Here is a 55,637-nt window from a genome sequence, read left to right on the forward strand (position 1 = left end):
AAAGCGTTACGGCGAGTGCTGATAGTTTCTCGGATAACACCGGTGATACCTATCAGGGGCGGTTAGAGATGCCTGATGGAGTGATCTTTTTCAATTCAGACCCAAGCGACGCCGGGTTTACGGGTGATTTCGGTGGCACGCTGACAAGTAATTCAACCGACGAGCAGATCGTTGTCGACACACTCTTGATCGGTGACTTCTACGGTTCGGACTATGAATATGTGTATGGCGTATTGCGGGGCGAAATCACAACCTCGGAAGGCACCTTGCAGATAAACGATGGTATCGACCGTAACAACGTAGAAGTTACCAATGCCGATGGTTTTGTTGAGTTTATCGCCGAACGGTAGCGCGCAGTTGATGCTGGCAACTGCGACGCGGTTGCATCCCTGCACAGAGCACTGAATACTGCGCCCCATCAGTAATGAAGGGGCGTTTTTCTTTGCACCAATCCAACGAAACATTCCCCGGCGGGATCGGTGGCCTGATCCCGCAATACCAAAAACGCCGCGCACGACTGACGGGTGCGGACCTTCCGCCTTTGGACGTTGATTTTGACGCGCTCAAGCCCATGCCGTTGCCGCCCCAAACCATGCCCCGTCCCGAGGGGCTGACGCGTGTTGAAAAAAAGCGCCACATGCTGCTGGGCGAACTGCAAGGGCACTGCGAACTGGCGCTGCTGCACGGGCTTTTGATTTCGCATTTGCGCAAACACACCTATCCTGAATCTGCACCCGCATTGTTCCGCAGGCTTTGGGCCGAGCAAGAGGCGTGGTTGCTGGACACCCTGCCCACCCGTTGGCTGATTTCTGCGATCATCACCTTTGCAGAACACGGCGCAAGCGAGGCAGACCGCAATCTGGCCGCACGGATGAATATCCTGTTCTCACTGATGAAAATCTATGAGGCCGAGCGCGCCTTTTCCGGCCATCCCCCGCAAACGCCGTTCCGGACGCAAAACCGCAACAAATCGCCCCTCCCGGTGGGGATGAAGGATTTCTCGGTCCTGCAAGGTGATCTGGAGGCCAACCTTCTTGCCCCGCTCTGGCGCGACGCCGAACAGGCACCAGCCGTCGGGAGACTGACGCGGCACCTGCTTGCGGTGCTGAACAGCGATGATGGCACTGTCTTTCGCCGCTTTGCCCTGATGCGCGAAAAAGCCACGAAAGCCCGTTGAACGCAGGCGGTTTGTGCCCTCAGCTTGACGGTAACAGGCATTTCCGCTATCGCATCTCCATGGCTCGCAAGGGCCTACGACGCGGGACGCTCGGAGAAATGCGTCCTTTCACAACATGCGGACCGAAACCGCATCTAAAGGACGTATATGACCAAGTTTTCTGATTTGAACCTTGCCCCCAAGGTTCTCAAAGCGATTGCCGAAACCGGCTATGACACCCCTACCCCTATTCAGGCCGGTGCGATTGCCCCAGCCCTTGAAGGCCGCGATGTTCTGGGGATTGCCCAGACCGGCACCGGCAAAACCGCCGCCTTCACCCTGCCGATGATCACGCTTCTGGGCCGTGGCCGCGCCCGTGCACGGATGCCGCGCAGCCTTGTTCTGGCGCCAACACGCGAACTGGCCGCACAAGTGGCCGAGAATTTCGACGCCTACGCCAAATATACAAAACTGACGCGTGCCCTGCTGATTGGCGGGACAAGCTTTAAGGATCAGGACAAGATCATCGACAAAGGCGTCGATGTGCTGATCGCCACCCCTGGCCGCCTGCTGGACCACCTTGAGCGCGGCAAACTGATCCTGACCGACGTCAAGATCATGGTTGTGGATGAGGCTGACCGGATGCTCGACATGGGGTTTATCCCCGATATCGAGGAAATCTTCAAACGCACGCCCTTCACGCGCCAGACCCTGTTCTTCAGCGCCACGATGGCCCCTGAAATCGAGCGGATCACCAATACCTTCCTGTCGAACCCTGCCAAGATCGAAGTCGCCCGTGCCGCGACCACGAACGTCAATATCAAGCAGGGTGTTGTCATGTTCAAAGGGTCATCCAAGCCCAAGGAACCTGCGGAAAAGCGTGATCTGCTGCGCAAGCTGATTGATGCCGAAGGTGAGGCCTGCACCAACGCGATCATCTTCTGCAACCGCAAGTCTGACGTGGATATCGTGGCGAAGTCGCTAAACAAACATGGCTATCAGGCCGCCCCGATCCACGGCGATCTGGATCAAAGCCACCGCACGAAGACGCTTGATAAATTCCGCGACAATGATTTGCGCATCCTTGTGGCCTCTGATGTGGCCGCGCGTGGTCTGGATATTCCCGCAGTGACACACGTGTTCAACTTCGATGTGCCCAGCCACGCCGAGGATTACGTGCACCGCATCGGGCGCACCGGTCGTGCGGGCCGGACGGGCACGGCGATCATGATCTGTTCGCCACGCGACGAAAAGAACCTCGAAGATGTGGAGCGTCTGGTGAACCAGCCAATCCCGCGCCTTGACGTGCCCGGTGGCAAAGCAGCACCGACATCCGCACCAGCCGAGGCTGCGGGCGAAACGACTGAAGAAAAGCCCAAGCGGACGCGGAGCCGCCGCAAGCCGGAACCGAAGGCAGAGACACCAAAAGCGCAAGAGCCAGCGGTCGTTGAAGCAAAGGAAGAGGCCCCGGCACGTGAGCAAAAGCCACGCGAAGACCGTTCACGCGGCGGGCGTGGCCGCGGCAATGACCGCCGCGACACTGGTCCAAAAATCGTTGGCATGGGTGAGGATACGCCAGCGTTTATCGCGCTGAGCTTTGCCGAGAGGGCCAAGAACTAGCGCCACTTTGCAAGCCGTCTTGCAGCGGATGTTCCCTAAGCGGGAGCATCCGTTTTTGTTTGGGCGACCTTACGCAGGACAGGCGATCTGGATACGGTTTTCAGACAATAGCCTGTCACCGGCAGGTCTGATCGTCACCCCTTCTCGCTCATTTATGATCCGGTAGCCCTGCGGACAAAGCCGGGCGGCATAGTTGTTGCGTTGTTGGTAATAGGCCTCTGCACCAAGCGCATCAGCATAGCGTGTCACACTGAATTCGTAGACATCGTTCGCACCTTGGCGGCCAATCGGCTGGCTGGCCGGATCGGTCATTATGCAGCCGGACAGTGTTACCGCCGCAACAAGCAGAGGAAGGGATTCAAGTTTCATTGTCAGTCACCTCACATGGTTTTTGCCCACGAGGTGATGATGATCAAAGCAAGTCGTCAAAACTATGACGACAGGGAGATGGATTTGGTTACGCAGGGCTTCCGCAGCACCTTCGCCTGTCTTTCAAGCACCGCCGCAAGTCAGCGTATCCCGCTCCAAGACGGCTCGGCGATAAAGATCTGAGAGGCGTCTTGTACCAATTATTAACATTTCAGCCTTACGTCAGGACGATGCGCGCTGGTTCAAACCTCATGAGCTATCTTGTTGAAGTGACGACCATACGGTCGCGCCTCCAAATAGTCTACAAGCCATTGATTTTTCTTATTTTTTTGATGGCCCTCGTTTTCTGCATCGAAAATACACTTATCCCGCAGCCAGACCGCAAGACACTCTTGGAACTGTTTCCAATCATTCTGCCCGGCTGGTTCTTGTTGTCATTGCTCTTTTTCCCGACGATCGCATATTTGCACAACCTAAAAGAAGAAATGTCAAAGCTTGCTTTGACGGATGATTTGACGCAACTGCCAAGCCGTCGTGCCTTCTTCAACAGAGCAATGGAAGCCACGCTTTCTGGCAAAGGCGGCTATCTGTTGATTATTGATGTCGACTTCTTCAAGCGGGTCAATGACACCTACGGACATGCTGTTGGTGATATATGTCTGAAAGCGGTCGCAGACAGGCTGAGAACGTGCACGACCGACACAGACTTCTGTGGGCGTCTTGGGGGCGAAGAGTTTGGCTTTTTTCTTGGGCAGAACAGTCGGGACTGCCTTCATATGGTTGCTGATCAGCTCCTTGAACCCATCGCAGTCGATCTGCACGCGTTCGGCCATGATAAACGCCTCGCACTCACATTATCGATAGGATCAGTCGACGTCGCACAGTCACAGCCGTTGGAAAGGCTGTTTCACCGCGCTGATCTCGCACTCTACAAGGCAAAGGAGAGCGGGCGGAACCAGATGGTCGCATGGGCCCATGATCTTGAACTCACAACGACGAAAGGGCTTTGCGCCGGATAGTATCAGGGCCCGCTCCCACGCGGTGTCGTCACGTTTTAACCCAAACGTGACACAATGACCGTTACCTCTGGTTTCTTCCCAATCTCGCCTTGTGCAGACCTCCGCGCGATTGTCTTGAGCTCTTTTTCCAGCTTCACTTCGTCGCGCAATGTCTTGGCATTAGCGCGGTTCACGAACTGGCTCAGGTCTTCTTCGACCACCTCGACCAACGCCGCGTTGTTGCGCCCGGTTTCGGCCAGCCCCATGATTTCCACCCAAGGGTCGCCCAATGGCTCGTCATTCTCATCTATGATCAGCGTCACGACCATATGCCCGTTCATCGCCATGCGGATACGGTCGCGCACGATGCCATCCATCGCGCCCACTTGCACTGATCCGTCCAGATAGGTCCGGCCTGTGTCGATATACTCAGCCACAGTCGGTTGGTTGCCAGAGAGATCAATCATCATCCCGTTGACCGCTACGATCCCTGACAGCCCACTTTCGGCACCAAGTTTGACATGCTCACGAAGGTGACGGTGTTCGCCGTGCATCGGGATCAGGGTTTGCGGTTTGGTAATCTGGTGCAAACGTAGCAGATCGGGGCGGTTGGCGTGCCCTGACACGTGGTATTTGCCGCCCGCGTCGTCGATCACATCCACGCCCAGCTCGGACAGCTGGTTCATGATCCGGATCACACCGCGTTCATTGCCGGGGATGGTTTTAGAGGAAAACAGGAAGGTATCCCCGTCCTGCAGCTTGATCCCCATATAATTGCCCTGCGCAAGCTGTGCACTGGCCGCGCGGCGTTCGCCTTGGCTGCCAGTCACCAACAACATGACGTTGTTACGCGGCATCTGCTGCGCGTCCTCGGGTGACACCACAGGCGGGAAACCCTTCAGAATGCCCACTTCGGTAGCGGCTTCGACCATACGCCGCATGGCACGGCCCAGCAGAACGACCGATCGGTCCGCCTTTTGCGCGGCAATCGCCAGCGTCTTCAATCGCGCGATGTTGGATGCAAAGGTGGTCGCCACAACCATGCCCTGCGCCTCTTTCATCATCTCGGAAATCGCGTCCCCGATCGAGGCCTCGGACCGGCCCGGATCACGCGAGAACACGTTGGTACTGTCACAGATCAGCGCCTTGACGCCATCTTTCGACACTTCTTCCCAAAGCGCTTCATTCCACGGATCACCGACCACAGGGGTTTCGTCAATCTTGAAATCGCCCGAATGCAGCACGCGCCCCTCAGGCGTATCAATCAGCAGGCCCGCACTTTCAGGGATCGAGTGGCTGATCGGCAGATATGATACCGTCAGTGGGCCGCATTTGATCATCTCGGGGTAAACCCCCACGACTTTGACCACGTTTTCGGGATGCCCGTGTTCTTCCAGCTTGCGCCGCGCGATATTGGCGGTGAAAGGGCGCGCATAGACCGGTGCGCCCAATTGTTCCCAATAGTGGCCAATCGCACCGACGTGGTCTTCATGGGCGTGGGTGATAAAGATGCCTTCGATCTGCGCCTTGCGTTCTTTCAGCCAGGAAATATCCGGCAGGATCAGGTCCACCCCCGGTGTGCCGTCCATATCAGGAAAGGTCACGCCCAGGTCGACAACGATCAGCCGCTCTTTGCCCGCAGGCCCATAGCCATAGACATAGGCGTTCATGCCGATTTCACCGGCACCTCCGAGGGGTAGATAGATCAGGCGGTCGCTCATGCGTTGTCCTTGTTATATTTGTGGATGACGGTCAGGCCGTGCATCGTCAGATCGTCTTCGAACGCGTCAAATAGGGCTTCTGCCTGTTGGAACAATGGGGCAAGCCCCCCCGTGGCAATAACTTGCATCGGCACGTCACGTTCTGCTTTGATCCGCGCGCATATCTCACGCACAAGCCCGATGTAACCCCAAAAGACACCTGATTGCATACAGGCCACAGTATTGGTCCCGATGACGCGTTGCGGCTGGGTAATATCAACATGCGGCAAGGCTGCGGCGGCATTGTGCAGCGCCTCTAGCGACAGATTAACCCCCGGTGCAATCACGCCGCCCACATAGGCGCCGTCCTCGGCCACAACATCAAAGGTGGTCGCCGTGCCGAAATCCACCACGATCAGGTTGCCACCATGCCGGTCAAAGGCACCGGCGGCATTGACCAACCGGTCCGGTCCCACCTGCGTGCCTGCATCAACGCGTGGAGCCGTGGGCAAAAGGCAATCGGGCTTACCCACCACAAGCGGGCGGCAATTATAATAGCGGTCCGCAAAGACCCGCAGATTGAACACCACGCGTGGCACGGTCGAGCTAACGATCACTTCATCAATCATCACGTCGACATTCTGGAACCGCATCAAAGTGGACAGCCAGACATAGTATTGATCCGCCGTGCGCTGCCATTCGGTGCTGGTGCGCCATGTCGCGATAAAGCGCTCACCGTCCCAGATGGAAAACACGGTATTGGTATTGCCGCAGTCGATGGCCAAAAGCATGGGGCCGCCTCCCTTATGAAAAGAATATATCGGCCGCCGGGATCGCACGCGGCCCGGTACCTGTAATCAGCACAAGATTGCCGTCACGGTCGATACTGTCAAAAATCCCTGTCACATCCTCGCGGCCTGTGCGCGCGGTAATCACCTCGCCCAGACGCGCGGCTTTGGACAGCCACTCATCACGGATCCGGTCAAATCCTAGGCGCATCAGCTTGGCTTCCTGCGTGGCATAAGCATCGGCAAGGGTCGCAAGGAAATCCTTTGGGGAAACCACATCTCCGCCTGCCGCAGCAAGGCTGGTAGGGGCAAACGCAGCCCCCTCGACCCCTTCGGGCGTGTGTTTGAGGTTCACCCCGATCCCGATCGAAAGCCAGTTTACGAAAGGCCCGCTTCCGGAACTTTCAAGCAGGATCCCCGCGACCTTGCCCCCTGACAACAGCACATCGTTGGGCCATTTCAGCGCGAGCTTGTCCGCAGATACGTAAATCGAAAGCGCTTGGTAGAGCGCGTTTGCCGCCAGAAAAGACCGTTTTGCGGCCTCTGCCGGTGTCGCCTCGGGCCGGAAAATCAGTGTCGCGTTCAGGTTGCCTTCCGGCACAATCCACGCACGGCCCCGCCGCCCCCGCGCTGCGGTTTGATGCTTGGCCATGATCCATGTCGGGCGGGTGATATCGGGGGCCCGTCGCGCTGCCTCGGTCATCGTGCTGTCCACAGTGTCCAGCACGACGCAGGCGTAACCCTCGGGCCACGGCCCGTGTCCGGTGCCTTTAGTTAACAAGCGTCGCCGCGGCAGCCGCCGCGATCGGCTCAATGCCGAAGAGGTTCACGACACCGATCAACATGACCGCAGCAGATCCCATCAGGAAGCCCCAGAGCACAGGGTTGATCTTGCCGTCCAGCGCCTCGCCCTCTTCACCGAAGTACATGAAGTAGACGATGCGCAGATAATAAAATGCACCGATCACTGACGCGATCACACCGGCCACAGCCAGCCAAGCCAACCCGCCATCATAGGCGGCACGCAGCACATAGAATTTGCCAAAGAAACCCACCATTGGCGGCACACCTGCGAGGCTGAAGAGCAGGACAAGCATGGCCAGCGCGCGCAACGGCTGGCGCTTGGAATACATCTTGAGGCTTTCGATATTCGTCACAGGGCGCCCGTCACGTTCCATCGACAGGATAAAGGCAAAGGTCCCGATATTCATCGTCACATAGATCGCCATGTAGATCAGCATCGCCTGCACGCCAAAGGCGGTGCCAGCGGCGAGACCCATCAGGGCGAACCCCATATGCGCAATCGAGGAATAGGCCATCAGACGTTTGATGTCTTTCTGCCCGATCGCGGCAATCGCACCAAGGAACATCGACACAACAGCCAGGAACGCGACGATCTGCTGCCAGTCGCCGACGATTCCGCCGAATGCGTCATGCACAACGCGGGCGAACAGCGCCATCGCCGCCACTTTGGGCGCGGTTGCGAAGAATGCCGTGACCGGTGTGGGCGAGCCCTCATACACATCCGGCGTCCACATGTGGAAGGGTGCCGCAGAGACTTTGAACGCAAAGCCCGCGATCAGGAACACCAGACCAAAGAGCAGACCCAAGGATGGCTCATCCGCCGTTGCCTCGATGATCCCCGCAAAGAGCGTGGTGCCTGCGAAACCGTATGTCAGCGATGCGCCGTAAAGCAGCAAGCCGGAGGACAGCGCGCCAAGCACAAAGTACTTGAGGCCCGCCTCGGTTGATTTCACGCTATCGCGGCGCAGCGATGCGACCACGTAAAGTGCCAGTGACTGCAATTCGAGGCCCATATAAAGCGCCATCAGGTCACCTGCGCTGACCATCACCATCATACCCACGACCGCCAAGGCGACGAGCACCGGATACTCAAACCGCAACAGGCCGCGACGCTGCATGTAGTTTTCCGACATCAACAGCACAGCGGCCGCTGACAGCAGGATCACCACCTTGGAGAACCGCGCAAAGCCGTCGTCGACGAACATACCGCCAAAGGCAATGTTCGTGCCCTGCCCGTTGATCCCGATCCAGACCGCCAGCAGGACGAACAGACCCGAGGTGGCCCATGTCAGAAGCGGCGCCATGCCGTCTTTGGTGGTATAAACCGCCGCCAGCAATGCGCCCATGGCGTAAACCGCCAGCACAAGTTCGGGCATCAGGATTTGGATATCAGCACCAATCATAACGGGCTTTCCTTAATTCGAAGCAAACTGCGTTGCGGCCTCAAAGGTCGCAAGCGCGGTGTCATAGTTATCAACCAGCGCCGCAACGCTCGGGCCGATCATGTCAAGAACGAGTGCGGGATAAACACCCAAAAGCAGGGTCATCACCACCAGCGGTGCAAAGATCGCGCGTTCGCGTGTGGTCATGTCAGAGATGGTTTTCAGGCTCTCTTTGATCAGGTCCCCCATCACGACGCGGCGGTACAGCCACAGCGCATAAGCGGCAGAGAGGATCACACCCGAGGTCGCAAAGACCGCGATCCATGTGTTGACCTGGAAAATACCCATCAACGTCAGGAATTCACCAACAAAGCCCGATGTCCCAGGCAGACCCACGTTCGCCATGGTGAAGAACATGAAGATCAATGCATAGGCCGGCATCCGGTTCACCAGACCGCCATAGGCGTCAATCTCGCGGGTGTGCATCCGATCGTAGATTACGCCGACGCAAAGGAACAACGCACCCGAGATAAAGCCGTGGCTGATCATCTGGAAGATCGCGCCGTCAATCCCCTGCTGGTTCACCGCAAAGATACCCATGGTCACGTAACCCATGTGGGCGACTGATGAATAGGCAATCAGCTTTTTCATGTCTTCCTGCACCAGTGCGACCAGCGAGGTATAGACAATCGCAATCGCCGACAGCCAAAGCACAAGCGGCCCCATCACCTCGGATCCCACAGGGAACATCGGCAGGCTGAAACGCAGGAACCCGTAGCCACCCATCTTCAACAGGATCGCGGCAAGTACGACAGAACCCGCCGTAGGGGCCTGCACGTGTGCATCAGGCAACCATGTATGCACGGGCCACATCGGCATCTTGACGGCGAAGCTGGCAAAGAAGGCCAACCACAGCAGCGTCTGCATCCCGCCCACGATCTGGACACCAAGAACGCTGAAATTCTCGGTCCCGAAGGTGTGGGTCATCAATGTCGGAATATCGGTGGTGCCTGCGTCGGCAAACATTGCCACCATCGCGACCAGCATCAGCACAGAGCCAAGGAAGGTATAAAGGAAGAACTTGAACGACGCATAAATCCGGTTCTTGCCGCCCCAGATGCCAATGATCAGGAACATCGGGATCAGGCCTGCCTCGAAGAACAGGTAGAACAGCACCAAATCAAGCGCGAGGAACACACCCAGCATCAGTGTTTCCAGCACCAAGAACGCAATCATATATTCCTTGACGCGGGTTTCCACGTTCCAGCAGGCCGCAATCACCAGCGGCATCAGGAATGTGGTCAGCATGACAAAGAGGATCGAAATCCCGTCGACACCCATTTTGTACTGCAGCCCCAAGAGCCAATCACGTGTTTCCACCATCTGGAAGCCGGTATTGTTGGGGTCAAAGTTCGTCAGAATGAACAGCGAGCAAATGAACGTCACCACGGTCGTGACCAGCGCCACCCATTTGGCATTGCGCTGCGCGTCCGCATCATCACCGCGCAGGAAGAGCGCCAGAATGACAGCCCCCAGAAGCGGCAGGAACGTTGTGAGAGAAAGAATATTGCCCATTAGTTCGCTCCCCCGAAGAGCGTCATCCAAGTGAGGAGCACTGCAATGCCAAGCACCATCGCAAATACGTAGCTAAAGATATAACCGGACTGTGCGCGGCCAGCGAGACGGGTGAAGAAAGGGATAATCCCCATCGCAATCCCGTTGATCCCGCCATCAATCGTGTCGGTGTCTCCGCGCTTCCAGAACAAGCGTCCCAAGGCCAGCGCGGGCTTGATAAAGATGAAATTGTAGATCTCGTCAAAGTACCATTTGTTCAGCAAGAACTGATACAAGGGCGCCTGCTGTGCGGCCAGTTTGGCCGGCCAATCCGGACGGCGGATATACATCTGATAAGCGAGACCAAGACCTGCCAACATGGCCACAAATGGTGCCAGCTTGACCCAGACAGGCACCTCATGTGCGTCGTTCAGCACATGGTTATCGGGGCTGTTGTGAATGGCCCCCTCACCCGGTGCGCCAACAAGATTGTAATGGGCCTTGGCGTAGTCGCCCTCTTCTGCCGCGTGATCATCGGCAGCACCGTGATCGCCCTCATCGCTATGCTCTGAGGCTTCGGCATATGGCACGCCAAAGAATTTGCCGACCTTGTCGTTAGAACTGAAGAATGATCCGTACCAGACCATACCAGAGAAGATCGCCCCCAATGCCAGCACATAAAGTGGCACCAGCATGATGGTCGGGCTTTCATGGGCATGGTCATGGGTATGCGCATCGCCGCGTGGCGTGCCGTAGAATGTCATGAACATCAGGCGCCAGCTATAGAAACTTGTCATCAGCGCGGCCACAACCAGCATCCAGAAGGCATAGCCGCCATTGGTGCCTGCATAGGCGCTCTCAATAATGGCGTCCTTGGACACGAAGCCCGCGAAACCAACAGGGAAGCCCACGTAGAGCAACGGAATACCGACGCCCGTGATCGCCAGTGTGCCGATCATCATCATCCAGAAGGTCTTGGGGATCTTGTGACGCAAACCGCCATAGTTCCGCATGTCCTGCTCGTGATGCATTGCGTGAATGACGGACCCTGCTCCGAGGAACAACATCGCCTTAAAGAACGCATGTGTCAGCAGGTGGAACATGGCGACCGAATAGACGCCAAGGCCAGCGGCCACGAACATATAGCCCAACTGGGAACAGGTCGAATAAGCAATGACCCGTTTGATATCGTTCTGCACCAGACCCACGGTCGCCGCGAAAAACGCGGTCGTTGCGCCAAGGAAAACGATAAAGCTGGTGGCTGTGGGTGCATATTCCATCAGCGGTGACATGCGGCAGACAAGGAACACACCTGCGGTCACCATGGTCGCCGCGTGGATCAGGGCGGACACCGGTGTCGGGCCTTCCATCGCGTCGGGCAGCCATGTGTGCAGGAACAGCTGCGCCGATTTCCCCATCGCGCCGATAAACAGCAGGAAGGCGATCAGGTTCAGCGTGTTCCAGTCACGCCACATGAAGGTGATCGTGTGGTCCTGCAAATCCGGGATCGCGGCAAAGATGTCATCAAACTTGATGCTGTCAGTCACCAGGTAAAGCGCAAAGATACCCAGCGCGAAACCGAAGTCACCCACACGGTTGACGACGAACGCCTTGATCGCAGCGGCATTGGCGGTGGGCTTTTTGTAGTAGAAACCGATCAGAAGGTAGGACGCGACACCCACGCCTTCCCAGCCAAAGAACATCTGCACAAGGTTATCCGCTGTGACCAGCATCAACATCGCAAACGTAAAGAACGACAGATAGGCAAAGAAACGCGGGCGATAGCTCTCGCTTTCTTTGAAATTCTCGTCATGGGCCATGTAGCCAAAGGAATAAAGGTGCACGAGCGCGGACACCGTGGTGATCACAATCAGCATGATCGCGGTCAGGCGGTCCATCTTGATCGCCCAATCGGTCGACAGCGTACCACTTTCAATCCAGCGCAACAGGTTGACGGTGTAGCTGCCATTGGCATGTGCCGAGGCATCAAACGTCAGGAAAACAACCCAAGACAGGAAGGCCGACAGGAACAACATGCTGGTCGCTGTCCACTGTGCGGCCTTTTCACCGATGAATTTCCAGCCAAAGCCGCAAAGCAGCGCGCCGACCAGAGGCGCAAAGAGAATGATGGTTTCCATTGGTCTTAACCCTTCATCACGTTGACGTCTTCAACGTCGATGGTCCCGCGGTTGCGGAAGAAACAAACAAGGATCGCAAGGCCGATCGCGGCCTCGGCGGCGGCGACGGTCAGCACGAACAGGGTAAAGACCTGACCGACCAGATCGCCCAGATAGCTGGAGAAGGCGACAAGGTTGATGTTCACCGCCAGCAGCATCAATTCGATACTCATCAACAGGATGATCACGTTCTTGCGGTTCAAAAACAGCCCGAAGATGCCAATGACAAACAGGGCGGCCGCCACCGTGAGATAATGTTCAAGTCCGATCATACGCATCTTCCTTCATAGGGCATGGGCCCCGGTCTTTATTCGCAGTCCCGGACCTGATCCGGGACCTCATGTTGTCGTCCGGCCGCGGGCTTATCCCGCCAGCACAAATTCTGTCTTATCGCCACGCAGCTCCGGATAGGCCGCTGCACAGGCGCATGTTTCTGTTGTCTCGGTCGTGATCGCCAGATCACGGGTCATAAAAGCAAGATCCGCCGCGATCCGTTCAAAGGTCGCAAAGACCCGTGATCCGGATTGATGGCGCTCAAGCACCTCGCGGACATCATCGGTGCGATCAAACGCGCTCTCGGGTCCCATATTTTCCTCGGCGGCGCGAAACGACAGCATTTCACCCGTCGCACATTCCACCAAAGCATACCCTTTATAAGATCCCTCTTGCGTCCACCAATGTGTCCACATCACACGGCCCTCGCCCAGATCACGGTGGCCATATTCGCCGCCGTGGCTGATATGCGTGATCCGCCGACACTCTGCCAGCGTCAGCGCGCTGGCAGTCGTCGCGAAAAGCAACATGGCCGTGGTTATGATGGCGAGCTTGCGCATGCTGCTTTACAGACCCTGCCCCGGCTTGACGTCTTTCAGTTCCATCGCCTTGGCCGGATCACGGTACATCTGCGCAAGGATGTTCTGGCGCTTGATGTCCACGCGGTGGCGCAGCGTCAGCACAATCGCCCCGATCATCGCGACAAGCAGGATCAGGCCCGATAGCTGGAACAGCAGAATATATTTGTCATAGATCAGCAGACCCAGCGCACGGGTGTTGTCCAGATCACCCGCAGGTGCCGCAATGCGGCCTTCGACACCATCGGCAAAGCCCCAAACACCCAGCGCCAGCGCCAGTTGCATCAGGATCACGACACCGATCAGCAGCGCCAAAGGCAGGTATTTCGTCATTTCCGCCTTCAGTTCGGCGAAATCAATGTCGAGCATCATGACCACAAAAAGGAAAAGCACCGCGACTGCGCCCACGTAGACGATGATCAGCAACATCGCCACGAATTCCGCGCCCAAGGTCACGAACAGCCCCGCAGAGGACAGGAACGCGAGGATCAGCCACAGGACCGAGTGGACCGGATTGCGGCTCACCACGGTCATCAGACCACCGGCGACGGTCGTCACGGCAAAGAGATAAAATATGAACGCGAAGACGGTCATGCGCTTTCGTCCTTTTCTAAGACTTCGGTTGCCAGTTCCATTGCTTTGGTCATGGCCGGCACGCCTGCGAACATGCCCATCTGGGCGATCACTTCGGCGATTTCCTGTTTCGTGGCCCCCGCTTCGACCAGATGGCGGACGGTCAGCCGGATCTGTGCCTCGGCTTGCGCGCCCAGCACGGTCAGACCCGCAAGTGTCAGCATCAGCCGTGTTTTCGCGTCCAGCCCATCAGGGTTGATACCCTTGCCAAAGAACATCTCCATGGTTTCCTTGGGCATGGTGGGCCAAAGGTTTTCAAACCCTTTAGGCGTGAAGGATTCCAGCGCCGGATTCATGGCTTTCGCCCAGTCCTGGCCCATCTTCATCATGGCTTCAAAGGGGTTCTGGTCGGTCATCTGTACGGCGCGTCCAGTTCGAGGTTGCGGGCAATCTCGGATTCCCAACGGTCGCCGTTCTCAAGCAGTTTGGCTTTGTCGTAATACAACTCTTCCCGCGTCTCGGTGCTGAATTCGAAATTCGGACCTTCCACGATGGCATCCACAGGACAGGCTTCCTGACAGAAACCGCAGTAGATGCATTTGGTCATGTCGATGTCATAGCGGGTGGTGCGGCGGGAACCATCATCGCGCGGTTCGGCGTCAATCGTGATCGCCTGCGCAGGACAAACGGCCTCACACAGCTTACAGGCAATGCAGCGCTCTTCGCCATTGGGATAGCGGCGCAAGGCATGTTCGCCACGGAAGCGGGGCGACAACGGCCCCTTTTCGTGCGGGTAGTTCAGCGTCGCCTTGGGCGAGAAGAAGTACTTCATCCCCAGTTTGAAGCCGACCCAGAAATCCTGAAGCAGGAAGTATTTCGCGGCGCGGGTATAATCCATTTGCGTCATTTTATGCTCCCATCGCCCAGCGTGCCCAAAAGCCGCCGAGTACTTCGAATTTTGCGAGGAACGACACCAGCACGACCCAACCCAGCGACAGCGGCAGGAAGACCTTCCAGCCAATACGCATCAATTGGTCGTAGCGGTAGCGCGGGGTGATGGCCTTGACCATCGCGAACATGAAGAAACACATCGCCATCTTGATCACCATCCAGAAGATACCATCCGGCAGGAACGGCACAGGCGACAGCCAGCCACCGAAGAACAAGAGCGAGATCAGCGCACACATCAGCACGACCGCCATCAATTCACCGATCATGAACAGCAGGAACGGGGTGGAGGAGTATTCCACCTGATAGCCCGCCACGAGTTCCGATTCCGCCTCGGGCAGGTCGAACGGTGGGCGGTTTGTTTCGGCCAAGGCGCTGATAAAGAACAAAAACAGCATCGGGAAATGCGCAACCCAGAACCAGTTAAACAGGCCCGCATTGCCGTCTTGCGCGGCAACGATATCGCCAAAATTCATGGAACCCGCCGAGATGATCACGCCCACGATGATCAGACCGATAGACACCTCATAAGAAATCATCTGCGCCGCAGACCGCAGCGAGCCAAGGAACGGATATTTCGAGTTCGAGGCCCAGCCACCCATGATGACGCCGTAGACCTCCAACGAGCCGATGGCGAAGATATAGAGGATCGCCACGTTGATATCCGCCAGCACCCAACCGTCATTGAACGGGATCACAGACCACGCAATCACCGACAAAACGAAAGCGATCAGCGGGGCGAGGAAGAAAACAAACTTATCCGCGCCCGCAGGGACCACGATTTCCTTGACGATGTATTTCAGAAAGTCGGCAAAGGACTGCAACAGGCCGAACGGGCCTACAATGTTCGGCCCCTTGCGCATCTGGACGGCAGCCCAGACCTTGCGGTCGGCATACATCAGAAACGCAAGTGCGACCAGAAGCGGCACAAGCACCAGTAGGCATTGCCCCAAGATCACAAGGACGATGCCAAGGTTGGTGTTGGTAAAGAATTCAACCATTGTCGTCGTCCTTATTCTGCGGCCAGTGGCGCAGATTTCCGTGCCTTCGCGTTCGCGCTCAGCTCTGCCATCAGTGTTGATGCGCGGGCAATCGGGTTTGTCAGATAGAAATCGGTCACCGCATTGCGGAAGTCAGCCGATCCGGGTTTCTTGACGGGCAGAGCCGACCATTCATTCTCGGCCACTTCGTCAATGTCACCCAAGTGCGGGTGCGCCGCCACAATCACCTGACGCAGTTGCGCCATGCTGTCGAATGGCAAGGTGGCTTCCAATTCTGCGGACAACGCCCGCAGGATCGCCCAGTTTTCCTTGGCCTGCCCCGGTGGGAAGCTGGCACGCAGTGCCAGTTGCGGGCGGCCTTCTGTGTTGACGAACAGCCCGTTTTCCTCGGTGTAGGCCGCCGCAGGCAGAATGATATCGGCGCGATGTGCGCCACGATCACCATGGCTGCCTTGGTAGATCACGAATGCGCCGGGTTTTACCTCGACCTCGTCCGCGCCCAGATTGTAGATGACTTCGGCACCTTCAAGTGCAGCATCCAGTCCACCCTCTGTCGCAGCCCCAACGTCCATGGCACCAACGCGGCCAGCGGCGGTATGAAGCACCATCAGTTTGCCGTTGGTCTTTGCGGCGACATCCATTGCGGCGGCCAAGACAGCCGCGCCATCGGCCTCTTGCAGGGCGCCCTGCCCGACAATGACCAAAGATGGGACATCTTTGACCTCACCGAATTTATGGTTGGTCAATGCGACAAGCGCCTCACGATCCGTCCCCATATGCACGTAGTCATAGGTCAGATCCACATTCTCACCGATCAGCGCGACATTGGCCCCGCGTGACCATGCCCGGCGGATACGCGCGTTAAGAACCGGCGCTTCGTCACGCGGATTGGTACCAATCAGCATGATGTATTGCGCGTCATCAATATCTTCGATCTTGGCTGTGCCGACGTAGGCAGAGCGATTGCCAATCGGCAGTTTTGCCCCATCGGTGCGGCATTCGACGCGGCCGCCCTGCCCTTCGATCAACTGCTTGAGCGCGAATGCAGCCTCAACCGGGGCCAGATCACCGACAAGGCCCGCAACCTTCTTGCCCTTTATGGCCGCCGCAGCGGCAGAGAGCGCTTCGGGCCAGCTGGCTTTGCGCAATTTGCCGTTTTCACGGATGTAAGGTGTATCCAGACGCTGGCGACGCAGGCCGTCCCAAACGAAACGGGTTTTATCGGAAATCCACTCTTCGTTCACGCCGTCATGGTTGCGCGGCAGGAAACGCATCACTTCGCGGCCTTTGGTATCCACACGGATGTTGGACCCCAGTGCATCCATCACGTCGATTGATTCTGTCTTGGTCAATTCCCAAGGGCGGGCGGTAAAGGCGTAAGGTTTTGAGACAAGCGCACCCACGGGGCACAGATCAATAATGTTGCCCTGCATGTTCGAATCGAGCGTTTCGCCCAGATAAGAGGTAATTTCCGCATCTTCGCCACGGCCCGTTTGGCCCATCTGGTGAATGCCCGCGACCTCGGTCGTGAAACGCACACAGCGGGTGCAGGAAATGCAGCGGGTCATATGGGTTTCGACCAATGGACCAAGGTCCAGGTCTTCGGTTGCGCGCTTGGGTTCACGGAAGCGGCTAAAGTCCACGCCATAGGCCATAGCCTGATCCTGAAGATCACATTCCCCACCCTGATCGCAGATCGGGCAATCAAGCGGGTGGTTGATCAGCAAAAACTCCATCACGCCTTCACGGGCCTTTTTGACCATGGGCGAATTGGTTTTCACAACTGGCGGCTGGCCTTCCGGTCCGGGGCGCAGATCCTTGACCTGCATCGCGCAAGAGGCGGCAGGTTTGGGCGGGCCGCCCACAACCTCGACCAGACACATGCGGCAGTTGCCCGCGATGGAAAGCCGCTCATGATAGCAGAAACGCGGGATTTCAATCCCCGCCTCTTCACAGGCCTGTATCAGGGTCATAGCCCCGTCAACTTCGACCTCATTTCCATCAATGATGACTTTGCGCAGATCAGACATGGCGTGTCCTATGTGTTCCCTCATGCGCCTTTGGCCGCAGGGGACAAGGCGCGTTGCCCCGCGTTCTAACGCGACAGGCCACGCGATGCCAGTCAGATTGACAAAAAAACGATCACTTTTCGCACTTGCAGCAAAGTCTTAGCGCAAGAGCCAACCTACGCGCGTATTTGCAGCAATTTGGGCACGCCCAACGGCGCAATAGCTCTCGGAATCATCCGCAACCGCCCCAAGCGCAACCAGTTGCGCCCGTGCTATGCCCTCAAGCCGGTCTTTTTCCGCGTCGTCATTGATGTAGGCGTCGATTTCATCATCAGAGAAACCAAGGCCGCTGGCATGGCTGCGCAAAGATTGCAGATAGCTGTATCCGCGAAACAGGCGCGCGCGGATGCTGTCGCATTGCTCGGAAATCTCATAGGCCATGCCAACCGCAATAATGCCGTCACGCACATGTGCCACATCTTTGAGCGCGGTTTGCGCCGACGCATGACCAGCAGACAGAACCGTCGCGAGGGCCATAACGGTACCAAGGGCAAATTTTTTCATTCTCGATCTCCTCTGCGACACCTGTTGCATCACATTGTTTGCAGTACAGATCATCTTTCGGGCGGCGTTATTCAATATCAGGGCTTTGACATCGGAATATTCACGCCTGCCAGAGAGGGTGCCATAGCGATAAGCCACTGATTCAATTTGATTTTGCAATCGGCCGTTCACGTGTTGCCCTTGGCGCGCACCCAATCCCAGCCAAAGGCGTCTTCGCTATCGCCATGCGTCTGCCGATGGTGCAGCTTGGCCATCGCTTCGTCGAGCGTTGGTTGCGTCCCTTCGGGCACCCACCACATCACAAAATGCATCTGTACCAGCGTTTCGAACCATTCCTTGCTGCGATTCATGAACCTGGCGTGCAGGGTATCAAAGACATAGGTCTGCAAATGCGCGGGTGTTTCCCAGACCGACAGATTGGCGACAAATTGCGGATCACCGTCCAGATGCGCATCGGTGTTGCCTTTGCCCGGCTCACCCGAGCCTTCCATCATCCACACAAACCCCGGCATGCGCTTGCCCAGTCCGTTGATCAGATCAAGGTTGTTCATAAACTCGGCCACGCGCGGATCATCTGTTGGGGCAATCAGGCGGCCTATGTTCAGTTCGGCAAGATGCATCTGCTGGTCCTTTCCGGGCGGGTGGGTTGAAACCCACCTTACACTACCGCCGCCGTTGCCGCGTCGGTGCAATCCCTGCGATGCCCTTGCGCAAAAACGCCAGCGTCAGGATCACTCCAATGATCGCCAGTCCCCCCGCCGCAAGATAGGCCCAGACCGGCGCAATCGTTGCCCGTACCGCCATCACCGTGAACCACGCCGGCAAAAAGCAAACGCCAGACGTGACAAGGGCCGCGCCAAAGCTCGCGGCCCCATCAAGAAAATTCCGAAACGCCATAAAGGTTTAGGCGGGGATCAGCAGCGCGCTGATGCCCGAGCCTTCAAGTACCTCGGCATCCCCTGCGGCGCAAAGGTCATCGGATGTGATATCAACGCCGTGCTTGACCTGAAAACTGCGCTGGCTGACATCAGTTTCCAATTCGATGCCCGCCCGCTGGCTGTTTGCGGCCAACGACCCGCGACCAACTTCGTTGCGTGCTTCGTTCAATGCGGAATCAAGTGCCGCATCATAGGTGTAGCGCGCGCAGTTCTGCGCAATCCGGTTGGCGAGTGTCAGGCTCGCGTAATACTGCGGTGTCGACATATTGAACAACTTCTGTACAGCCGGATCATCCAGATTCCGACCACCAGTTGCACAAGCCGCCAGTGTCAAAGCCGCACCAAGCATCAATCCACGTGTCATCATTCTGCTGCCATCCCTGCCAAACGTTTATGTTTGATCCGGTCCTCAATTTCGTCCCGGAAGTTCTTGATCAAACCTTGGATCGGCCATGCAGCCGCATCACCCAATGCACAGATCGTATGCCCTTCAACCTGTTTTGTCACGTCCAGCAGCATGTCAATTTCTTCCACGCTGGCGTTACCTTCGACCAAACGGGCCATGACGCGCATCATCCAGCCGGTGCCTTCGCGGCAGGGCGTGCACTGGCCACAGCTTTCGTGCTTGTAAAATTTCGACAACCGCCAGATCGCTTTGATCATATCGGTCGAGTTATCCATCACGATGACCGCAGCGGTGCCAAGCGATGATCCCTTTTCCTTGAGCGCATCAAAATCCATGACCGCATCGCGCATGTTCTCACCGCGCACACATGGCACGGATGAGCCGCCCGGAATCACCGCCTTAAGGTTATCCCAGCCGCCACGAATACCGCCGCAGTGTTTTTCGATCAGCTCTTCAAAGGAAATCGACATTTCCTCTTCAACAACGCAGGGGTTGTTCACATGGCCCGAAATCGCGAACAGCTTGGTGCCTGCGTTATTCGGGCGGCCCATGCTGGCAAACCAGCCTCCACCACGGCGCAGGATCGTCGGCACAACGGCGATAGATTCCACGTTATTCACTGTGGTCGGGCAGCCATAAAGACCGGCACCCGCAGGGAACGGCGGCTTCATTCGGGGCATGCCCTTTTTGCCTTCAAGGCTTTCCAGCAGTGCTGTTTCTTCGCCGCAGATATAGGCACCAGCCCCGTGGGTCAGGTAAATGTCGAAATCCCAGCCGGATTTGGCGGCGTTCTTGCCCACCAGACCGGCAGCGTAGCATTCATCAATCGCCGCCTGCAGCGCCTCTTTCTCGCGGATGTATTCGCCACGGATGTAGATATAGCAGGCATTCGCGTTCATCGCGAAAGATGCAATCAAGCAACCTTCAACCAGCGTATGCGGGTCGTGGCGCATGATTTCGCGGTCTTTGCATGTGCCGGGCTCGGATTCGTCAGCATTGACCACCAGATAGGCCGGACGGCCATCGCTTTCCTTGGGCATGAAAGACCATTTCAAACCGGTCGGAAAACCCGCCCCGCCCCGGCCACGCAGACCCGAGGCCTTCATTTCATTGATGATCCAGTCGCGGCCCTTCTTGATGATCGCCGCAGTACCATCCCAATGGCCCCGCGCCTGCGCGCCTTTCAGCGTGCGGTCGTGCATCCCGTAAAGGTTCGTGAAAATCCGGTTCTCATCTTTGAGCATCAGCTATCGCCCTTGTCTTTTTGGCGCGCACGCCAGAGTTGGTAGGTCTGCCACAGGGCAAACCCGAAACCGGCGAGCGCTGCAAGATCAAAAAGCGCCCGCAAACGGTTCGGCCAGTCATATTCTGCGCCAATCAGGTTGGCCAAGACCCAGAAAACACCTGTCGCCGCAACAATCAACGCGACGCGTTGTCCCGCGCGGCTTTCAGAGGTGTTTCCGTGTTGGGCCATGGGTTTGTCGTTGCCTTAGTAAACGCCGCCCTTGTCGACTTTCTTGGAGAATTCGGTTTCTCCGCCAGCGGCAAGAGTCTTTGCCTGTTCGACCCAGTTATCACGGGTCGCGCGACCTTTGAAACCTTCCAGATTGTCATCAATCCATGCCTGTTCTTTGGGGCCCCATGTTGCGATCTGGTCGAAGTGGAAAATGCCCATGCCGTGCAGGGTCTTCTCGAGCTTTGGACCAACACCTTTGATCTGTTTGAGATCATCCGGCCCGCCATCACGTGCGGCACTCAGGAACTGAGGCGCGTCGTCAGCTGTGGATGCGGGCGCGGGTGCCTCGGCAACGGGCGCAGGTGCAGGTACCTCGGCGGCAGGCGCAGGTGCGGCGGGCTCGGGCGCAGGTGCAGCAGCAGGCGTCGGCGCCGCAACAGGAGCTGCTTTCGCCACGGGGGCTTCTGCGTGGTTGGGACCGAGCGCCGGTTCACGCCAACCCAATGCCAGCGCAATCGCGGCAATCACACCAACGACGCCACCTATAAAGGCCGAACCAAACAGTCCGTAATCGTAAAGAACAAATGCAACGCCTGCTGCAATGATGGCAAACAAAGCAGCTACGGCAATGATGCCCTGACTGATCGGTGCAGTATCTTTCATGGTCTTTTCTCTCCCTCAGGTGGCCGGTGTGGCGGCCTTGCAGATAAAACGACAATCGCCTGTGCCAAACTGACGCAAGCGCACGTTCAGGGATATGTCTAACCCAATGTTTGGCATCCGGTAAAGAAATACCGCAAAAGCCCAAGACATCCGGCGGGTTACGCGCGCGCGCTGCCTAATGGCTATGCGTTTACGCACCCTTGGCGAGATCTGCAGCCTGTGCCATCCAGTTGTCGCGCGCGATGCGGCCCTTGAACTTCAAACGGCTGTCGACCCATGCGATCTCTGCCTCTGTCCATTTTGCGATCTGGTCAAAGTGCCAGAACCCTAGTTCGTTCAGCACCTGTTCCAGCTTCGGGCCAACGCCACTGATCTTTTTAAGATCATCCGCTTTCCCGTCACGCGGGGCGGTCAGTGTTTCCGGCGCGCTGCCCGCATCTTCACCGGCAAGATCAGGATTGGGGTTGGACTTGCCGGTTGGCTTGGCCTTCGATTTTGCAGCCGCCTGCTGCTTTGTCACGCCAGTCTGATCGACGGGCTTGTCAGCAGCGGGCTTGGCGGCCTTCGCCTTTGTTTTCGGCGCGGCGACTTTCTTGGCGTCTTTCACCCAAGGTGTCAGCAAAGGCACTTCGGTGCCGTCAATCCGTTTCACGGTATCGCCGATATCCGTCGCCAACTGCACACTGGCGTTATACTTGGTCTTGCCGCTGTCATAGTCCTTGAGGCTGGTCAGCCCTTTGAGGGGCTCTGCCGCAAAGCGCCCGTTCTGGGGCCCCGGTGTCGGCACACGACCGGCGGCGAGTTCGTCGATGATTTCGCGCAGACGCTCGGCGGTCAGGTCTTCGTAATAATCCTTGCCGATCTGGGCCATCGGCGCGTTGGCGCAGGATCCCAGACACTCGACCTCTTCCCACGAGAATTTCCCATCAGCCGAGAGTTCGTGCGGCTTGTCCGCGATTTTATCCTGGCACACGCCAATCAGATCTTCTGCACCGCAGATCATGCACGAAAGCGTACCGCAGACCTGAATATGTGCCACAGAGCCAACGGGCTGTAGCTGAAACATGAAGTAGAAAGACGCGACCTCGAACGCGCGGATGAAGGCCATATCCAGCATATTCGCGACATATTCGATCGCAGGGCGTGACAGCCAGCCTTCCTGTTCCTGCGCGCGCCACAGGATCGGAATGATCGCCGAGGCCTGACGGCCTTCGGGGAATTTCTTCATCTGCGCCTCGGCCCATTTCTGGTTCTCGGGCGTGAAGGCGAATGTTTCTGGCTGATCATGATAAAGGCGGCGTAGCATGAGGTCTTTCCGGTCACATCGTTGCGGTGAAACAGGTTTCACCGAATTTCCATTGTTCCCCTAACATACCGGGCGGTCCCGGCAAGGGATTTGTCTTCAGGCGCAAGCACCTGTGGTCAGGCGAAAGGCCTGACCGTCAATCGCGCCCTGCCCGTCCGCGCGCAGTTCTGTCATGACACGGGCCAGATCTTCACGCGACAGTACGGCATCGGCCATAATCAGATCGGTGTTGGCGCTGGTCAGGGCACATCCGTTCGCTTCGACACTGCTCACAAACCGCGCTTTCGCGGATTGTGGCACCGCTGGGGTTTCCGGCTCTTGCGCAGTAGGTGGCGCAGGCAGCGGTATGATGATCGGCACAGCGCAGGCTGTCGCCCCCAGAAGTGCCGCAAGTGTCAGATAACGCTTCATATCTTGGTTCCTTGAACAGGGCCGGCGCTAGTTTTCAACAGCAGCCGGCGCAACGGCAAACACATCTGTGAGACCATATACCAGAATAAACACCGACACGGCCAAACCGACCACACCGCCAATAAAGATCCCGGCCATACGCCCGCGGAACATGCGCGAAACGGCGGCCGAGACAAAAAACCCCAGCGCGACCAGAATGCCAAGGATCAGATCGCCCAGTGTCATCGGTCGATCTCGCCGAACACGACATCCATTGTCCCGATGATCGCACTCACATCCGCCAGCTGGTGGCCCTTGCAGATATAGTCCATTGCCTGCAGGTGAAGATAGCCCGGCGCGCGCAGCTTGGCGCGATACGGCTGGTTTGTGCCGTCCGCCACCAGATAAACGCCGAATTCGCCCTTCGGGGCTTCGACCGCGGCGTAAACCTCGCCTGCGGGCACGTGGAACCCTTCGGTATAGAGTTTGAAGTGGTGGATCAGCGCCTCCATCGAGGTCTTCATCTCGCCACGTGTCGGCGGCGTCATCTTGCCGCGCGCCATCACATCGCCCTTTTCATGGCGCAGCTTTTCGCAGGCCTGACGGATGATATGCACCGACTGGCGCATCTCTTCCATGCGGCAGAGGTAACGATCATAGCAATCGCCGTTCTTGCCCACAGGGACCTGGAATTCGAATTCATCGTAGCATTCATAAGGTTGCGCACGACGCAAATCCCACGCAAGGCCGGACCCGCGCACCATGACACCGGAAAACCCCCATTCCTGAATGTCGTCTTCTGTCACGATCCCGATATCGGCGTTACGCTGTTTGAAAATCCGGTTCTCGGTCAGCAGGCCGTCGATATCATCAAGCACCTTGGGGAATGCGATAGCCCATGTATCAATGTCTTCGATCAACTGATCCGGCAGATCCTGGTGCACACCACCGGGGCGGAAATAGGCCGCGTGCAGACGCGCGCCGCAAGCACGCTCATAAAAGATCATCAGCTTTTCACGTTCTTCAAAGCCCCAAAGCGGCGGGGTCAGCGCGCCCACGTCCATCGCCTGTGTCGTGACGTTCAACAGGTGCGACAGAATACGCCCGATTTCGGAATAGAGCACACGGATCAACGACGCGCGGCGCGGCACTTCGGTCTTGGTCAGCCGTTCGATGGCCAGACACCACGCGTGTTCCTGATTCATCGGAGCCACGTAATCAAGGCGGTCCAGATAAGGCAGGTTTTGCAGGTAGGTCCGGCTTTCCATCAGCTTTTCTGTGCCGCGGTGCAGCAGGCCGATATGCGGGTCACACCGCTCTACGATTTCGCCATCCAGTTCCAGCACCAGACGCAACACGCCATGTGCGGCAGGGTGTTGCGGGCCGAAGTTGATGTTGAAATTCCTGATCTGCTGCTCGTCCGTCGCCGCATCAGTCGATCCATCATCATAGATATTTGTCCGGATATCACCGTCCATCATGGCTCAAGCCCTCGCTAAATTGTCTTGCCACCGCTGTGGCAGAGGCCCGACATTGCGGGCCACCCATTCGTAGTGTTCGTTCAGCAGTCCCAAAGCGCGGGGACGCAATTTGTCCAGCATCACCACCTCGGGTCCCTCATTGGCGGGACGGGCGACGATGGGTGCGACCTGTTTGATCCCCAAGAACGCACAGAGCCGCGCCAGACCCTCAGCCGTAAACAGGTCTTCGGCAAACTGGATCAACAACCGCCCCTCGGGGATCACGCGGCGCAGTTTGCGAATGACCTTGGGGTAATCGCCGCGCTCAAGAATATGCTGCTCATGGCCACGATTCAAAATCCGGTAGAGTATATTGTTGGATTTCTTCTCATAGACTTCATGCTCTTGCCGCTGGCGGCGGGCCTGCATCCGGATATGCGACCACAGGCGATCCAGTGGATCACGGATCAGGTAGAGGAATTTTGTATTGGGCGAAAGGTCACGCATCCGCGCAAGCGCGTCATCCGACAGCGTGGCATAGTTGGGTGTGATGTCACCAATAACCTTGGCCGCGTCACGCCCGCCCAAAAGCCAAGCAGCATAGGCGCTGTCATCTGCGCGATCACCCTCAAGTGCTGCGATCAGCGCCTTCATCTCATTAATGCGGCGATCCATATTCTCTACCTGCCAACCGCGGCCCTCTGCATCGGCTTGCACCTTGGCAGCGCGCATTTCACGCAGACGGACGCGAAAAGCCGCCAACTGCTTTTCACAGCGCTCCGCATCGAAAGTATCCCAATAATGCGCTTCCTTCACCGCAGGCATGGCGCATTCAGGGTGATCATGCAGATAGCGGTAAAGCCATGTGGTGCCCGCCTTCGTGGCACCGACGCAGTAAAGAAGGGTTGGCGCGGCCATCAGCCTGCTTTCTCTGCTTTCTTTTCGTCGCCCGGCAGGATGTATTCGGCCCCCTCCCACGGTGACATGAAATCGAACTGGCGGTATTCCTGCACAAGGCTGACAGGTTCGTAAACCACACGCTTTTGCACTTCGTCATAGCGTACTTCGGTATAACCCGTGGTCGGGAAATCCTTGCGCAGCGGATGACCGCGGAAACCATAATCCGTCAGGATACGGCGCAGATCGGGGTGACCCGAGAACAGGATACCGAACATATCAAAGACTTCGCGCTCGAACCAGTTGGCCGACGGATGCACCGAAATGATCGAGGGCATCATATCTTCTTCACGGATTTGCACACGCAGGCGGATGCGGTGGTTCTGATACATGCTCAGGAAATGGTAGATCACATCAAAGCGTTTGGCGCGGCTGGGGTAATCGACGGCTGTGATATCGACGAGCGACGAAAACTTGCACGCGCCATCGTTTTTAAGAAACTCGACAAAGCTGATCAGCGCAGACGGCGCCACGGTCACGGTCAGCTCATCATGGGCGACCTCCCAAGACAGCACGCAGTCGCGGCGCTTCATCTCAAGATGGGTGCCAAGTTCTTGCAGGGCTTCAGTCATACCTTATTCCTTTCGCCTTGCCTATCGCACGATCGTGCCGGTGCGGCGCATTTTACGCTGCAACTGCAGGATACCGTAAAGCAGCGCTTCGGCCGTCGGCGGGCAGCCGGGCACGTAGATATCCACGGGGACAATACGGTCACAGCCACGCACCACTGAATAGCTATAGTGGTAATAGCCACCGCCATTCGCACAGGACCCCATCGAGATCACATAGCGCGGTTCGGGCATCTGGTCGTAAACCTTACGCAGCGCAGGCGCCATTTTGTTGGTCAGCGTACCGGCAACGATCATCAGGTCGGACTGGCGCGGGGATGCACGCGGGGCGGTGCCAAACCGTTCCAGATCGTAACGCGGCATCGAGGTGTGCATCATTTCCACCGCACAGCAGGCCAGACCAAAGGTCATCCAGTGCAGCGAGCCTGTGCGCGCCCAGTTGATGATGTCCGCGGTTGAGGTCACAAGGAAGCCCTTGTCCTGCAACTCCGAATTGATCAACTGCGCGCCGTGCTCTTTGTCAGCACCCACAGCGGTTCCGGTCATCACGCCCATTGAGGGTCTCCCGTCGCTTTTGTTCCCTGTAAATCAACTAAGCGGCCCCCTGAGGAAGGTCAAGCCGACAACACCGACAAGCGGCAATATGGCCCGAAGAAAGAACTGGCGCAGAGCCGGTACAGATTAATTACCTGTTAACTTTTGTGCTGCATTTTCGCGCGAGTGTAATTTATCGGTTTCCTCAATGCAGTTCGCAGCGCAACGCGCATCCCGTTCCATCGACCCGGCGCATCGGCTTGCGCGACGAATCTTTCTGACATCGGTCACCAACGGATTGGCGGCGATCCTTGTGATTGTCGGGGTCAGTTTCTGGCTGACGGCACATGTGAATACACAGGCAAGCACCACATCGAAAGCCTTGATCAACAGCGCATTAGAAGCGGGCGTTCAATCTGTCACAATCAGCGTACAGGATTATGCCTTTTGGGATTTCGCCTATTTGCTGGTGACAGAACGGCAGAGCCAAGAACTCTATGAAAATTTTGGGACGGGCGCGACATCGTCGCCGACGTTCGATTTCATCTACATCCTCGATGGTGACGGTACAGCACTCTACGCCTACCAGTCCGGTGGCACCGGCTCGGATCTGTCGGTGATCGATTCCCGTCTCGCCGCCCAGCTCTATGCAAGGGTCACGGCAACCGAACCCCACACCTTTAATACGCCGTCAGGATTTGCTTTCGCGGGCGAATATCTGTCAACCGTCGCAGCGGCACGCATCTTGCCCGACGGCGTTGCAGAAGGAGACACACGTGATTTTCCTATTCTCATTGCGGGCAACTGGCTGTCAGAGACCTATCTGCAGAACATGGCAGAGCGGCTCTTGCTGCCAGCGATCTCGATTCACGAGGCCGATACAGAGGTTCCGTTCGACCAATCTGCGTTCCTGCTGCGCGACATAGAGGGTCAGCCAGTGGCCCAGTTGATGTGGACTGCGTTACGCCCGGGGCAAAACCTGCTGCAGACCGCGCTGCCGGTTCTGCTGGCGCTTTGCGCCTTGACGCTTATCGCGACATTGACCGTCGGGCGCGCCTCGTCGATTCAAGCCAGTGAATTGCTAGAGCAAAAGCAATTGGCACGCACCGACAAGCTGACCGGACTGATCAACCGAGCCGGACTTGAAGAGCTAATCACCTCAAAGCCCTTGGTTGATGCCATTGCCAGAGGTCATCTGGCCGTGGTCTATCTTGATCTGAACAATTTCAAAGTGCTCAACGACGCCGAAGGCCATGATGCCGGTGATCTGGCGCTGCAAATATTCGCGGAACGCGTGGTGGGTGCGATCAGGGCAGATGATATCATCGTGCGGATGGGTGGAGACGAGTTCATCTGCATCCTGATTGACAAGAACCCCGGCAAAACGGCCGAAAACATTGTCCGCCGGATCATGGCTGCGACCGCCCCGCCCGTACGGATCGGTGATGCAACCCACGCTCTTCATCCGTCAATCGGCGTTGCTGTCGGCGCGCCAGATCTTGCCTGGCGGGATCTGCAAAAGAACGCGGACCGCGCAATGTACCGCGCGAAGTCCGCCAAAACGCGGGAACCAGTTTTTCACCCGGGTCTCACAAGTCAGTTAAGACCAGTCTAGCGGCATTCACGGGTGCATAAGAAACGGGTGGGCCACATGGCCGACCTGTTTACTCCCACTCAAGCGCGCCCTTCTTCCATTCGTAGGCAAAACCAATGGTCAAAACGGCCAGGAATACCATCATCGACCAGAACGCCGTCATGCTGACATCCTGAAACGCCACGGCCCATGGGAACAGGAACGCAACTTCGAGGTCAAAGATGATGAAAAGGATCGCGACCAGATAAAAGCGGACATCAAACTTCATCCGCGCATCGTCAAAAGCGTTAAAGCCGCATTCATAGGCTGACACTTTTTCAGGGTCGGGGTTCCGCACCGCAACAATGGCCGCAGCAATGATCAGGATCAGGCCCAGCGCAATGGCGAGCCCCAGAAAGATCATGATCGGCAGGTATTCAGAGAGCATTTCCTGCAAGGGATGTTCCTTTCGGCAGGGCGCGCATGACACGCACCGTCTGTTGGCTGCATCGTGCATACCGCCGCCGCCACAAAGGGTCAACCGAGCGGAAGGTCACACCACAGCAATTTGAGAGGATTTATTTCGCGCGGTTGGCCACAGGATGGCGCGGCGACAGCAGTGCACCGGCAACGGAGAGCAGTGACACATTATGCGCCAAACCGTTGGCCCGCGTTTCCTGCCCCAGAATAATGTCGGTCATCTCGGTCAGGTTGTCGGCCTGCTGGTCTGTCAGCCAGAAGATCGCATGCATGCCGAGGGTGAAATCACCCGGCATATCAGTCACCTCAATGCGGCAGCCATTCCGCTCGGGCGTAAAGATTTGCGACGTCACCGTGACAGAGCGGTTTGGCAACACGATCATGACATCATGGCGCGTATCCGTTGACGCGAGCACCTTGGCGTCGACTTTCACGATCATCGGCAAATCGGGGTTCTGCGGATCGGCAGCATGCGATGTGGCAACAGCCACATCAAAGAAACCATTGTCATCCGCAGGACCCGTCATGATGCGGCCGCGGCGGGTTTGCGGCTGCAATGCACACTGGCGGTGCGCCACAGAGACGGAACAGGGCAAGACCTGCTTTGTTTTCAGACGGATTTGCCAAGTAGGCCCCGCATAAGCCACCAGACTTAAGAAAATTTGCAACAGTGCCATCACCACGCCCATCGCGGCAACAGCGAGGCACACCAGCAGGACAAGCGCAGCAGACTGGTGCTCTGCGGGGGCCCAACCTGCAACGATCTTGATCAACGGCATCACGACGATCAGCGCCGTGACCGACAAAGACAAAGCGACTGTCTCAAGTGTGACGTTCGGGAAAAGGACAACATGGCCGACAACCAGCATTGCAACCGACAAACACGCCAGTGTTGCGCGCTCGGGGCTCAACGCGGCAGGATCAAAAAACGCCACGCCCAGCATCACGAGCACAGGAATCGCGACCGCAAGCGCGATCAAGCGGCGCAAACGCATGACGCGATACATCAACTGTTCGGCTGTGGGCCATTCAAATTGCATGTCACTCTCCTACTCCGCAGGCAGAATGCCCTGCGAAATCGGTCAGAAGTGAGACACAATTCTGACAATTATGACGCCGAAGTGACGGCCCAATCGGGTTTTCGCCGCTCAAAAAAGGCAGAAATGCCTTCTTTCGCTGAACGACCCTCCCACTGGGCGATCAACGCGTCGATGGACCGGGCAATCACCGATTCGTCGATAACGGGGCCCAATGTGCGCGCAAAGGCTTTGGCGGCAGCAACGGCATCAGGCGCACATTGCAGATAAGGGGCCACTTCTGCCTCGATCGCCTCATCCAGCGCAGCGACGGGGACAGCTTTGGCGACAACACCCAGATCAACCGCTTCGGCAGCGTCAAAAAGCCTGCCTGACATGAACACCCGCCGCGCCATCGCCTCGCCCATCCGTGCCAGAACATAGGGTCCAATAGTCGCGGGGATCAGCCCCAGCTTGGTTTCCGTCAGCCCGAATTTGGCATGATCCGCCGCAATCGCGACATCGCAAACACAAGCCATGCCCACACCACCGCCAAAGGCGTTGCCCTGCACCCGCCCGATGACCGGTTGTGGCAATGTGTTGATCGCCCCCAGCATCTGCGCGAGGGACTGTGCTGCCACCCGTTTTGCGGCGGCATCCCCTGCCATCTGGTCCTGCATCCAGCCCAGATCACCACCCGCGCAGAACGAAGCGCCCTGCCCTGTCAGAACCACAACACGGATCGCGGGATCGGCCGCAATCCTGGCCGCCACAGCCGTCAAATCATCAATCAGCGCCTGCGACAGCGCATTGTGCTTTTCAGGCCGCGCAAGGGCCAAAGTCGCGACACCGCGCGCATCGACATCCAGCTCTATCATCGCATCCCCTTTGCCATCTGCGCTGCCTGCGCGATCACATCCGCATCCACGCCGGTCTCATACCCCAGCCGGTCCAAAAGCGCCAAGACCGCCTCGGTCGCCACATTTCCCGGTGCGCCGGGCGCATAAGGACAGCCCCCCAAACCACCCACAGCGGTGTCAAAGGCACGCAGCCCCAGATCAAGCGACGCCCCGATATTGGCCAAGGCCAGCCCGCCTGTGTCATGAAAATGCCCCGCAAGATCAGTGGCGGGTGCCACGTCCCGCACCGCCTTCAGCATCGCGGTAACACGTTCGGGTGTCCCTTTGCCGATCGTATCCCCCAATGACACCTGCATCGGCGCAAGATCACGCAGCATTTCAACCGCTCGGGCCACAGCATCCGGCGCCGTTGGGCCATCAAAAGGGCAATCAGTCACGCAAGAGACATACCCCCGCACGGTGACACCTGCGTCCTCTGCGGCCTGCACAACAGGGCGCAGCCGCGCGACAGACTCCGTAATGCCGCAATTCAGATTGCTCTGTGAAAAACCCTCCGAGGCGGAAATGAACACCGCGATATCCGTCGTCATATCAGTACGCCTTGCGGCCAGAAATCCCTCCCAGCCGCGCATATTGGGCACCAGAACCGCATAGCGCACGCCTGCCTGCGGCGTCAGACCCGCCAGCACCTGATCCGAATCCGCCATTTGCGGGACCCACTTGGGGCTGACGAAACTGCCAACCTCGATATCGCGCAGACCCGAGCGGCTGAGCAGATCAATCAGCGCCACTTTATCCGCGACCGCGATCACCCCAGGCTCGTTCTGCAACCCGTCGCGCGGGCCGACCTCGTGGATACGGACATGCGCCGGCATCACCCCTCCCATGGCGGATAAAACGCCTTGGCATAAAGGGCCGGGGCATCCGGCAGGGCCTTTTGAAACGCCGGACGCACCGCAAGACGGGCATACCACGCTGCCAAGGCAGGCAGGTCATCCAGATGCACAAAATGCCTGGCCATATAGACCGCCTGCCCGACGCCGATATCCGCCGCAGAAAAGCCGGATAGCAGATAGTCCCCCGTCAACGCGCCCTCGACCGTGGCCAAGGTTTTCAACAGGCGCTTGGCCTCAAGTTGCATGATGATCGGCGACCGCATGCTGTCATCATAAAGCGCGATATGTTGCTGGGTCAGGGCAGCGGTGTGCTGCGAGATCGTCTCGGCGAAATGGATCCAGTTCAACCACTGTGCGCGCTCTGCGTGACTTGGGTCGCGACCCAAGCCCGCCCGCGGGAAACGCTCGCAGAGATATTCGGCAATCGCCCCGCTTTCAGTCAGGACAACCCCATCAATCTCGAGTGTCGGCACACGACCTGTCGGATTGAGCGAACGGTAGGGTTCCTGCCGCAGCGTCTTGTCGAACGGATAGGTGACGAGATCAAAATCCAGCCCCAACTCATGCAACAGCCACAGGCTGCGCATCGAGCGGGTTTGCGGGCAATGGTGCAACCGGATCATTCCGCGTCCTCCAGCCGGACCATCAATGCACCCGCGGTGACCTGATCGCCCGTGGCCACGCGCACCTCTGCGACGATTCCAGTACGCGGGGCACGTAGCACATGCTCCATCTTCATCGCTTCCAGCACCACCATACGGTCCCCCTCTTGCACGGTGTCACCTGCCTGCACGGCCACATCCCGCACCAGACCGGGCATCGGTGCCAAAACAGCATCACCGCCCAGTGCCGCCCCATTGCGCGCCAGCGGATCGACCACGTCAAAACTGATGCTTCGCGGCCCGAAAACCGTCACGCGCCCTTGGTGCAAAACCGCTCGCACACCCCAATGCCCTGCGCGGCGCTGCAACGACACGACTTGTCCGTCAATGTCCACGCGGCACTGATCCGCACTTTGCACACTCAGAACCGCCACGATATCCACATCACTCTGCCGCAGCAGGATCTGCCGCTGCAAAGGCTCCCACAGGGTGAACCCTGTGAAAGGATCATCCGCGAACCGAGCCGACGTCACTGCCGCAATCGCGATATCGCGCGCAGTCGGGACAACCGCCGCACCAAGCGTTTCACCATGCCGCGCAATCAGCCCTGTATCGACATCACCCGCCACAAAGTCCGGCACACGTGCCAAGCGGCGCAGAAAATCGAGATTGGTCACTGTCCCGGCAACCTGACAGGCATCCAACGCTGCCGACAGCGACCGCAAAGCCCCCGCCCGATCCGGCCCATGCACAGTAATCTTCGCGATCATCGGGTCATACCAGGGCGAAATCTCATCCCCCTGTTCCACGCCGCTATCAATGCGCGCGTCCTTCGGGAATATCAGGTGATCAATAACGCCTGTGGCAGGTAAGAAGCCCGCAGGCACATCCTCTGCATAAAGCCGCGCTTCAAAGGCATGGCCGGTGATTGCAAGGTCCTCTTGCTTGGCGGGCAAAGGCGCGCCCGCCGCGACCCGCAATTGCCATTCCACCAGATCAACGCCCGTAATGGCCTCGGTCACCGGATGCTCGACCTGCAACCGTGTGTTCATCTCCATGAACCAGAACCCGTCGGTGCGCAGCCCGTCACTGCCATCCACGATAAACTCGATGGTACCGGCACCAGCATAGCCGATAGCCTTGGCCGCCTTCACCGCCGCAGCCCCCATGGCAACGCGCACTGCATCGGTCATCCCGGGCGCGGGTGCTTCTTCGATCACCTTCTGGTGACGCCGCTGAAGCGAGCAATCACGCTCGAACAGATGCACCGCATCCGTGCCATCCCCAAAGATCTGCACCTCGATATGGCGCGGTGCGGTGATATATTTCTCAATCAGGACATCGGCGTTGCCAAAGGCCGTGCGCGCCTCGGCCTGCGCAGAGGCAAGGTTTTCAGCAAAATCCGCCGCCCGTTCGACAAGACGCATGCCCTTGCCACCGCCGCCCGCCACGGCCTTGATCAGGACAGGATAGCCGATCTGATCGGCCTCGCCCGCCAGAAAATCGGGGGCCTGGTTTTCGCCATGATAGCCCGGCACAACCGGCACGCCTGCGTCATGCATCAGCGCCTTGGCGGCATCCTTGAGCCCCATCGCGCGGATCGCCTCTGCCGAGGGCCCGATGAATGTCAGACCCGCCGCCGTAATCTGTTCAACAAAGTCCGGATTCTCAGACAAAAACCCGTAGCCCGGATGGATCGCCTGCGCGCCTGAATCAAGGGCCGCCTGAATGATCAGATCACCGCGCAGATAGCTCTCAGCGACAGGGGCAGGCCCCAGCCGCACCGCCTCATCCGCCATGCCCACATGCAAGGCCTGCGCATCCGCATCGGAATAGACCGCCACCGTGCGGACGCCCATGGCGCGGGCCGTGCGGATGATCCGGCAGGCAATCTCGCCACGGTTGGCGATCAGGATTTTGTCAAACATCGCCATCACATCCGGAACACGCCAAAGCGTGTCTCCTCGATCGGTGCGTTCATCGCCGCCGCCAGCGACAGCGCCAGCACCTCGCGGCTTTTGCGCGGGTCTATGATGCCGTCATCCCAGAGCCGCGCACTTGCATAAAGCGGGTGCGATTGTTCGGTGAACATATCGATCGTGGGCTGTTTGAAAGCCGCTTCTTCCGCGGCGGACCATTCCCCGCCGCCGCGCTCGATCGCGTCGCGTTTGACGGTGGCCAGCACACCTGCAGCCTGTTCGCCGCCCATGACAGAAATGCGGGATGTGGGCCATGACCACATGAAATGTGGACTGTAAGCCCTTCCCGACATGCCATAATTACCTGCACCGAACGATCCGCCAACCACCATGGTGATCTTGGGCACCTTTGTGGTCGCCACCGCTGTCACCATCTTGGCCCCGTGCCGCGCGATGCCCTCGTTTTCGTATTTCTGGCCCACCATAAAGCCTGTGATGTTCTGAAGAAACACCAGCGGGATCTTGCGCTGGCTGCACAGTTCCACGAAATGCGCGCCCTTCTGTGCGCTTTCCGAAAACAGCACACCGTTGTTGGCGACAATCCCGCAGGGCCAACCGTCAATATGGGCAAAGCCGCAGACCAGCGTTTCGCCAAAGCGCGCTTTGAATTCATCAAATCTTGAGCCATCGACGATGCGCGTTATGACCTCGCGGATATCATACGGCGTGCGCAGATCGGCGGGGACCACATCAAAGAGCGTATTAGGATAAATCGCAGGAGGTTCGGGCGGTATCCTCTTGGCGTTTATAGACTTTTCCAGATTACAAGAGGCCACCGCCTGCCGTGCCAGCGCCAAGGCATGGGCGTCATCCTCGGCCAGATAATCCGCCACACCGGACAGGCGCGTGTGCACATCACCGCCGCCCAGATCCTCGGATGATACCACCTCGCCTGTCGCTGCTTTCACCAAAGGCGGACCTGCCAGAAAGATCGTGCCCTGGTCGCGGACGATGATCGACACATCCGCCATCGCAGGTACATAGGCGCCGCCCGCTGTGCATGATCCCATCACAACCGCGATCTGCGGGATGCCTTTGGCGGACATCTGTGCCTGATTGTAAAAGATGCGGCCAAAGTGGTCGCGGTCGGGAAACACCTCATCCTGATTGGGCAGGTTGGCCCCGCCGCTGTCGACCAGATAGACGCAAGGCAGATGACACGCCTCGGCGATTTCCTGTGCGCGCAGGTGTTTCTTGACGGTCATCGGATAATAGGTGCCGCCCTTCACCGTGGCGTCATTGCAGACAACCATCACAAGGCGGCCACTCACACGGCCGACACCGGCCACAACACCCGCACAGGGTGCGGCACCGTCGTACATGCCGTGGGCGGCGGTCGCGCCCACCTCCAGAAACGGACTGCCGGGGTCGAGCAGGTTCGCCACGCGGTCGCGCGGCAGCATCTTGCCGCGTTTGACGTGGCGGTCACGGGCGGTTTCCCCCCCGCCTGCGGCGGCGTGGGCGGCAGCGGCGGCAACCTGGGCCAGCGCGGCCTCATGTGTGGCGCGATCGGTCATCGAAGCTGTTCCTCCAGCAGCAAGGTCTGTTCGGCCGTGGTGCGCATCAGACAGGCCAGCAGTGCAGGCCCACCCCCGGTGCCGCCGTTCCATTGGACGAACTCATAGTCGCAGCGGGCATCGCGATAGGTGATCCACGCCCGCTGCATCGTGCGCAAGTTGTCCAGCACCGCTGGCGTCTCCGCATGCTGGGTCAAAAGCCGGGCGTAGACATCATTCAGGCGGGCGTCCCAGAACGCGCGTTCGCGGTCCAGACAAGCGCCCATGACGGGCGTGCTGGACCCGCCGGGAGTGTTGACCATGCAATAGTTGGCTGCCGTACCGATACAGATGTCACGCATTGCGGTCTCGGGCGCGTCATCCATGCAATCAAGCACCGGATCGGGGTAGAACAGAAGATCCTGCGCATGGGTCGGCGCGGCTGCAAACGCTATCAGCAGGGAGAAAACGAGATTTTTCATGCGCTTGGTCCTTGCGGTTCCGGCAGCGCTTCGCCCCGCGGTCCGACAAAGTAGGTGGTGATCAGGCCCGAAGGATGGCTGCAGGTAATCACCATACGGATGCTATCATGCGGGTGCGGCGTCGCTGCGCAATCGGTCGGCTTTGCGCCATCGGGGGCGGACGCGAGATAGGCAGCGGCGTAGCGGTTGATAATCTCTGTCTCGGACGGCACTTGGCCATATTGCAGGCCGAGATATGCTGCCAGAGCGACAAGTGCCGCCAGCGGAAGAAAGAAATAAGCGCGCCTCATCCGTCGGTTTTCCCGCAAAACTGTGCAAAGGCACCGTCCTTCGCCGCCGCGCAAGCCTGCCTGACCGTGAATTCCAGCTCCAAGGCGATCAGCGCGGTTTCACGCATTTCACAAGCCGCTTGATCCGCCTCGGCGGTCGTTGTTTCGGTCTGGCCCACCCGCAGCGCGCATTCCAGCACCACATTCGCCGTTGCCGCAGCCGGATTTGCAACCGACGCACGCAGATCATTATTTTCGCCCTCGGCAAGATCGGCAACCCAAGCCTGCAACCCATTGTAGTTATTTGCTATTCGCCAGTCCCAATAGGCCTGTTCTGCTGCGAGACACGCCATAGGGTCAGCGGTGCAGGCCCGCGCTGAGTAGCCGATACAGGCACGGGCCGCGCGTGTCACAAGCCCGCCGGGACCTTTTGACACTTGATCATTGATGCAGGCATCGGTTTCGGATGCCGCGAAGGCCATACCGTCCAGTTCGACGACAGGCGGCGCGCCAAAGGATTGCGTAAAACCGGCCACAGGCATCACAAGGAACAGCGCAAGCCACTTCATGTCATGGCCGCCATCAATTCGCGGCCCACCAGCATCCGGCGGATTTCCGATGTCCCTGCTCCGATCTCCATCAGCTTTGCGTCACGGAAAAGCCGCGCTACTGGCGCATCAGCCAAAAAGCCTGCCCCGCCCATCGCCTGCACGGCCTGATGGGCCTGTTTCATGGCCTCTTCGCTGGCATAAAGACAGCAGGCCGCCGCGTCCTGCCGCGTGACCGTGCCCCGGTCGCAGGCGCGGGCGACTTCGTAGACATAGGCGCGGGCCGAATTCATCGCCGTATACATATCTGCGATCTTGCCTTGCATCAGTTGGAAGTTTCCAATCGGTTCGCCAAACTGCTTGCGGGTGCTCAGGTACGGCATGACCTCATCCAGACAAGCGGCCATAATGCCAAGCCCGATGCCCGCCAGCACGACCCGTTCGTAATCAAGGCCCGACATCAGGACGCGCACGCCTTTGCCCTCTTCGCCCAACACATTTTCGAACGGGACCGCGACATCGTCAAAAATCAGCTCGGCTGTGTTTGATCCCCGCATGCCCAGCTTGTCGAAATGCGGCGAGGTGGAAAACCCTGTCATCTCTTTTTCGATCAGAAAGGCCGTGATCCCTTTGGACCCCGCCGCAGGATCGGTTTTGGCATAGACCACCAGCGTATCGGCATCAGGACCGTTGGTGATCCAGTATTTGTTGCCGTTCAAACGGTAGTGATCGTTCCGCTTTTCCGCGCGCAACGTCATTGAGACCACGTCAGACCCCGCCCCCGCCTCGGACATGGCAAGCGCGCCCACATGTTCACCCGAAATCAGCCGCGGCAGGTACTTGGCCTTTTGCGCCTCGGTACCGTTCAATTTGATCTGGTTCACACAAAGGTTGGAATGCGCCCCATAAGACAGGCTGACAGAGGCACTGGCGCGGGCGATTTCCTCAATCGCGACCGTATGGGCAAGATAGGACATGCCTGCGCCGCCATAGGCTTCATCCACGGTGACGCCCAATAGTCCCAACTCACCCATTTCAGGCCAAAGTGCTGGGGGAAAGGCATTGGATTGGTCAATCTCGCCCGCCATGGGTTTGACACGGGTCTGCGCCCAGTCATGGACCATATCACGCAGGGCATTCACATCCTCGCCCAGATCAAAGGTCATTGAGGCATGAAACATCGGTTGCTCCAGATTAATTGAACGCTTGTTCATTAATAGGCGCAAAGCGCGCGTTGTGTCGAGTCATTTCTCGTTGAGCAGCTTCAGATCATCTGGCGAAAAAACGTAGGGTCCCGGCTTCGTGCGGCGCAAAGCCCACAAGCGGCGCAGCTCCTTTTGGGTGCCGTCAGGAACATGGGCAAAATAGGCACGTGTATAGGCATTATACTGGTTGTGCGGCTGATCCGGCTGCTTCTTGCCCGCCTTCTTCTCAGCCTCGATTTGCTTTGCAACGTCAACGGCATCAGCCAATGTCCGCCCGACATTCGTTTTCATCCAGTCCATAAAGGGGAGCGAGAACTTGTAACCAGGGATTTCGGCCTGCATGAAACGGCGCATGTTCTGGGTATTTTTGTAGCTATCGGTGATCACTGTCTCGCGCGTCAGGGGCGCACTGTGCCAATCGAATTTCGAGGTCACCTTCCGGGCCTTCTTTACCTCCGTCGGTGGCACGCCATGATCAAGGAAATAGGCAATCCTGTCGGCGATGTCGAATTTGCCGCCGGTCGTCTTCAACCCGTTCGCCCGTGCGAAATCCACAAGCTCTGACTTGAGATAATACCACTGTCGAAAGGTGGCTGCGTCAGCGCATTGCGCAATATCCGGGCGATCAGTCATACCCGTAAAAGTAGAAGCCCCGCGCGATTGTGCAAGTTATTCTGCTGCGACCTGAGCTTGATGGACCGCAGACACCTCGGCGCGGATGATCCGTGCGATCAGTGCGCAATCCTCTTCGGAGAACGTCAGCGGCAGGCGCATATCGACGATGCCGGCAAGAACACGATCCGACGCAGGCATAGGTGCGGACGGCGCATAGCGCCAGCTGTCATAGCGCGAGGTAAAGCCTTTGGGCTCTGCGCCGCCGAACCATTTCAACTCGACCCCGCGCGCCGCACAGCGTGCCAGCACAGCCTCGACCGCGGCAGGTGCCCAATCGAGCAGCAGGAACTGGAACGACGAGGCAACGAACTGCTCTTTCTCGGGACGCGGGATCAACCGCAGCCCCGGTGTTTCGGCCAAACCATCTTCAAGAACGCGATAGCGTGCGTTCCAGCGCGCCGCTTGTGCCGCCAGATTGCGCAATTGCGGGCGCAGGATCGCCGCGCGCAGATTGTCCATCCGGCCCGAGATATTGGGCGTTTCGTATTTGATGTTGGCAAAGGTCGCGACCGGCGGGGCGGCACGATGCTTTTCAAACAGCATATAGCTGCCTGAGAGCATGATCGCCCGGGCCATATCCTCGGGCCCGTCACCAATCAGAAACCCGCCTTCACCGGAATTGATGTGTTTGTAAGTTTGCGTCGAATAGCAGCCAAACCGCCCCCAACGCCCAGATGGCACGCCGTTCCACGCGGCCCCCATGGTGTGGGCGCAATCCTCGATCACATCGACACCGGCGGCATCACAGAGCGCCATGAGCCGCTCCATATCGCAGATATGGCCCCGCATATGGCTGAGCAGCAGCACTTTGGCCTGACCAAGCTTTGCCGCCAGATCATCCAGATCAATCACCAGATCCTCGGTCACGCCGATAAAGACCGGTACAGCACCAACGGCGGCAATCGCACCCGGCACAGGCGCCAGCGTGAAGGCATTGGTCAGCACCTTGTCGCCATGCGCAACACCGCAGGCGCGCAGGGCTGTCGTCATCGCATAACCGCCCGAGGCCACCGCGAGGCAGTATTTGGCACCTACCGTCGCGGCGAATTCCTCTTCCAGCAGGGCTGTTTGCGCAATCTCGTCACCGCTGGTGTTGTAGCGGTGCAAGCGGCCTGACTGCATCACGGCATTGGCCGCAGCGATCCCTTCGGCGGGGATCGGTTCCTGCTGGGTGAAACTGCCTTTGAAAATCTCGGTCATAGGGGCACTCTGATGCGGTTTACACCTGCATCAAAGCATCACTTTCCCCCCGCGCATAGGGCCAATTCACCCGATCAGGCGGGCCACCACTGCGTCCAGTTCATCGTAGTGATCAATCGTGGCCTCGGGATCAAGCGCCAGCACATCATCACGGCCCGGGCCAAACGTGACCAAGACCGACGGCACGCCGGCATTGCGCGATGTGTCACGGTCGGTGGCCGTATCCCCCACCAGAAGCGAGCGCGCAGGATCGCCGCCCGCACGGCGCACGGCCTCGAAATGATGTGCAGGGTCGGGTTTGCGTACAGGCAGCGTATCGGCCCCGATCAGTGAGCCGAATGCATCACGCACCCCGAGACTGCGCATCAGCGTTTCGGCCAACCCTTCGGGTTTGTTCGTCGCGATCCCAACAGCATAATCGGCAGAGAGAAGGCGTTCGACCGCATCCATCGCACCGGGGTAAAGCACGGTGTGGGTATCAATCGCTTGCGCATAGGCGGCCAGCAACACGGGATATTGCGCATCCACCTCGGCCTGCCCGAACCCTTCAACGCGCGAAAAGCCCAACGTCAGCATGGCCCGCCCGCCGCGCAGTGCTGTGGCGGCATCGGTCGCATGATCCAGCAGATCGCCCAAACCCAGCCCGCGAAAGCAGCTATTGGCAGCGGCAATCAGATCGCCGCTGGTATCTGCCAGCGTGCCGTCAAGATCAAAGATTACAGTGCGTTTTGTCATCAGCTTTCCCTTTGTTGCCATTCACTCTGTAACGCCCTGTAAACTGATGTGAACCCCCTTCCCCTTGTGATACTGAAAAAGGGCAGTAGAAGGCAGTGAACAACAAGGTTCGAGGCAGCAATGGCAACCGCATTGATCATCTTAGCCGCAGGTATGGGCACGCGCATGAATTCCGACCTGCCCAAGGTCCTGCATGAAATCGCAGGCGCGCCGATGTTGGTGCACGCCATGAAAGCGGGTGCTGCACTTGAGCCTGCTCAAACGGTTGTCGTGGCAGGGCACGGTGCCGAGCGGGTCACAAAAGCGGCCAAGGCCTATGATCCCGACGTCACGGTCGCGATCCAGTCCGAGCAACTGGGCACCGCCCATGCGGTCGGTCAGGCGCGCGCGGCATTGGCTGGCTTTGATGGCGACGCGCTGGTGCTTTATGGTGATACGCCGTTCATTCGGCCTGAAACGCTCGCTGCAATGAGCGCGGCACGATTGACCCATGACATCGTCGTTCTGGGCTTTGAAGCAGCCGATCCGGGCCGATACGGGCGGTTGATCCTGAAGGATGATCAACTTGATCAGATCGTCGAATTCAAAGATGCATCTCATAAGGAACGCGCCGTAACACTCTGTAATAGCGGTGTAATTTCAGCAGATAGCGCTTTGCTTTTTGATCTTATCGATGCCGTCGGAAACGACAATGCCGCCGAAGAATACTATCTAACCGATATCATCGGGATAGCGCGCGCGCGTGGATTGTCCGCCACGGTCGTGACCTGCGATGAGGCGGAAACGCTTGGCATCAATTCCCGCGCCGAACTTGCGCGTGCCGAGGCGCTTTACCAGCAAAATGCGCGCAGCATGGCCCAAGATGACGGCGTGACACTCACCGCGCCCGAAACAGTCTTTTTTGCCCATGATACCGTCATAGGCCGCGATACAGTGATCGAACCTCATGTGGTTTTCGGCCCCGGTGTAAGTGTCGAATCCGGCGCAACCATCCGCGCCTTTAGCCATCTGGAGGGTTGCCATGTCGCACGCGGCGGGGTCGTCGGCCCCTATGCGCGGCTGCGCCCCGGCGCGGAACTGGCCGAGGACGTCAAGATTGGCAATTTCGTGGAAATCAAGAACGCGCAGATTGCCGAGGGTGCGAAGGTCAACCACCTGTCCTATATCGGCGATGCCACAATCGGCGCGCGCAGCAATATCGGCGCGGGCACGATCACCTGCAATTATGACGGCGTGTTCAAACACCACACGACAATCGGGCAGGATACGTTTATCGGATCGAACACCATGCTTGTGGCCCCTGTCACCGTCGGCGATGCAGCCATGACCGGCAGCGGGTCCGTGGTGACCAAGGACGTGCCCGCCGGTGCCTTGGCTGTTGGTCGCGCGCGACAGGAAAACAAAGCGGGCTTTGCCATACGCCTGTTCGAAAAACTCAAAGCACGCAAAGCAAAAGGGTCTTAACCATGTGTGGTATCATTGGCGTATTGGGCGATCACGAAGCCGCCCCCCTTTTGGTCGAGGCGCTGAAACGGCTGGAATATCGCGGCTATGACAGCGCGGGTATTGCCACCATCAACGATGGCGTGCTGGACCGGCGGCGTGCGGTGGGCAAGCTGGTGAATCTCTCTGACCTTCTGGTTCATGAACCCCTGGCGGGTAAATCGGGCATCGGTCACACCCGCTGGGCCACCCATGGCGCGCCCAATGTCGTGAACGCCCACCCCCACTGCGCCGGTGGCGTGGCCGTTGTGCACAACGGGATCATTGAAAACTTCCGCGAATTGCGGGCATTTTTGGCCGAACAGGGCGTGGGCTTTGCCACCGACACAGACACGGAAACAGTTGCCTTGCTGGCAGATCATTTCCGCAACCAAGGGCTGTCGCCCCGCGATGCAGCGGAACAGACAATTGCGCGGCTTGAAGGGGCTTATGCGCTTTGTTTCCTCTTTGACGGCGAGGACGACTTGCTGATCGCGGCGCGCAAAGGCTCCCCCCTCGCCATTGGTTATGGCACGGGCGAGATGTTCGTGGGCTCTGATGCAATTGCATTGGCCCCGATGACCGACCGGATCAGCTATCTCGAAGAAGGCGACTGGGCCGTGATCACACGCGACACCGTCGAAATCCGCGACGCAAACGGCACCATCGCCAATCGCGCGATCAAGACGATCCAGATTGACAGTGCCATGGTCGACAAGGCCGGTTTCAAACACTTTATGGCCAAAGAGATCGCAGAACAGCCTGTCGTGTTGCAAGGCGCGCTGTCGCATTACATCAACGCCGAAGCCACCGCTGTCACCATGCCCGACCCCGAGATTGATTTTGCGCAGGTCGAGCGGATGACGATGGTGGCCTGTGGCACTGCCTTTTATGCCTGCCTCGTTGCAAAATACTGGTTCGAACAGATCGCGGGCATCCCTGTCGAAGTCGATGTCGCCTCTGAATTCCGCTACCGCGAACCGCCGGTGACCAAAGGCACAGTCGCCCTTTTCATCAGTCAATCCGGTGAGACCGCCGATACGCTGGCCGCACTGCGTTACATGCAGGGCAAAGCGGACAAGATCATGTCGGTCGTGAACGTCCCCGAAAGCTCGATCGCGCGCGAAAGCGATATGCCATTGCCCATTCTTGCGGGCACAGAAATCGGCGTTGCCTCCACCAAGGCGTTTACCTGCCAGCTGACGACATTGGCCATCCTCGCCCTGCGCGCCGCCCAGATGCGCGGCAGGATCAATGATGCGGAACTGGCCGAAAAGCTGGCCGCCTTGCGCAGCCTGCCCGGGCTTTTGAACCTCGCACTCGGGATCGAGGACAAGACCAAGTCGATCTCGCGCAAGCTGGCCGAGGCGCGCGATATCCTGTTTCTGGGGCGTGGCGCGATGTATCCCCTCGCACTGGAAGGCGCGCTTAAACTAAAAGAAATCAGCTATATACATGCCGAAGCTTATGCGTCTGGCGAACTCAAACACGGCCCCATCGCCCTGGTCGACAAACACGTCCCGATCATCGTGATGGCCCCGCGCGACAGTCTCTTTGATAAGACCGTGTCGAACATGCAAGAGGTCATGGCACGTGGCGGCAAGGTGCTCTTGATCACCGATCAAAAAGGCGCGACCGAGGCGAGCACCGGTGTCTGGGAGACAATCATCATGCCCGAAGTCGATCCGTTTCTCGCGCCAATCCTCTATGCCGTGCCCGCGCAACTCTTGGCCTATCACACAGCGGTTGCCAAAGGCACCGATGTCGATCAACCCCGCAACCTTGCAAAGTCAGTGACTGTCGAATGATGACGCCCAAAACTGCCATCGCCCAACTGCGCGCCCTTGGTGATCCGGCAAAGGCCGCCGAGATGCACCGCTATCACAAAGTCGACCGCCCCTATCTGGGCATCGCCAATCCGGTGATTGACGAACACGTCAAAGACTGGCGCGCCGGGCTTGAGCTTGAAGAACGCCTCGCGCTCGCCAAGGGTCTGTGGAAAGGCAACACCCATGAAGGGCGCATTGCGGCGGCGAAATTGCTGACACAGGCGCGCATCAGGCCAGATGATGCGGGCGCCTGGGCGCTCATTGCATCATGGGTGCCGGATTTTGACGCTTGGGCTGTCGCTGATCACGCCTGCATTGCAGGCCAGAAACGGCTGGTCGCAGACCCGTCCCGTCTGGATGAGGTCGCAACATGGACCACCTCTGAGCATATGTGGTCGCGCCGCGCGGCGCTGGTGATGACGCTACCATGGACCAAGCAGAACCACCCCAAGCCTGCCGATCTGGCGATCCGCGAGCGCGTGTTGGACTGGGCTGCAGGCTATGTGACAGACCATGACTGGTTCATTCAGAAAGCGATTGCATGGTGGTTACGCGAATTGTCCAAACATGATCCTGCACGCGTTCGCGCCTTTCTGCAGGCGCATCAGGCAGATATGAAAGCCTTTGCCGTGAAAGAAGCCGGTCGCAAACTGCCTGCGTAGGCAGTCCTGCCGCCTGATTTTCCATGTCCAATCAAACTTCCGCCGGAGGCATCCTGCCTCTTGCCGCACGTCCCGCCGGTTCAGGGGGCCGCAAACACCGTCAATTTAGGCAGGGACGTCAGTGGCGCTTCAATCAGGCGCATGGCCGCAAGGCTGATCTGGCTTCCTGATCCTGCAGCCCCGCCCGAAGGGCGCAACTCGATATTGATTGATTTATCCTGATACGTGACACGGCCTGGCGTCAGCGCCGTCACCAACGGCGTTTTCAACCAGATGCCCGGCTCGGCAGGTGATCCCAGCGTTGCGATTGTGCGGCCCAACGGCTGCGCGCCCGAAGGTGCAGCCGCGATGGCGGCGGCACGGTCCTCGGCGCTGGTAGTGTCGAATTGCGCGATTGTCACAGCATTTTGAGGTGGCGGCGGCGGGGGCGCGGGGTTCAATGTGGGCGCGGGTGCGGCGATGTCAGCATCCGGTGTAGTTCCAAAAAGCCCCTGAAAAGAAGGCGTGGAACAGCCGGCAAGGGCAATCACGGGGAGGGCAAGGATCAGTCTCATAGTGGCAGGCTATGCGCTAAAAATCCGAGGCACAAGCGCGGGCATGTGGCTTGCGCAAGGGATCGCCCGCGCGTAGGTTCGCTGACATGACACAGCCACTTATTGATCCTTTCGCCCGCGCCATCGAATACCTGCGTGTCTCGGTCACAGACCGCTGCGATTTCCGCTGCGTCTATTGCATGTCCGAGAACATGACCTTCCTGCCCAAGAAAGAACTTCTGACGCTGGAAGAGCTTGATCGCCTTTGCACGGCGTTTGTCCGCTTGGGGGTGCGCAAATTGCGCATCACGGGGGGCGAGCCCTTGGTGCGCCGCGAAATCATGACCTTTTTTCGCAGCATGTCGCGGCATCTGGACAGCGGTGCCCTGCATGAGCTGACGCTGACCACCAATGGCAGCCAGCTCGCACGGTTTGCCGATGATCTTTACGCCGCTGGCGTGCGGCGGGTGAATGTGTCGCTTGATACGCTGGATGAGACCAAGTTTGCCGATATCACCCGTTGGGGCCGCCTGCCCCAAGTCCTCAAAGGGATTGATGCGGCGCAAAAGGCGGGGCTGCGGGTCAAGATCAATACGGTCGCCCTGAAAGGCTTTAACGAGGACGAGCTGGAGCAACTGACCGATTGGTGCGCGTCGCGCGACATGGACCTGACGTTTATCGAGGTCATGCCGATGGGCGATCTGGGCAATGAAGACCGCTTTGGCCAGTATTGGTCGCTCAAAGACCTGCGCGCGCGCCTTGCCGCACGCTCGGAGCTGACAGATTTGCCCGAAAAGACAGGCGGCCCCGCGCGATATGTGCGTGTTGAAAACACCGGTCAGAAGATCGGTTTTATCACGCCACTCAGCCATAATTTCTGCGAAAGCTGTAACCGCGTGCGGATTACCTGCACCGGCGAGATTTACACCTGTCTGGGTCAGGAAGGGCATTCCGATCTGCGCGCGCCGCTGCGTGCGTCAGAGGCCGATGTCGATCTGGAGAACGCAATCCGTGCCGCGATTGCGCTTAAGCCCAAGGGCCATGATTTTGACTACTCACGCCAGCAAGTCGATGGGCAGGTCAGCCGGCATATGTCGCATACCGGCGGATAGGTAAGGTGGATCTTGATCCACCTTACGGTTTGCGCGCGATGAAATCGATCAGCGCCGCTTGCCCGACGTGGGCACTGCCGGATCTTTGGTCGCGTTCATAAACGGCACAGCGCTCAATCGTCCAACCTTCAAAGGCCTCGCGCAAAAGCGCCTCGGTATACATGTTTTCGATAAACGGCGGCCCGCCGGTGCCACGGCCGATTTGTTCCGGCCGATAGCCATGGAGCAAAATCCGCCCGCCGCTGCGTAACGCAGACTGCATATTGCTGAACTGGCGCGCCCGAAACGCGGGATCTGCGAATTGAATAAAGATCGCCACGACCATGTCGTATTGCTCTGACCAGTTCCAAGCGTCCCAGTCGGATACACGGGCATCGACCGAAACATCCGCGTCCACCGCGAGTGTCCCAGCCCGCGCGATTGCTGTCGGGGACGGATCAAAGGCGGTCACGTTCATGCCGTGACGGGCAAGATGCACAGTGTTGCGCCCCTCCCCGTGCGCCACGCAGAGTGCGGATGCACCTTCGAGGACCACCCACGGATTTTCAGCCAGAACCGCCGCTGGCGCGGTGCCGAAAAGATAGCCGTCGCTGCCGCTATAGCGCTCTTCCCACATCAGGCTGCGGGCATGCGCTGTTCCACGATTTCCGCCCACCATGAGCACCCTGCAGGTATGGCGTCATCGTTGAAGTTGTATTCAGGATGATGCACTGCGGCGGTATCCCCGTTGCCGACGAGAATATACGCACCAGGCCGTTCTTCGAGCATGAAGGCAAAATCCTCGCCGCCCATCACCAAGGGTGCATCGTCGCAAGCGCCCGAGACAGACTTCGCCACTTCGGCGGCGAATTCGGTTTGTTCCTCATGGTTCACCATGACCGGATAACCGCGGTAGTAGGTCACATCGGCCTTGGCGCCGAACGTGGCCGCAGTGCCTTCGGCAATGGCCTTGAGCCGCTTTTCCGCAAGGTCGCGCATCGCGGTGGACATGGTGCGCACGGTCCCTTTCAACTGCACCCGCTGGGCGATGACGTTGAACGCCTTGGACGAGCTTTCAATCGCCGTGACAGAAACAACGATCTGATCCACAGGATCAGCGTTGCGGCTGACAATGGATTGCAGCGCTGTCACCACGTGGGCTGCAACAAGCGTGCTATCCACGGTCTCATGCGGCTTGGCCGCGTGACCGCCTTTGCCTTCGATGGTGATGTCAAACTGGTCGGTCGCGGCAAAAAACGCGCCCGGTCTGATCGCGAAGCTGCCCAAAGGAAGGCCCGGCCAGTTGTGCATGCCGTAAACCTCTTGCACGCCCCAGCGGTCCATCATGCCATCTTCGCACATCTCACGACCACCGCCGCCACCTTCTTCGGCGGGCTGGAAAATGACGACGACCGTCCCGTCAAAATTCCGCGTCTCGGACAGGTATTTCGCCGCCCCCAAGAGCATCGCCGTATGCCCGTCATGCCCGCAAGCATGCATCGCACCGTCTATCTTGGATTTATACGCAAGGCCGGTCTGTTCGTGGATCGGCAAAGCATCCATATCGGCGCGCAAGCCAATGACTTTGCCCGAAGTATTGGATTTGCCCTTGATGACACCAACAACACCTGTACGCCCGATGCCTGTCACGATCTCATCGCAACCGAACGCTTTGAGCTTTTCAGCGACGACAGCAGAGGTGCGGTGCGTCTCAAACAGGATTTCGGGATGTTCATGCAAATCACGCCGCCATGCGGTGATTTCAGGCAGCAGTTCGGCAAAGCGATTCTTTACAGGCATAACTCGGGCTCCGGTTGGGGTTTGGCTTAATGTGTCTCACTCGGCCAGCATGTCCACAAGGCGGCGCATAAATGCCTCACCCTGCTGAAACTGGTCAACGGTAATGTATTCGTTGGGCTGATGCGCCTGGGCGATATCGCCGGGGCCACAGATCACGGCCGAATAGCCGCGTTCCTGAAATTGTCCGGCCTCTGTGCCGTAACTGACAACATTGCGGGCGTTCTCGCCGGTCAGTTTGCGGACAAGTGCTTCGGCCTTGCCCTCATGCTCGGGCACAAGGCCCGGCACATGAAAGTGCTGTTCCGCAGTGATGCCCGCCTCTGGCCGGATCGCTTTCATCTCGGCCTCAAGCTCGGCAAGCTTGGCCTGAAAGCGCGCCTGCCATGCGGCGATATCTTCACCCGGCACGATACGGAAATCGAAACCGAAATGGCAGTCCTTGGCGGTGATGTTATGCGCCGTTCCACCGCTGATCGTCCCGACATGCAAAGTGGTGTAGGGCGGAAAGAAATCCGCCGCCAGATCGCTGGGGGTTTTGGCTGCATTTTCGGCGTTCACCTCGTTGGCCCAGTTGATCAGCTTGGCTGCCATCATGATCGCGCTGACGCCAGTGGGGGCAAGCGAGGAATGCACCTCGAACCCGCGGAAATGTACTTTGTAGCCAATGCCGCCTTTATGACCGGTCACGACCTTCATCATCGACGGCTCACCCACCAGAACGGTATCGGCGCGCGGCAGGCCCATGCCCACCATATGGTCAATCATCGGCGGCGCACCGGTACAACCGACTTCTTCATCATAGCTCAGCGCGATTTGCAGCGGGCGTTTGATCCCGCGTTCAAGCGCAAGGGGAACAGCCCAGAGCGCAAGCGCGTCAAAGCCCTTCATGTCGCATGTGCCCCGCCCGTAAAGCCGGCCCTCCCGCTCGGTCACCTTGAAGGGGTCAGTATCCCATGACTGCCCGTCGACAGGCACAACATCCGTATGACCGGAAAGCACCACGCCGCCGTCAATCTGCGGCCCCACATGCGCATAGAGGGATGCTTTGGTACCGTCTTCGTTTGGCACACGCATGGATTTCACACCAAAGCTTGCCAGATAGTCCTCAACAAACTCAATGAGATCAAGATTGCTGTCACGGCTGACTGTCGGAAACCCAACAAGGCGATCCATCAGTTCTCGGGCGGTCAGTGTCATATCGGTCCTTTCAAGATCAGCTACAATTCCTGCAGCTCATCGCGTGAAGTGCCTATATCAGAGGCAGGACTACCTTGGCCTGTCCAATCGGGGTCTGCAATTAGGTTATCGCTTGCGGAACCGAAATTTGATGATACCGTCTGGTGTTAACGCAACCAGCCACATCAGAATCTGGTGCAAATAATAAAGTAAAGAACCACCTGGGAGGTTCCATATGCGCGATGGGGCGCTTCCTGTTCTGGATGTCCGGGACCTCAAAACTGTTTTCAAAACACGCGGAGGCGAGGTTCACGCCGTGAATGACGTGAGCTTTTCGCTACGCCCTGGCGAGTTGCTGGGCGTTGTCGGCGAAAGCGGTTCGGGCAAATCCGTGACGATGATGTCTTTGCTCGGTCTGCTGCCCTCGCCACCGGCTGATGTGCGTGGCGGGACGGTGATGTTCGATGGCAAAGACCTGCTGCGCGTGACAGCCGAACAATTGCGCACGGTGCGCGGTGGCAAGATCGGGTTTGTGTTTCAAGACCCCATGACCTCGCTTAACCCTGTCTATCAGGTCGGATTCCAGATCATGGAACCCCTGCGCAAACATATGGGTATGAACAAACGCCAGGCCACGGCGCGTGCCCAAGAGCTGTTAGAGCTGGTGGGCATCCCTGATGCCAAGCGCCGTCTGAATGACTATCCCCACCAGTTTTCCGGCGGGATGCGCCAGCGTGTGATGATCGCGATTGCGCTTGCCTGTGACCCGCAGGTCCTGATCGCGGATGAGCCGACGACAGCGCTTGATGTGACCATTCAGGCGCAGATTCTGGAACTGATGAAGGAATTGCGCGACAAGCTGGGTATGGCCGTAATCTGGATCACCCATGACCTTGGCGTGATCGCGGGGATCGCAGACCGTGTGATGGTCATGTATGGCGGCCAAGTTGTGGAACATGCACCTGTCAAAGAGCTTTTCAGCGACCCGCAGCACCCCTACACCCGCGCCTTGCTGACAACGATTCCCAAAATCCACGGCGCCCGCTCTGCCCGCCTGACAATCATCGAAGGCCAGCCACCGATCATGACCGGCGCGCCAACCGCATGCCCGTTCCGCGACCGCTGCGATGTGGCCTTTGATCGCTGTGCGGTGGAAAATCCACCACGTTATGATCTGGGCGAAGGCCACGACGCCGCCTGTTTCTTTGACGCCCGCACCGGAGAGCCACGCGATGCTTGATGATACCAAAAAGCCGCTGGTTTCGGTCAAAGACCTGAAAATGCACTTTCCGATCCACGCAGGACTTTTCCGCCGTCGTGTCGGTGAAGTGAAGGCGGTTGATGGTGTCAGCTTTGATGTATTCGAGGGGGAAACCCTTGGTCTTGTTGGTGAATCCGGCTGTGGCAAATCGACATGCGGGCGCGCTGTGCTGCGCCTTTACGACATCACGTCCGGATCGATCACAATTGACGGGCGCGAAATCGGCACAACGCCACAGCCTGCCCTGCGTGACATGCGCCCCACGATGCAGATGGTGTTTCAAGACCCGCAAGCCTCGCTGAATCCGCGCATGACTGTCGAGGACATCATCAAGGAACCGCTGGACGAGCACACCACGCTGTCCGACGCTGAAAAGCGCGAAAAAGTGGCTGAATTGATGGATGCGGTCGGCCTGAACCGCAAATTCGCCAAACGCTATCCGCATGCGTTCTCGGGTGGGCAGCGCCAGCGGATCGGCATTGCCCGCGCGCTTGCGCTGAACCCCAAGTTCATCGTTTGTGACGAACCGATTGCCGCCTTGGACGTGTCTATTCAGGCGCAGGTGGTGAACCTGCTGGAAGACCTGCAGGAACAGTTCGGCCTGACCTATTTGTTCATCAGCCACGATTTGTCGATGGTGCGTCACATCGCGACACGCGTGGCGGTCATGTATCTGGGGAAAGTTGTCGAACTGGCCCCGCGCGAAGGGCTCTATGCCGACCCGCTGCACCCTTACACCAAGGCGCTGCTCTCGGCCGTTCCCGAACCGGACCCCAGCCTTGCGCGCGCAACCCAGCGGATCATCCTCAAAGGGGATGTGCCTTCGCCCGCGAACCCGCCCGCGGGCTGTAATTTCTGCACGCGCTGCCCTGCGGTCATGGACATCTGCAAACGCGTGGAACCCGAATACCGCGAGGTGCAGCCGGGCCGGTTTACGGCCTGCCACCTTTACAACGAGACAACTGACACTGCCGATCCAACGGCAGGTTAAGAGGCAAAATAATGAGCACCAACAAGGAGACGATAAAATGAAACTTAAAACAGCCCTGATGGGCGCTGTTGCCTGCCTGGGTCTTGCACCCATGGCCTATGCCGATGGGCATGAAGGCGAGCGCGGCCGCGACGGCAACGTCAATATCATCTATTGGCAAGCCGTTTCGACAATGAACCCCTATCTGTCCGGCGGCACAAAAGAGATCGAAGCGGCAAGCCTCGTGATTGAACCTCTGGCACGCTACGACGCTGGCGGCACGCTGGTACCATTCCTTGCGGCAGACATCCCGACAGTTGCAAACGGCGGCGTATCCGAAGACCTGACCTCGATCACATGGCAGCTCAAGCCTGATCTGCTTTGGTCCGACGGGACTGCGTTCACAGCAGCAGACGTCATCTTCACATGGGAGTATTGCACAGCAGAGGGCGGCGGTTGCGCCCAAGCTGCGAAATTTGAAGGTGTGCAGTCAGTCGAAGCACTCGACGACCTGACCGTAAAAATCACATTCGAAGGGCCAAAGCCTTATCCTTACAACGCATTCGTGGGCGGTCAGTCACCGATCATTCAAGCCGCTCAGTTCGCGGATTGTCTTGGTGCGCGGGCGCCGGAATGTACCGATGCGAACTTTGGGCCAATTGGCACAGGGCCATTCACGGTCACCAACTTCCTGACCAATGACGTGATCTCGCTTGCGGCCAACGAAAACTATCGCGAGCCGGGCAAGCCTGCCTTTGCGACCGTCAACTTCAAAGGTGGCGGTGACGCAGCTTCTGCGGGCCGGTCTGTTCTGGAAACCGGCGAATTCGATTACGCCTGGAACCTGCAACTGGCACCCGATGTGATCTCAGCCATGATGGCGGGCGGTCAGGGCGAAGTCATGTCAGCTTTCGGCACCAATATCGAACGTCTGGAAATGAACCTGACAGATCCATCGCCCAGCTTGCCTGAAGGTGAACGCGCCACCGCGATGCATCCGCATCCGTTCCTGACCGACGGCCGCGTGCGCAAGGCGCTGTCGCTTGCGATCGACCGTCAGATCCTCGTGGATGTCGGCTATGGTCCGGCTGGTCAGCCGAACTGTAACCTCGTCCCTGCTCCGGCTCTCTATGCGTCTGACAACACAGAATGTCTGACACAAAACATCCCGGGTGCAATTGCGCTGCTGGAAGAAGCAGGCTTTATGCCTGGTCCGGATGGCGTCCGCGTCAATGAAGACGGCGTACGCCTGTCGGTTCTTTTCCAGACATCCACAAACGCCGTGCGTCAGGACGTGCAAGCTCTGATCAAGGCTGACTGGGAACAGATCGGTGTCGAAACCGAGCTGCGCAACATCGATGCCGGTGTCTTCTTTGGTGGTGATCCGGGTTCGCCTGACACATTCCAGCGTTTCTATGCAGACGTTGAAATGTACACCAACAACTTTGAAGGCAACGACCCTCAAGCTTATCTGGCCATGTACAAGTGTGACAACGCACCACGTCCCGAAAGCCAGTGGCAGGGTGAAAACATCAACCGCGTCTGTGATGCGGGCTATGATGCGATGATCGCCGAATATGCCGCAACATCCGACCCCGAAGCGCGTGCAGCGCTGGCGATCAAGATGAACGACTTCCTGACCAAGGATAACCACATCATCGTTCCGCTGATCTATCGCGGTCGGGTGTCGGCGCGCTCCAACACACTTGGCGGTGTCCAGCTGAACGCTTGGGACAGCGAATTGTGGAACATCGCAGACTGGTACCGGATCAGCGAGTAAATCACTGACGCAGCCCTGGACACGGTCCGGGGCTGCGTCGCCCTTCTTTCCATCTTCCAAAGCCATGTACAGAGGCGTCGTAAATGCTGACCTACACCATCCGTAGATTGCTGCTGTCGATCCCGACGCTTATCTTCATTGCTTTCGTGATTTTCATGCTGCTCGAACTGGCTCCGGGCGATCCTATGGCGCAAATGCCGCTGACGATTCCGCCAGATGTCAAAGAACGGATGCGCGCGGCATTGGGACTTGATCAGCCGTGGTGGGTGCGTTTTCCACTTTGGCTGAACCAGTTTTTCATTGTCGAACCGCAATACTGGATCGACAACGCCTTTGGCACCTCATTCGCTGAAGGCAAGCAGCGGTTGATCAGTTTCCAATCGCGCAGCCCCGTGTTCGAAACCATCGGCCAGCGCCTGCCCCAGACATTGTGGGTCGTGGGCATGTCCTACATCGTTGGTGTCGCCATTGCCTTGCCGATCGGGATTATCAGCGCCTACAAGCAATATTCGGTCTTTGACCAAGCAGGCACATTCGTCAGCATGATCGGCTTTTCCGTGCCGCCCTTCTTTTCCGGCGTGTTGCTGATCGTGATCTTTTCTGTGCAACTGCAGTGGCTGCCTTCGATCTACGACACCACACTTGTCGTCAATTCATGGGACACGTTCATGACCCAGATGCGCCAGATGATCATGCCTGTGATGGTGCTGGCGCTGCAAACCACTGCGCAGGTCAGCCGGTATATGCGCGCGTCGATGCTGGATAACCTAAGCCAAGACTACGTGCGCACGGCCCGCGCCAAAGGCATGTCGGAAAGCGTTGTCGTTCTCAAACACGTCCTGCGGAATTCGATGATCCCCGTGGTGACCGTCATCGCCTTGGGCATCCCTTCGATCTTTGGGGGCGCGATCATCACCGAACAGATCTTCAAGGTGAATGGTCTGGGGCAATTGCTGATCCTTGCTTTGCAAGGCAATGACATTCCGATGGTCATGACGATTACTTTCCTGCTGGCCGTCTTGATCGTGATGATGAACCTGATCGCCGATATTCTTTACGGCATTCTTGATCCGAGGATCCGCTATGACTGATGTGAGCGCAGCCAAGGTGGCCATCGAGAAACCCCGCAATCAGTGGCTGGACGTCTGGGACCAGTTCAGGTCACACAAAGGGGCGATGGCCGGCCTAATATTCTTGGTCTTCATTACCCTGTTTTGTGTGTTTGGCCCGATGCTCTGGAATGTCGACCCCGGCAAGCTGGATGTCCGCAACAAAGACGTGCGCCCAATCTATATGCTGCTGTTCGACAGCAACGCCAAGGTGAACTGGGCCAACCCGATGGGCACCGACAACCTTGGCCGCGATATCATGGCCAATATCATGCAAGGCGGGCGGATTTCACTGGCTGTGGGCTGGACCGCGATGATCTTGGCGGTATTTATTGGTACGCTGATCGGGGTGTTGGCCGGCTATTTCCGCCGTCTTGACGGGCTGCTGATGCGTTTCACCGATCTGGTGCTGTCCCTCCCCCTTCTGCCGCTCTTGCTGGTGATGATGCTCTTGTTCCGCGATCCGCTGCGCGCAGCCTTTGGTCCCGAGAACGGGATCTTCATTCTGATCGTGGTCGGGATCGGGATTACATCCTGGATGCAGACCGCGCGGATCGTGCGTGGCGACGTGATGGCGCTGAAAGAACGTGAGTTTGTCCTTGCCGCCCGCTCTATCGGCACACCGCCGCGCCGGATGATCACGCGCCATGTGCTGCCGAATGTACTGTCGCCCATCATGGTTTCGGCCACACTGGGCCTTGCCACGGCGATTATCACCGAGAGTGCTTTGTCCTTCCTCGGCCTTGGCTTTCCGT

The 55,637-nt window shown here is 58.2% G+C and carries 61 protein-coding genes (2 of these 61 cut by a window edge); 15 read left to right on the forward strand and 46 right to left on the reverse strand.

The window, feature by feature from the left end:
• The 3 genes from B0B09_RS05565 to B0B09_RS05575 all read left to right on the forward strand — a co-directional run.
• Positions 1-350, forward strand: partial view of a hypothetical protein gene (locus tag B0B09_RS05565; RefSeq protein ID WP_076658692.1) — the 3' portion only. The gene continues 280 nt to the left of window position 1, outside the view; only the last 350 of its 630 coding nucleotides appear in the window; its start codon lies beyond the left edge, outside the window; the stop codon is at positions 348-350.
• A gap of 74 nt (positions 351-424) precedes the next feature.
• Complete coding sequence (locus B0B09_RS05570; RefSeq protein WP_242654346.1) at positions 425-1,177, forward strand: hypothetical protein; 753 nt, start codon at positions 425-427, stop codon at positions 1,175-1,177.
• Between the two features lie 147 nt (positions 1,178-1,324).
• Positions 1,325-2,776 carry a DEAD/DEAH box helicase gene (locus B0B09_RS05575; protein WP_076658693.1) on the forward strand — a complete coding sequence of 484 codons (1,452 nt, stop codon included), beginning with the start codon at positions 1,325-1,327 and terminating at the stop codon, positions 2,774-2,776.
• 69 nt (positions 2,777-2,845) lie between these two features.
• Here B0B09_RS05575 and B0B09_RS05580 read toward each other — a convergent pair whose 3' ends face one another.
• A complete protein-coding gene (locus B0B09_RS05580; protein ID WP_076658694.1) occupies positions 2,846-3,145 on the reverse strand; it encodes a hypothetical protein in 300 nt (99 codons plus the stop codon).
• Positions 3,146-3,181: 36 nt separating this feature from the next.
• Here B0B09_RS05580 and B0B09_RS17885 point away from each other — a divergent pair, with 36 nt between their 5' ends.
• Both B0B09_RS17885 and B0B09_RS05585 read left to right on the forward strand, forming a co-directional pair.
• Positions 3,182-3,328 carry a hypothetical protein gene (locus tag B0B09_RS17885; protein WP_165689294.1) on the forward strand — a complete coding sequence of 49 codons (147 nt, stop codon included), beginning with the start codon at positions 3,182-3,184 and terminating at the stop codon, positions 3,326-3,328.
• A 68-nt stretch (positions 3,329-3,396) separates the two neighbouring features.
• A complete protein-coding gene (locus B0B09_RS05585; protein ID WP_076658695.1) occupies positions 3,397-4,164 on the forward strand; it encodes a GGDEF domain-containing protein in 768 nt (255 codons plus the stop codon).
• Between the two features lie 35 nt (positions 4,165-4,199).
• Here B0B09_RS05585 and B0B09_RS05590 read toward each other — a convergent pair whose 3' ends face one another.
• The 27 genes from B0B09_RS05590 to B0B09_RS05720 form a co-directional block, all read right to left on the reverse strand.
• Positions 4,200-5,864, reverse strand: a complete 1,665-nt coding sequence (locus tag B0B09_RS05590) for a ribonuclease J (RefSeq protein ID WP_076658696.1) — start codon at positions 5,862-5,864, stop codon at positions 4,200-4,202.
• Positions 5,861-6,634, reverse strand: a complete 774-nt coding sequence (locus tag B0B09_RS05595) for a type III pantothenate kinase (protein ID WP_076658697.1) — start codon at positions 6,632-6,634, stop codon at positions 5,861-5,863. The genes B0B09_RS05590 and B0B09_RS05595 overlap by 4 nt, the downstream gene beginning before the upstream one ends.
• A 13-nt stretch (positions 6,635-6,647) precedes the next feature.
• Positions 6,648-7,412 (reverse strand): biotin--[acetyl-CoA-carboxylase] ligase, encoded by a 765-nt coding sequence (locus tag B0B09_RS05600; RefSeq protein ID WP_278247269.1) that lies wholly within the window; start codon positions 7,410-7,412, stop codon positions 6,648-6,650.
• Positions 7,402-8,838 (reverse strand): NADH-quinone oxidoreductase subunit NuoN, encoded by a 1,437-nt coding sequence (nuoN, locus tag B0B09_RS05605; protein ID WP_084190732.1) that lies wholly within the window; start codon positions 8,836-8,838, stop codon positions 7,402-7,404. Before nuoN ends, B0B09_RS05600 begins: the two co-directional genes overlap by 11 nt.
• A 12-nt stretch (positions 8,839-8,850) precedes the next feature.
• Positions 8,851-10,392, reverse strand: a complete 1,542-nt coding sequence (locus B0B09_RS05610; protein ID WP_076658699.1) for an NADH-quinone oxidoreductase subunit M — start codon at positions 10,390-10,392, stop codon at positions 8,851-8,853.
• Positions 10,392-12,509, reverse strand: coding sequence for an NADH-quinone oxidoreductase subunit L (gene nuoL, locus B0B09_RS05615; protein WP_076658700.1), 2,118 nt, complete (start codon positions 12,507-12,509; stop codon positions 10,392-10,394). The genes B0B09_RS05610 and nuoL overlap by 1 nt, the downstream gene beginning before the upstream one ends.
• A gap of 5 nt (positions 12,510-12,514) precedes the next feature.
• The gene (gene nuoK / locus B0B09_RS05620; RefSeq protein ID WP_008235370.1) at positions 12,515-12,820 is read right to left on the reverse strand and encodes an NADH-quinone oxidoreductase subunit NuoK; all 306 of its coding nucleotides are present in this window, start codon (positions 12,818-12,820) and stop codon (positions 12,515-12,517) included.
• A 90-nt stretch (positions 12,821-12,910) separates the two neighbouring features.
• Positions 12,911-13,381 carry a hypothetical protein gene (locus B0B09_RS05625; protein WP_076658701.1) on the reverse strand — a complete coding sequence of 157 codons (471 nt, stop codon included), beginning with the start codon at positions 13,379-13,381 and terminating at the stop codon, positions 12,911-12,913.
• A 6-nt stretch (positions 13,382-13,387) separates the two neighbouring features.
• The gene (locus B0B09_RS05630) at positions 13,388-13,993 is read right to left on the reverse strand and encodes an NADH-quinone oxidoreductase subunit J (protein ID WP_055293118.1); all 606 of its coding nucleotides are present in this window, start codon (positions 13,991-13,993) and stop codon (positions 13,388-13,390) included.
• Entirely contained in the window at positions 13,990-14,388 is a 399-nt protein-coding gene (locus B0B09_RS05635) for a carboxymuconolactone decarboxylase family protein (protein ID WP_076658702.1), read from the reverse strand. The genes B0B09_RS05630 and B0B09_RS05635 overlap by 4 nt, the downstream gene beginning before the upstream one ends.
• The gene (nuoI, locus tag B0B09_RS05640) at positions 14,385-14,879 is read right to left on the reverse strand and encodes an NADH-quinone oxidoreductase subunit NuoI (protein ID WP_055293121.1); all 495 of its coding nucleotides are present in this window, start codon (positions 14,877-14,879) and stop codon (positions 14,385-14,387) included. Before nuoI ends, B0B09_RS05635 begins: the two co-directional genes overlap by 4 nt.
• Position 14,880: 1 nt before the next feature.
• The gene (gene nuoH / locus B0B09_RS05645; RefSeq protein WP_076658703.1) at positions 14,881-15,921 is read right to left on the reverse strand and encodes an NADH-quinone oxidoreductase subunit NuoH; all 1,041 of its coding nucleotides are present in this window, start codon (positions 15,919-15,921) and stop codon (positions 14,881-14,883) included.
• An 11-nt stretch (positions 15,922-15,932) separates the two neighbouring features.
• Entirely contained in the window at positions 15,933-17,951 is a 2,019-nt protein-coding gene (nuoG, locus tag B0B09_RS05650) for an NADH-quinone oxidoreductase subunit NuoG (RefSeq protein WP_076658704.1), read from the reverse strand.
• A gap of 138 nt (positions 17,952-18,089) precedes the next feature.
• Complete coding sequence (locus tag B0B09_RS05655) at positions 18,090-18,494, reverse strand: DUF5333 domain-containing protein (protein WP_076658705.1); 405 nt, start codon at positions 18,492-18,494, stop codon at positions 18,090-18,092.
• A gap of 167 nt (positions 18,495-18,661) precedes the next feature.
• Positions 18,662-19,114, reverse strand: a complete 453-nt coding sequence (locus tag B0B09_RS05660; RefSeq protein ID WP_076658706.1) for a DUF3291 domain-containing protein — start codon at positions 19,112-19,114, stop codon at positions 18,662-18,664.
• 43 nt (positions 19,115-19,157) lie between these two features.
• On the reverse strand, positions 19,158-19,298 hold the full coding sequence (locus B0B09_RS18105) for a hypothetical protein (RefSeq protein ID WP_242654347.1): 141 nt from the start codon (positions 19,296-19,298) through the stop codon (positions 19,158-19,160).
• Between the two features lie 99 nt (positions 19,299-19,397).
• Complete coding sequence (locus B0B09_RS05670) at positions 19,398-19,799, reverse strand: hypothetical protein (RefSeq protein ID WP_055293127.1); 402 nt, start codon at positions 19,797-19,799, stop codon at positions 19,398-19,400.
• A complete protein-coding gene (gene nuoF, locus B0B09_RS05675) occupies positions 19,796-21,082 on the reverse strand; it encodes an NADH-quinone oxidoreductase subunit NuoF (RefSeq protein WP_076658707.1) in 1,287 nt (428 codons plus the stop codon). Before nuoF ends, B0B09_RS05670 begins: the two co-directional genes overlap by 4 nt.
• Positions 21,082-21,312 (reverse strand): DUF5337 domain-containing protein, encoded by a 231-nt coding sequence (locus B0B09_RS05680; RefSeq protein WP_055293129.1) that lies wholly within the window; start codon positions 21,310-21,312, stop codon positions 21,082-21,084. The genes nuoF and B0B09_RS05680 overlap by 1 nt, the downstream gene beginning before the upstream one ends.
• Before the next feature lie 15 nt (positions 21,313-21,327).
• A complete protein-coding gene (locus tag B0B09_RS05685) occupies positions 21,328-21,957 on the reverse strand; it encodes a helix-hairpin-helix domain-containing protein (RefSeq protein WP_076658708.1) in 630 nt (209 codons plus the stop codon).
• A 190-nt stretch (positions 21,958-22,147) separates the two neighbouring features.
• Positions 22,148-23,263, reverse strand: a complete 1,116-nt coding sequence (locus tag B0B09_RS05690) for an NADH-quinone oxidoreductase subunit E (RefSeq protein WP_076658709.1) — start codon at positions 23,261-23,263, stop codon at positions 22,148-22,150.
• 96 nt (positions 23,264-23,359) lie between these two features.
• Positions 23,360-23,674 carry an NADH dehydrogenase gene (locus B0B09_RS05695; RefSeq protein WP_076658710.1) on the reverse strand — a complete coding sequence of 105 codons (315 nt, stop codon included), beginning with the start codon at positions 23,672-23,674 and terminating at the stop codon, positions 23,360-23,362.
• Positions 23,675-23,701: 27 nt separating this feature from the next.
• Positions 23,702-23,899: a hypothetical protein gene (locus tag B0B09_RS05700; RefSeq protein WP_076658711.1), complete on the reverse strand. Its 198-nt coding sequence runs from the start codon at positions 23,897-23,899 to the stop codon at positions 23,702-23,704.
• Positions 23,896-25,134 carry an NADH-quinone oxidoreductase subunit D gene (locus B0B09_RS05705; RefSeq protein ID WP_055293134.1) on the reverse strand — a complete coding sequence of 413 codons (1,239 nt, stop codon included), beginning with the start codon at positions 25,132-25,134 and terminating at the stop codon, positions 23,896-23,898. Before B0B09_RS05705 ends, B0B09_RS05700 begins: the two co-directional genes overlap by 4 nt.
• A gap of 3 nt (positions 25,135-25,137) precedes the next feature.
• A complete protein-coding gene (locus B0B09_RS05710; protein ID WP_076658712.1) occupies positions 25,138-26,031 on the reverse strand; it encodes a sulfotransferase in 894 nt (297 codons plus the stop codon).
• Entirely contained in the window at positions 26,031-26,642 is a 612-nt protein-coding gene (locus tag B0B09_RS05715) for an NADH-quinone oxidoreductase subunit C (RefSeq protein WP_055293136.1), read from the reverse strand. The genes B0B09_RS05710 and B0B09_RS05715 overlap by 1 nt, the downstream gene beginning before the upstream one ends.
• Before the next feature lie 21 nt (positions 26,643-26,663).
• Positions 26,664-27,194, reverse strand: a complete 531-nt coding sequence (locus B0B09_RS05720) for a NuoB/complex I 20 kDa subunit family protein (RefSeq protein ID WP_055293137.1) — start codon at positions 27,192-27,194, stop codon at positions 26,664-26,666.
• A 187-nt stretch (positions 27,195-27,381) separates the two neighbouring features.
• On the opposite strand from B0B09_RS05720, the gene B0B09_RS05725 reads away from it, so the two are divergent.
• Entirely contained in the window at positions 27,382-28,788 is a 1,407-nt protein-coding gene (locus B0B09_RS05725; protein ID WP_076658713.1) for a diguanylate cyclase, read from the forward strand.
• A gap of 49 nt (positions 28,789-28,837) precedes the next feature.
• On the opposite strand, the gene B0B09_RS05730 is transcribed toward B0B09_RS05725, so the two are convergent.
• The 14 genes from B0B09_RS05730 to B0B09_RS05795 form a co-directional block, all read right to left on the reverse strand.
• Positions 28,838-29,203, reverse strand: coding sequence for an NADH-quinone oxidoreductase subunit A (locus tag B0B09_RS05730; RefSeq protein ID WP_055293139.1), 366 nt, complete (start codon positions 29,201-29,203; stop codon positions 28,838-28,840).
• A gap of 121 nt (positions 29,204-29,324) precedes the next feature.
• Positions 29,325-30,266, reverse strand: a complete 942-nt coding sequence (locus tag B0B09_RS05735) for a hypothetical protein (RefSeq protein WP_076658714.1) — start codon at positions 30,264-30,266, stop codon at positions 29,325-29,327.
• A gap of 68 nt (positions 30,267-30,334) precedes the next feature.
• Positions 30,335-31,120 (reverse strand): crotonase/enoyl-CoA hydratase family protein, encoded by a 786-nt coding sequence (locus tag B0B09_RS05740; protein ID WP_076658715.1) that lies wholly within the window; start codon positions 31,118-31,120, stop codon positions 30,335-30,337.
• Positions 31,117-31,977: a hydroxymethylglutaryl-CoA lyase gene (locus tag B0B09_RS05745; RefSeq protein ID WP_076658716.1), complete on the reverse strand. Its 861-nt coding sequence runs from the start codon at positions 31,975-31,977 to the stop codon at positions 31,117-31,119. Before B0B09_RS05745 ends, B0B09_RS05740 begins: the two co-directional genes overlap by 4 nt.
• A complete protein-coding gene (locus B0B09_RS05750; RefSeq protein WP_076658717.1) occupies positions 31,977-32,621 on the reverse strand; it encodes a glutathione S-transferase family protein in 645 nt (214 codons plus the stop codon). Before B0B09_RS05750 ends, B0B09_RS05745 begins: the two co-directional genes overlap by 1 nt.
• Positions 32,618-34,528, reverse strand: coding sequence for an acetyl/propionyl/methylcrotonyl-CoA carboxylase subunit alpha (locus B0B09_RS05755; RefSeq protein ID WP_076659812.1), 1,911 nt, complete (start codon positions 34,526-34,528; stop codon positions 32,618-32,620). Before B0B09_RS05755 ends, B0B09_RS05750 begins: the two co-directional genes overlap by 4 nt.
• Positions 34,529-34,533: 5 nt before the next feature.
• Positions 34,534-36,096, reverse strand: a complete 1,563-nt coding sequence (locus B0B09_RS05760; protein ID WP_076658718.1) for a carboxyl transferase domain-containing protein — start codon at positions 36,094-36,096, stop codon at positions 34,534-34,536.
• On the reverse strand, positions 36,093-36,557 hold the full coding sequence (locus B0B09_RS05765; protein ID WP_076658719.1) for a lysozyme inhibitor LprI family protein: 465 nt from the start codon (positions 36,555-36,557) through the stop codon (positions 36,093-36,095). The genes B0B09_RS05760 and B0B09_RS05765 overlap by 4 nt, the downstream gene beginning before the upstream one ends.
• Entirely contained in the window at positions 36,554-36,847 is a 294-nt protein-coding gene (locus B0B09_RS05770; RefSeq protein ID WP_076658720.1) for a hypothetical protein, read from the reverse strand. The genes B0B09_RS05765 and B0B09_RS05770 overlap by 4 nt, the downstream gene beginning before the upstream one ends.
• Positions 36,844-37,395, reverse strand: coding sequence for a hypothetical protein (locus B0B09_RS05775; protein ID WP_076658721.1), 552 nt, complete (start codon positions 37,393-37,395; stop codon positions 36,844-36,846). The genes B0B09_RS05770 and B0B09_RS05775 overlap by 4 nt, the downstream gene beginning before the upstream one ends.
• Positions 37,392-38,555: an acyl-CoA dehydrogenase family protein gene (locus B0B09_RS05780; RefSeq protein ID WP_076659813.1), complete on the reverse strand. Its 1,164-nt coding sequence runs from the start codon at positions 38,553-38,555 to the stop codon at positions 37,392-37,394. Before B0B09_RS05780 ends, B0B09_RS05775 begins: the two co-directional genes overlap by 4 nt.
• 63 nt (positions 38,556-38,618) lie before the next feature.
• Complete coding sequence (locus tag B0B09_RS05785) at positions 38,619-39,212, reverse strand: DUF6434 domain-containing protein (protein WP_076658722.1); 594 nt, start codon at positions 39,210-39,212, stop codon at positions 38,619-38,621.
• Between the two features lie 36 nt (positions 39,213-39,248).
• Entirely contained in the window at positions 39,249-40,454 is a 1,206-nt protein-coding gene (locus B0B09_RS05790) for a DegT/DnrJ/EryC1/StrS family aminotransferase (protein WP_076658723.1), read from the reverse strand.
• A gap of 66 nt (positions 40,455-40,520) precedes the next feature.
• On the reverse strand, positions 40,521-41,189 hold the full coding sequence (locus B0B09_RS05795; RefSeq protein WP_076659814.1) for an HAD-IA family hydrolase: 669 nt from the start codon (positions 41,187-41,189) through the stop codon (positions 40,521-40,523).
• Positions 41,190-41,309: 120 nt separating this feature from the next.
• Here B0B09_RS05795 and glmU point away from each other — a divergent pair, with 120 nt between their 5' ends.
• The 3 genes from glmU to B0B09_RS05810 are packed head-to-tail and all read left to right on the forward strand — an operon-like array spanning position 41,310 to position 45,162.
• A complete protein-coding gene (gene glmU, locus B0B09_RS05800) occupies positions 41,310-42,653 on the forward strand; it encodes a bifunctional UDP-N-acetylglucosamine diphosphorylase/glucosamine-1-phosphate N-acetyltransferase GlmU (RefSeq protein ID WP_076658724.1) in 1,344 nt (447 codons plus the stop codon).
• A 2-nt stretch (positions 42,654-42,655) separates the two neighbouring features.
• Positions 42,656-44,479, forward strand: a complete 1,824-nt coding sequence (gene glmS / locus B0B09_RS05805) for a glutamine--fructose-6-phosphate transaminase (isomerizing) (protein WP_076658725.1) — start codon at positions 42,656-42,658, stop codon at positions 44,477-44,479.
• On the forward strand, positions 44,479-45,162 hold the full coding sequence (locus B0B09_RS05810) for a DNA alkylation repair protein (protein WP_076659815.1): 684 nt from the start codon (positions 44,479-44,481) through the stop codon (positions 45,160-45,162). Before glmS ends, B0B09_RS05810 begins: the two co-directional genes overlap by 1 nt.
• A gap of 80 nt (positions 45,163-45,242) precedes the next feature.
• Here the strand turns inward: B0B09_RS05810 and B0B09_RS05815 are convergent, their stop codons facing one another.
• Positions 45,243-45,716, reverse strand: coding sequence for a D-galactarate dehydratase (locus B0B09_RS05815; protein ID WP_076658726.1), 474 nt, complete (start codon positions 45,714-45,716; stop codon positions 45,243-45,245).
• 86 nt (positions 45,717-45,802) lie between these two features.
• Between B0B09_RS05815 and moaA the strand changes: the two genes are divergently transcribed.
• Positions 45,803-46,807 carry a GTP 3',8-cyclase MoaA gene (gene moaA, locus B0B09_RS05820; RefSeq protein ID WP_055293154.1) on the forward strand — a complete coding sequence of 335 codons (1,005 nt, stop codon included), beginning with the start codon at positions 45,803-45,805 and terminating at the stop codon, positions 46,805-46,807.
• A 22-nt stretch (positions 46,808-46,829) separates the two neighbouring features.
• On the opposite strand, the gene B0B09_RS05825 is transcribed toward moaA, so the two are convergent.
• From B0B09_RS05825 to argE, 3 genes are read right to left on the reverse strand one after another with little or no spacing between them, the layout of a single operon-like run.
• A complete protein-coding gene (locus B0B09_RS05825; RefSeq protein WP_311135451.1) occupies positions 46,830-47,462 on the reverse strand; it encodes an SAM-dependent methyltransferase in 633 nt (210 codons plus the stop codon).
• Positions 47,423-48,586, reverse strand: coding sequence for a M20 aminoacylase family protein (locus tag B0B09_RS05830; RefSeq protein ID WP_076658728.1), 1,164 nt, complete (start codon positions 48,584-48,586; stop codon positions 47,423-47,425). The genes B0B09_RS05825 and B0B09_RS05830 overlap by 40 nt, the downstream gene beginning before the upstream one ends.
• Before the next feature lie 36 nt (positions 48,587-48,622).
• The gene (gene argE, locus B0B09_RS05835) at positions 48,623-49,783 is read right to left on the reverse strand and encodes an acetylornithine deacetylase (protein ID WP_076658729.1); all 1,161 of its coding nucleotides are present in this window, start codon (positions 49,781-49,783) and stop codon (positions 48,623-48,625) included.
• 214 nt (positions 49,784-49,997) lie between these two features.
• Between argE and B0B09_RS05840 the strand changes: the two genes are divergently transcribed.
• From B0B09_RS05840 to B0B09_RS05860, 5 genes are all read left to right on the forward strand, one after another.
• Entirely contained in the window at positions 49,998-51,002 is a 1,005-nt protein-coding gene (locus tag B0B09_RS05840) for an ABC transporter ATP-binding protein (protein WP_055293157.1), read from the forward strand.
• Positions 50,995-52,014 carry an ABC transporter ATP-binding protein gene (locus B0B09_RS05845; protein ID WP_055293158.1) on the forward strand — a complete coding sequence of 340 codons (1,020 nt, stop codon included), beginning with the start codon at positions 50,995-50,997 and terminating at the stop codon, positions 52,012-52,014. Before B0B09_RS05840 ends, B0B09_RS05845 begins: the two co-directional genes overlap by 8 nt.
• Before the next feature lie 37 nt (positions 52,015-52,051).
• On the forward strand, positions 52,052-53,773 hold the full coding sequence (locus tag B0B09_RS05850; RefSeq protein WP_076658730.1) for a peptide ABC transporter substrate-binding protein: 1,722 nt from the start codon (positions 52,052-52,054) through the stop codon (positions 53,771-53,773).
• A gap of 83 nt (positions 53,774-53,856) precedes the next feature.
• Positions 53,857-54,864 (forward strand): ABC transporter permease, encoded by a 1,008-nt coding sequence (locus B0B09_RS05855; protein WP_055293160.1) that lies wholly within the window; start codon positions 53,857-53,859, stop codon positions 54,862-54,864.
• A protein-coding gene (locus B0B09_RS05860) for an ABC transporter permease (RefSeq protein WP_076658731.1) crosses the window boundary here: on the forward strand, positions 54,857-55,637 show its 5' portion. The gene runs 170 nt beyond the window's last position; only the first 781 of its 951 coding nucleotides appear in the window; its start codon is at positions 54,857-54,859; its stop codon lies off the right edge, out of view. The genes B0B09_RS05855 and B0B09_RS05860 overlap by 8 nt, the downstream gene beginning before the upstream one ends.

The organism is Yoonia rosea (genome assembly GCF_900156505.1).
Taxonomy (GTDB): Bacteria; Pseudomonadota; Alphaproteobacteria; order Rhodobacterales; family Rhodobacteraceae; genus Yoonia; species Yoonia rosea.

Bases quoted from the DNA above. Each gene is read 5' to 3' on its own strand.
- B0B09_RS05575 (WP_076658693.1), top strand. From the start codon at position 1,325: ATGACCAAGTTTTCTGATTTGAACCTTGCCCCCAAGGTTCTCAAAGCG.
- B0B09_RS05840 (WP_055293157.1), top strand. From the start codon at position 49,998: ATGCGCGATGGGGCGCTTCCTGTTCTGGATGTCCGGGACCTCAAAACT.
- nuoG (WP_076658704.1), bottom strand. From the start codon at position 17,951: ATGTCTGATCTGCGCAAAGTCATCATTGATGGAAATGAGGTCGAAGTT.
- B0B09_RS05740 (WP_076658715.1), bottom strand. From the start codon at position 31,120: ATGATAGAGCTGGATGTCGATGCGCGCGGTGTCGCGACTTTGGCCCTT.
- B0B09_RS17885 (WP_165689294.1), top strand. From the start codon at position 3,182: ATGATGATCAAAGCAAGTCGTCAAAACTATGACGACAGGGAGATGGAT.
- nuoH (WP_076658703.1), bottom strand. From the start codon at position 15,921: ATGGTTGAATTCTTTACCAACACCAACCTTGGCATCGTCCTTGTGATC.
- B0B09_RS05785 (WP_076658722.1), bottom strand. From the start codon at position 39,212: ATGACTGATCGCCCGGATATTGCGCAATGCGCTGACGCAGCCACCTTT.
- moaA (WP_055293154.1), top strand. From the start codon at position 45,803: ATGACACAGCCACTTATTGATCCTTTCGCCCGCGCCATCGAATACCTG.
- nuoF (WP_076658707.1), bottom strand. From the start codon at position 21,082: ATGCTCAAAGATGAGAACCGGATTTTCACGAACCTTTACGGGATGCAC.
- B0B09_RS05775 (WP_076658721.1), bottom strand. From the start codon at position 37,395: ATGAAGTGGCTTGCGCTGTTCCTTGTGATGCCTGTGGCCGGTTTTACG.
- B0B09_RS05750 (WP_076658717.1), bottom strand. From the start codon at position 32,621: ATGATCCGGTTGCACCATTGCCCGCAAACCCGCTCGATGCGCAGCCTG.
- nuoI (WP_055293121.1), bottom strand. From the start codon at position 14,879: ATGACGCAAATGGATTATACCCGCGCCGCGAAATACTTCCTGCTTCAG.
- B0B09_RS05625 (WP_076658701.1), bottom strand. From the start codon at position 13,381: ATGCGCAAGCTCGCCATCATAACCACGGCCATGTTGCTTTTCGCGACG.
- B0B09_RS05755 (WP_076659812.1), bottom strand. From the start codon at position 34,528: ATGTTTGACAAAATCCTGATCGCCAACCGTGGCGAGATTGCCTGCCGG.
- B0B09_RS05655 (WP_076658705.1), bottom strand. From the start codon at position 18,494: ATGAAAAAATTTGCCCTTGGTACCGTTATGGCCCTCGCGACGGTTCTG.
- B0B09_RS05815 (WP_076658726.1), bottom strand. From the start codon at position 45,716: ATGAGACTGATCCTTGCCCTCCCCGTGATTGCCCTTGCCGGCTGTTCC.
- B0B09_RS05795 (WP_076659814.1), bottom strand. From the start codon at position 41,189: ATGACAAAACGCACTGTAATCTTTGATCTTGACGGCACGCTGGCAGAT.
- B0B09_RS05580 (WP_076658694.1), bottom strand. From the start codon at position 3,145: ATGAAACTTGAATCCCTTCCTCTGCTTGTTGCGGCGGTAACACTGTCC.
- B0B09_RS05660 (WP_076658706.1), bottom strand. From the start codon at position 19,114: ATGCATCTTGCCGAACTGAACATAGGCCGCCTGATTGCCCCAACAGAT.
- nuoK (WP_008235370.1), bottom strand. From the start codon at position 12,820: ATGATCGGACTTGAACATTATCTCACGGTGGCGGCCGCCCTGTTTGTC.
- B0B09_RS05695 (WP_076658710.1), bottom strand. From the start codon at position 23,674: ATGAAGCGTTATCTGACACTTGCGGCACTTCTGGGGGCGACAGCCTGC.
- B0B09_RS05830 (WP_076658728.1), bottom strand. From the start codon at position 48,586: ATGCCTGTAAAGAATCGCTTTGCCGAACTGCTGCCTGAAATCACCGCA.
- B0B09_RS05610 (WP_076658699.1), bottom strand. From the start codon at position 10,392: ATGGGCAATATTCTTTCTCTCACAACGTTCCTGCCGCTTCTGGGGGCT.
- glmS (WP_076658725.1), top strand. From the start codon at position 42,656: ATGTGTGGTATCATTGGCGTATTGGGCGATCACGAAGCCGCCCCCCTT.
- B0B09_RS05585 (WP_076658695.1), top strand. From the start codon at position 3,397: ATGAGCTATCTTGTTGAAGTGACGACCATACGGTCGCGCCTCCAAATA.
- B0B09_RS05715 (WP_055293136.1), bottom strand. From the start codon at position 26,642: ATGACTGAAGCCCTGCAAGAACTTGGCACCCATCTTGAGATGAAGCGC.
- B0B09_RS05720 (WP_055293137.1), bottom strand. From the start codon at position 27,194: ATGGGCGTGATGACCGGAACCGCTGTGGGTGCTGACAAAGAGCACGGC.
- glmU (WP_076658724.1), top strand. From the start codon at position 41,310: ATGGCAACCGCATTGATCATCTTAGCCGCAGGTATGGGCACGCGCATG.
- B0B09_RS05735 (WP_076658714.1), bottom strand. From the start codon at position 30,266: ATGCAATTTGAATGGCCCACAGCCGAACAGTTGATGTATCGCGTCATG.
- B0B09_RS05760 (WP_076658718.1), bottom strand. From the start codon at position 36,096: ATGACCGATCGCGCCACACATGAGGCCGCGCTGGCCCAGGTTGCCGCC.
- B0B09_RS05710 (WP_076658712.1), bottom strand. From the start codon at position 26,031: ATGGCCGCGCCAACCCTTCTTTACTGCGTCGGTGCCACGAAGGCGGGC.
- B0B09_RS05790 (WP_076658723.1), bottom strand. From the start codon at position 40,454: ATGACCGAGATTTTCAAAGGCAGTTTCACCCAGCAGGAACCGATCCCC.
- B0B09_RS05595 (WP_076658697.1), bottom strand. From the start codon at position 6,634: ATGCTTTTGGCCATCGACTGCGGCAATACCAATACCGTGTTTTCCATC.
- B0B09_RS05780 (WP_076659813.1), bottom strand. From the start codon at position 38,555: ATGTTTCATGCCTCAATGACCTTTGATCTGGGCGAGGATGTGAATGCC.
- B0B09_RS05570 (WP_242654346.1), top strand. From the start codon at position 425: ATGAAGGGGCGTTTTTCTTTGCACCAATCCAACGAAACATTCCCCGGC.
- B0B09_RS05700 (WP_076658711.1), bottom strand. From the start codon at position 23,899: ATGACACTGGGCGATCTGATCCTTGGCATTCTGGTCGCGCTGGGGTTT.
- B0B09_RS05685 (WP_076658708.1), bottom strand. From the start codon at position 21,957: ATGAAAGATACTGCACCGATCAGTCAGGGCATCATTGCCGTAGCTGCT.
- nuoN (WP_084190732.1), bottom strand. From the start codon at position 8,838: ATGATTGGTGCTGATATCCAAATCCTGATGCCCGAACTTGTGCTGGCG.
- argE (WP_076658729.1), bottom strand. From the start codon at position 49,783: ATGACACTGACCGCCCGAGAACTGATGGATCGCCTTGTTGGGTTTCCG.
- B0B09_RS05725 (WP_076658713.1), top strand. From the start codon at position 27,382: ATGCAGTTCGCAGCGCAACGCGCATCCCGTTCCATCGACCCGGCGCAT.
- nuoL (WP_076658700.1), bottom strand. From the start codon at position 12,509: ATGGAAACCATCATTCTCTTTGCGCCTCTGGTCGGCGCGCTGCTTTGC.
- B0B09_RS05590 (WP_076658696.1), bottom strand. From the start codon at position 5,864: ATGAGCGACCGCCTGATCTATCTACCCCTCGGAGGTGCCGGTGAAATC.
- B0B09_RS05690 (WP_076658709.1), bottom strand. From the start codon at position 23,263: ATGCTACGCCGCCTTTATCATGATCAGCCAGAAACATTCGCCTTCACG.
- B0B09_RS05670 (WP_055293127.1), bottom strand. From the start codon at position 19,799: ATGATGACACGTGGATTGATGCTTGGTGCGGCTTTGACACTGGCGGCT.
- B0B09_RS05680 (WP_055293129.1), bottom strand. From the start codon at position 21,312: ATGGCCCAACACGGAAACACCTCTGAAAGCCGCGCGGGACAACGCGTC.
- B0B09_RS05810 (WP_076659815.1), top strand. From the start codon at position 44,479: ATGACGCCCAAAACTGCCATCGCCCAACTGCGCGCCCTTGGTGATCCG.
- B0B09_RS05770 (WP_076658720.1), bottom strand. From the start codon at position 36,847: ATGAGGCGCGCTTATTTCTTTCTTCCGCTGGCGGCACTTGTCGCTCTG.
- B0B09_RS05765 (WP_076658719.1), bottom strand. From the start codon at position 36,557: ATGAAAAATCTCGTTTTCTCCCTGCTGATAGCGTTTGCAGCCGCGCCG.
- B0B09_RS18105 (WP_242654347.1), bottom strand. From the start codon at position 19,298: ATGGCGGTACGGGCAACGATTGCGCCGGTCTGGGCCTATCTTGCGGCG.
- B0B09_RS05705 (WP_055293134.1), bottom strand. From the start codon at position 25,134: ATGATGGACGGTGATATCCGGACAAATATCTATGATGATGGATCGACT.
- B0B09_RS05845 (WP_055293158.1), top strand. From the start codon at position 50,995: ATGCTTGATGATACCAAAAAGCCGCTGGTTTCGGTCAAAGACCTGAAA.
- B0B09_RS05850 (WP_076658730.1), top strand. From the start codon at position 52,052: ATGAAACTTAAAACAGCCCTGATGGGCGCTGTTGCCTGCCTGGGTCTT.
- B0B09_RS05630 (WP_055293118.1), bottom strand. From the start codon at position 13,993: ATGACCGTCTTCGCGTTCATATTTTATCTCTTTGCCGTGACGACCGTC.
- B0B09_RS05745 (WP_076658716.1), bottom strand. From the start codon at position 31,977: ATGCCGGCGCATGTCCGTATCCACGAGGTCGGCCCGCGCGACGGGTTG.
- B0B09_RS05855 (WP_055293160.1), top strand. From the start codon at position 53,857: ATGCTGACCTACACCATCCGTAGATTGCTGCTGTCGATCCCGACGCTT.
- B0B09_RS05635 (WP_076658702.1), bottom strand. From the start codon at position 14,388: ATGACCGACCAGAACCCCTTTGAAGCCATGATGAAGATGGGCCAGGAC.